Below are 56911 nucleotides of genomic sequence, written 5' to 3' on the forward strand. Positions count from 1 at the left end.
AGAAGCTGATGCTAAAGTTTTTCCACTTTTATCGTCGATTAACTGAGCGTAAATTTCCTTATTACTTTTATATACAGATAATCTTGGCAATTCAGAAGATCCAGAGATTTTTCCTCTTACTCTTCTTTTTATTCTTATTCTTTTTTCTAATTTACTTAATGCCATAATTCTTATAATTTATTAAGCAGATTTACCAGCTTTACGTCTAACATTTTCACCAACGAATCTTACACCTTTTCCTTTGTACGGCTCAGGCTTTCTGAATGAACGGATTTTCGCCGCTACCATTCCAAGAAGTTGCTTGTCGTAAGACGTTAAAGTAATAATTGGATTTTTACCTTTTTCAGTCAATGTATCTACTTTCACTTCGTTAGGAAGTTCTAATACAATACCGTGAGAGAATCCTAAAGCTAACTCAAGTTTTTGACCTGAGTGAGAAGCTCTGTATCCTACCCCTACTAGTTCTAGTTTCTTTTCGAAACCTTCTGATGCACCAACGATCATGTTGTTGATCAACGCTCTGTATAAACCGTGAAGCGCTTTGTGTTGTTTAGACTCAGACGGTCTGCTTACTGTAAGCTCACCATCTTTTTGTTCTAAAGTAATTCCCGCTGTAAGCTCCTGAGAAAGTTCTCCTTTAGGACCTTTTACAGTTACTACACCATTGTTTTCAGTGATTGTAACTCCTGCAGGAACTGTTATAATTGCTTTACCAATTCTTGACATTTTCCTTTGATTAAAAATTAATAAACATAGCAGATTACTTCACCGCCTACTTTCTCTTCTCTAGCTTTCTTGTCAGTCATTACTCCTTTAGAAGTAGAGATGATAGAAATACCCAAACCGTTTAGTACTCTTGGAAGTTCAGCAGAACCTTTGTACTGTCTCAAACCTGGTCTAGAAGCTCTTTGAATAGACTTAATAGCAGGTTTGCTAGTTTGCTTATCATACTTTAAAGCGATTTTGATCAACCCTTGAACAGCGTTATCCTCAAACTTGTAGTTTAAGATATAACCTTGATCAAATAAGATCTTAGTAATCTCCTTTTTGATTTTCGATGCAGGAATTTCCACCACTTTGTGGCCTGCGCTTTGTGCGTTCCTTACTCTTGTTAGGAAATCTGAAATTGGATCTGTTACCATTTTTCTTTTATAAATTATTGGTTAAAGACAATCAGTATTGAAAAGACTTGAAGAGTAAAATATCAGACTTCAGAAAACCTTGAGTCTGATATTTATTTCTTTAGTATCTAGACAACTTAACTGTCCCGATTTTAATTAGTAATTATTACCAACTAGCTTTTTTAACACCTGGGATAAGACCGTTGTTTGCCATTTCTCTGAAAGTTACTCTGGAAATACCAAACGTTCTCATATATCCTCTTGGTCTACCTGTTAGTTTACATCTGTTGTGCAATCTTACAGGAGAAGCATTCTTAGGAAGTTTTTGTAAAGCTTCGTAATCACCTGCTTCTTTAAGAGCTTTTCTTTTGTCAGCGTATTTAGCAACTAGTGCTTCTCTTTTGCGCTCACGCGCTTTCATTGATTCTTTAGCCATTTCTTAGTTCTTTTTAAATGGTAAACCGAAGTGAGTTAATAATGCTTTAGCTTCTTTATCCGTTTTCGCAGTTGTAACGAAAGTGATGTCCATCCCCTGGATTTTTTTCACTTTGTCAATTGCGATTTCAGGGAAGATAATTTGCTCAGTAATACCTAAGTTATAATTACCTCTACCGTCGAAACCATCAGCTTTAATACCAGAAAAATCTCTAATACGTGGTAAAGCAGAAGCAGTAAGTCTATCTAAAAACTCATACATTTTGTCTGCTCTTAGTGTAACTTTAGCACCTACAGGCATACCTTTTCTCAATTTGAAAGCAGCTTCGTCTTTCTTAGAGATAGTACCTACAGCCTTCTGACCAGTGATGTTCGTTAATTCTTCAACAGCATAATCAATGATTTTTTTGTCTGCAGTGGCATCACCTAACCCTTGAGAAAGGATGATTTTTTCCAATTTAGGTACCTGCATTACTGACTTGTACCCGAATTCTTCCATCATTGCAGGAACAATCGTTTCTTTATATGCTTTTTTGGGTCTTGCTATATATTCCATGTGTTATTTAAAATTATAAAGTTTCACCCGTTTTTTTGTTGATTCTTACTTTCTTATCTCCTTCAGTTTTGTAACCGATTTTGATAGCTTTTCCGTCTTTACCAACTAAAGCTACGTTTGAGATATGGATAGAAGCTTCCTTTTCTGTGATTCCTCCTTGAGGATTTGAAGCTGAAGGCTTAACGTGTTTTTTAACGATATTAAGTCCTGCAACGATCACTCTTGGGTCTTTACCTTCTTTTTTGATCACTTCAATAACTTCACCAGTCTTACCTTTGATATCTTTCTTACCGGTAGTAATGATTACGTTATCTCCTCTTTTTATTTTTAACTTTGACATTTTCTTTTAAAAATTTTAAAAATTAAAGTACTTCAGGAGCCAATGAAATGATTTTCATATATTCTTTGTCTCTCAACTCACGAGCAACGGGTCCGAAAACACGTGTTCCTCTCATTTCTCCACCAGCGTTTAATAATACACAAGCATTGTCTTCGAATTTGATGTATGAACCATCTTTTCTTCTCACTGCTTTTTTAGTTCTTACTACTACCGCTTTAGATACTTGACCTTTCTTAGCGTTTCCTGATGGTGTAGAATCTTTAATAGTAACTACGATTTTATCACCAACTGAAGCATATCTTCTTCTGGTACCTCCCAGAACTCTGATAACCAATACTTCTTTAGCACCTGTGTTATCAGCAACTTTTAATCTTGATTCTGTTTGTAACATTACTTAGCTTTTTCAATGATTCTTACTAATCTCCATCTCTTGCTCTTGCTCAAAGGTCTAGTTTCTTGGATAAGAACTGTATCTCCTTCTGTGCATTCGTTGTTCTCGTCGTGTGCAGTATATTTTTTCGTTTTCAATACGAATTTACCGTACATCGGGTGTTTTACTCTTGTAGTCTCACTTACAACAATGGTCTTTTCCATTTTATTGCTGGAAACTATTCCGATTCTTTCTTTTCTTAAGTTTCTTTCCATAATGTATGAAAATCTTATTGTTGTTTGTTAGTTAACTCAGTATTTAATCTTGCGATTGCTTTTCTCAAATCTTTGATTTGAATCGGGTTTTCAATTGGGCTGATTTTGTGAGCCAATTTCAATTTTTGGTATTGAGCTTTAGCTTCAGTCAATTGAGTTTGAATATCTCCCGCGCTTAAATTTTTAATATCAGCTGTTTTCATTGTATTCAAAGATTATAGAGGTTTAACAAAATCGTTAGCAACTACAAATTTAGTAACTACAGGTAGTTTCTGTGCAGCAAGTCTAAGGGCTTCTTTCGCTACTTCGTAAGGAACGCCTCCTACTTCGAACATAATTTTACCAGGTTTTACTACAGCTACCCAATATTCTACGGCACCTTTACCTTTACCCATACGTACTTCCGCTGGTTTTTTAGTAATAGGTTTATCCGGGAAGATTTTGATCCATAATTGACCTTCTCTCTTCATATATCTTGTAGCAGCGATACGTGCAGCTTCGATTTGTCTTGCAGTAATCCAAGCACCTTCTGTAGCCTTGATTCCGAAAGTTCCATAAGCAAGTTGATTACCTCTCTGAGCAATCCCCTTCATTTTCATCTTATGAACTCTACGGAACTTGGTTCTTTTTGGTTGTAACATAATTTCTAAATTTTAGATTTTAGATTTTAGATTTTAGATTTTTTTTATTTTAAAAAAGTAACGGTAATTTAAAATTCAAAATTTCTATCTAAAATTTTTAATTATTATTGTTATTATTATTGTTATTCTTTCTAGGTCTTCTGTTGTCTCTGTCTCCACCTCTGTTTCTGTCTCCAGAAGGACCTCCTTTTTTCTGTTGTCCCACTAGAGGAGAAAGTTCTCTTTTACCGTAAACTTCACCTTTCATGATCCAAACTTTTACACCTAGCTTTCCGTACTGAGTTAGTGCTTCACCAATGTGATAATCGATATCAGCTCTGAAAGTAGACAAAGGAATTCTTCCGTCTTTGAAAGATTCTGATCTTGCCATTTCAGCTCCGTTCAATCTACCAGAGATTTGAACTTTGATACCTTCAGCACCCATTCTCATTGTACCAGCCATAGCCATCTTAACAGCTCTTCTGTAAGAGATTCTGTTTTCGATTTGCTTAGCGATGCTATCAGCAACTAATACCGCATCAAGCTCAGGTCTTTTGATTTCGAAAATATTGATTTGAATATCCTTTTTAGTAAGCTTCTTCAATTCTTCTTTTAACTTGTCAACTTCCTGACCTCCTTTACCGATGATAAGTCCCGGTCTAGCAGTAGTAATAGTAACTGTTACTAATTTTAGTGTTCTTTCAATATAAATTCTTGAAATACCACCTTTAGATAATCTAGCCTCAAGGTATCTTCTGATTTTGTAGTCTTCCGCGATTCTGTCTCCATAATCGTTTCCGCCAAACCAGTTAGAATCCCATCCTCTGATGATACCTAATCTGTTACCAATTGGATTTGTCTTCTGTCCCATACCTTGATTTAGTTTTCTTTATTACCTAAGATTAATGTAACGTGGTTAGATCTTTTTCTGATTCTATACCCTCTACCTTGCGGAGCCGGTCTTAGTCTCTTCAATTGTCTTGCGCTATCCACGAAGATTTCTTTAACGATAAGGTTTGCTTCTTCAATATCCGCACCCTCGTTTTTAGTCTGCCAGTTTGCCATAGCAGAAAGAAGTAATTTTTCTAACTTGTTAGATGCTTCTTTTTTAGAATATTTTAGGATATAAAGAGCTTTATCTACCTGCTCTCCTCTAATGATATCAGCAACTAATCTCATTTTTCTTGGAGATGATGGGCAGTCATTTAATGAAGCTTTTACTACGTCTTTGTTAGCTTCTTTTCTTGCGATTGAACTATCTTGTTTTCTTGATCCCATGATTATCTGCTTCCTTTGTTTTTGTTACCACCATGACCTCTGAAAGATCTTGTTGGAGAAAATTCGCCTAACTTGTGACCTACCATGTTTTCTGTAACGTAAACCGGGATAAAAGATTTCCCGTTGTGTACAGCAATAGTTTGTCCTACGAAGTCCGGAGAGATCATCGATGCTCTAGACCAAGTTTTGATAACAGTCTTTTTACCAGACTCTATATTTGCCTGAACCTTCTTATCTAAAGTATGATGAATGAATGGTCCTTTTTTAAGTGATCTTGCCATAATTATTTTCTTTTAGATACGATGTAACGGTTAGACACTTTGTTTTTCTTTCTAGTTTTGTAACCTTTAGAAGGCATACCATTTCTAGATCTTGGGTGACCTCCTGAAGAACGTCCTTCACCACCACCCATTGGGTGATCTACTGGGTTCATTACTACCGCTCTTGTTCTTGGTCTTCTACCTAACCATCTGCTTCTACCAGCCTTACCTGATACAGTTAATTGGTGATCTGAGTTAGAAACTGAACCAATCATTGCATAACATTCAGTAAGGATCATTCTAGATTCTCCTGAAGGCAATTTGATGATTGCATATTTTCCGTCTCTTGAAGTCAACTGCGCTGAAGAACCAGCACTTCTCGCTAAAATAGCACCTTGACCAGGCTTCATTTCTACACAAGAAATTACAGTACCCAATGGAATATTTTTCAATTTCATTGCGTTACCTACGTTAGGTTCTACGCTTTCACCTGAAACCACTTTCTGATCTACTTTGATACCGTTTGGAGCGATGATATATCTCTTCTCTCCGTCAGCATATTCTAATAAAGCGATAAATGCAGTTCTGTTTGGATCGTATTCTACAGATTTTACAGTTGCTTCAATATTTGCTTTGTTTCTTTTGAAGTCAATAATTCTGTATTTCTTTTTGTGTCCACCTCCGGTGTAACGCATGGTCATTTTACCTGTTTGGTTACGTCCACCTGACTTTTTAATACCAACTGTTAGAGATTTCTCTGGTTTGTTGGTAGTAATTTCCTCAAAATTGTTTACAATTCTGAATCTCTGTCCCGGGGTGATAGGTTTTAATTTTCTAACAGACATTACTATTATTTATAATTAATAATTAATTTACAGCAAAAATATCGATAACATCACCTTCAACAAGTTTAATTACCGCTTTTTTCAATTTGTTTGTCTTTCCTACTTGAAGACCTTTTTTAGTGTATTTCGAAGAAACCTTCGGAGCATAAATCATTGTATTAACGTCTGCTACTTTTACACCATAAGCTGCTTCTACAGCCTTTTTAATCTGGATTTTATTCGCCTTAGGGTTTACTAAGAAAGAATAAGAACCTCTTAAATCCGTAAGGTAATTAGCCTTTTCTGAGATAACTGGTTTAATAATAACTGACATGATTTATTTCTTTAAATTTTCCTGGAATTTTTCAACTGCACCTTCGAAGAATACAATTTCACCTGCGTTTACTAAGTCGTAAGAACTCACTTCATTGAAGTTCATCACTTTAGTTTTAGGTAAGTTTCTTGAAGATAAATATACATTCTTGTTAGCTTCAGGAAGTACAAATAAAGATTTTTTATCATTCAATGCCAAAGCATTCAATACTGTGATAAAATCTTTAGTTTTAGGAGCACTTAAGCTCATATCTTCCAAAACTCTGATGCTGTTGTCTCTCATTTTCTGAGATAAAACAGATTTCTTAGCTAATCTCTTAAGAGCTTTGTTCAATTTGAATCTGTAGTCTCTTGGTTTTGGTCCGAATACTCTACCTCCACCTCTGAAAGTTGGAGATTTGATATCACCATATCTAGCAGAACCAGATCCTTTTTGCTTCTTAAGTTTTTTAGTAGAAGCAGTAATTTCGCTTCTTTCTTTTGATTTATGAGTTCCTTGTCTCTGTGCTGCAAGGTACTGCTTAACTTCTAAGTAAACCGCGTGCTGATTTGGCTCAATTCCGAATACTGTTTCGTCTAGAGTTACTTTTCTTCCGGTCTCTTTTCCTGATGTATTTAATACTACTAGTTCCATTTTCTGATAATTACATAAGAATTTTTAGCTCCCGGAACAGCACCTTTTACTACTAAAAGATTTTGTTCTTGATCCACTTTTAATACCTGAAGGTTTTGAACAGTTACCTGTTTACCTCCCATTCTTCCAGCCATTCTCATCCCTTTGAATACTCTTGAAGGGTCTGAACCAGCACCGATAGAACCTGGAGCTCTAAGTCTGTTGTGCTGACCATGAGTTGCCTGCATTACACCTCCAAATCCGTGTCTTTTTACAACACCTTGGAAACCTTTACCTTTAGAAGTACCTGTTACGTCAACATATTCACCTTCCGAAAATAAATCAACTTTTACTTCCTCTCCTACTTTCACTTCATCAACAAACTCTCTGTAGAATTCTACTAATTTAGCTTTAGGAGCAGAACCAGCCTTTTTAAAATGACCAGCTAACGCTTTACCAACGTTCTTCTCACTCTTGTCATCGAAACCTAATTGAACTGACTTGTAACCGTCTTTTTCAATGGTTCTGACCTGTAAAACCGAGCATGGACCAGCCTGAATAACTGTACAAGGAATATTTTTCCCTTCTTCGTTAAACAAAGATGTCATACCGATTTTTTTACCAATAATACCTGACATTGTTTATGTTATAATAAAATTTATCTTCTGTTTATCACCATTCTTCGGAGGTCTGAAGTAATTTCTACTTTTGATATAGGCATACTACGCCCCTAAAATGAGTGTGCAAATGTAAGAATAATTTTATTAATGACAAATATTTACAACAAAATATTTTGATTTTTAATCATTTAGATAATTTTAAGAAAATTGCAGAAAAAATTCCGGGGAAAATATTTTTGAATGATAAGAAATTTAAAAATAAATTGATTTTATTTAGTAACCACACTAATTCCTATTTCTTCAAGTTTGATTTTATCCTCTTCTAAAATGCCATTATCGGTAATCAGGTAATCTATTTTTTCCAGAGAAGCGATTTTACCGAAGCCTTTTACGTTTAATTTGGAAGAATCTGCAAGGATGACAACTTTATCAGAACATTCTATCATCAACTGATTCAAATGAGCTTCTGCTGCGTTTGATGTACTGATTCCGAACTCAAGATCAATCCCGTCAACACCGAGAAATAATTTATTACAGGAAAACTGCTTTAGAATCGTTTCGGAAATAGAACCTACAATTGAGGTTGAGCTTTTTCTCACCTCGCCTCCTAATTGGATAATATTAATATTAGGATTATTACAAAGTTCGATGGCAACACGTAAAGAAGACGTCAAAACTGTAAGCGGACCAAAGTTCGCCAGCATTCTCGCAAGATAATGCATTGTAGTACCGGAAGCCAGAATAATACAGTCATTTTCCTGAATCAAAGATAGAGCTGCTTTCGCAATATTTTGTTTTGCTTCTACATTAATGCTTTCTTTTTCATCAACATTTTTTTCATACGCATATCTTACATGTTTACTTGCACCTCCGTGATTTCGAAAAAGCAGTCCTAAACTTTCAAGATAGTTTAAATCCTTTCGAATCGTAACCGACGAAACATTAAACTTTTCACATAAATCCTGCACAAGCACATAATCTTTTTCATTCAGTTCCTTCAATATATCATTATGTCTTGCGAGTAATTTTTCCATTCCGTTTCGTTTCATCAAAAATACCAATTTTATTTCAATTCGAAAAATTTCATTTATTTTCTTTTTAGTTTCGTTTTAAATTTATACATTTGAAAACGAAACATAACGAAATATTATGAAACGAAACGAAGAACTCAGCAAATTAACCTCCGTAACAGAATGGGACTTTTTAGTCATCGGCGGGGGAGCAAGCGGTTTAGGTTCGGCATTGGATGCAGTAAGCAGAGGATTTAAAACGTTACTGTTGGAATCACATGATTTTGCGAAAGCAACCTCCAGCAGAAGTACAAAACTGGTTCATGGTGGCGTACGATATTTAGCCCAGGGAGATATTGGTTTAGTAAAAGAAGCATTAAAAGAAAGAGGCTTATTGGCAAAAAATGCCGCTCATGTTGTGAAAAATCAATCTTTTATTATTCCCAATTATACATGGTGGGGCGGAATTTATTATAAAATAGGACTTTCGGTTTATGATTTTCTTGCCGGGAAATTAAGTTTAGGTAAAACAAAATACATCAGTAAATCAAAAACAATTGAAAAACTTCCTACCATTGAACAAAAAAACCTGGCAAGCGGAGTTATTTATCAGGACGGACAGTTTGATGATGCACGACTGGCTATTAATTTAACTCAAACCATTATTGAAAAAGGAGGAAGCGCAGTTAATTATGTAAAAGTAATCAACCTCCTTAAGGATGATTCCCATAAAATAATAGGCGTCATTGCAGAAGACCAGTTTACAAAACAACAATATGAAATTCACTCTAAAGTTGTCATTAATGCAACCGGAGTTTTCACGAACGACATATTAAATATGAATAATCCAAAGCATGGAAAATTTGTAGTCCCAAGCCAGGGAATCCATTTGGTTTTGGATAAAGCTTTCTTAAAAAGTGATGACGCCATCATGATTCCAAAAACTTCAGACGGAAGAGTCTTGTTTGTCGTTCCCTGGCATGACAGAGCTTTGGTAGGGACAACTGATACTCTATTGGAAAGTGAAAGCTTCGAACCGAGAGCTTTAGAAGAAGAAATTAAATTTGTTTTAAATACAGCAGGACAATATTTAGCTAAAAAACCAACCCGTGAAGATGTAAAATCCGTTTTTGCAGGACTTCGGCCCCTTGCCGCTCCAAAAGACGGAAGCAAAAGCACAAAAGAAGTTTCGAGAAGCCATAAAGTAATAACATCCGACACCGGATTAATTTCAATCATCGGAGGAAAATGGACAACCTACCGAAAAATGGCGGAAGATACCATTGACGAAGCAATGAAAGCGCATAACTTAGGGACTACCACTTCTAAAACCGAACATCTCTCGATTCATGGAAATGTGAAACCTGAAACAGTTGACAGAAGTAATCATCTATATGTTTACGGAGCAGACATTCGGGAAATCAAAAAATTACAGCAAAACACCCCTGAATTTTCAGAAAAAATACATCCTGATCATCCATTCACCGTTGCAGAAGCAATCTGGGCAATTCGAAACGAAATGGCACAGACCATTGAAGACATCTTAGCACGAAGAGTCCGCCTTTTGTTTTTAGATGCAAGGGCAGCGATTGACAGCGCCCATAAAATCGCAGCAATTATTGCAAAAGAAAACGGGCATTCCACAGAATGGGCAAAAGAACAGGAAAGTGAGTTTATCGAATTGGCAAAAGGATATTTACTGACTCCTTATTCTCCAAAACACATCTAACTTTAATTTAACTCCAACAATGAGTGACCAGTTAATTCTCGCTCTAGACCAAGGTACAACATCGTCAAGAGCCATCTTATTCAATCACAGCGGAGAAATCGAATTTATCTCCCAAAAAAATTTTGAACAGATATATCCAACTCCCGGATGGGTAGAACATGACCCAAATGAAATTTGGTCTTCACAGATTTCCGTTGCAGCAGAAATTATCGCAAAAGCAGGGATTTCAGGGAGAGAAGTTGCTGCCATCGGAATTACCAACCAACGTGAGACTACCATAGTTTGGGACAGGGAAACCGGTGAACCTGTTTACAACGCTATCGTGTGGCAAGACCGAAGGACATCTAAATATTGTGATGAATTAAAAGAACAAGGCTATGCAGAAATTATTAAAGAAAAAACAGGCCTTGTTTTAGATGCTTATTTTTCAGCAACAAAATTAAAATGGATTCTTGACAATATAGAAGGAGCAAGAGAAAAAGCAGAAACCGGAAAATTGTGTTTTGGGACAGTTGACACCTGGCTTATCTGGAAACTGACACGGGGGAAAATGTTTATTACCGATGTTTCGAATGCCAGCAGAACTATGCTTCTCAACATCCATACTTTAGAATGGGACAATGAATTATTAAAATTATTTAATATTCCAAGAACTATTCTTCCTGAAGTAAAACAAAGCAGTGAAGTGTATGGAGAAACTGCCACTACTCTATTTTCAACAAAAATTCCAATTGCAGGAATTGCAGGAGATCAGCAGGCAGCATTATTCGGACAAATGTGCACGATTCCCGGAATGGTAAAAAATACTTACGGAACAGGCTGCTTCCTTTTAATGAATACAGGAAAAGAAGCTGTTTTATCAAAAAATAATTTATTAACAACTGTTGCATGGAAAATAAATGGAGAGGTAAATTATGCTTTGGAAGGAAGTGTATTTGTTGGCGGAGCAGCCATTCAATGGTTAAGAGATGGTTTAAAATTAATTCAGTCAGCTGAAGAGGTAAATACTTTAGCACAATCTGTAGAAGATAACGGTGGAGTATATTTCGTTCCTGCTCTTACAGGTTTAGGAGCACCTTATTGGGATCAATATGCTCGCGGAACAATCGTAGGCGTTACCCGCGGAACAACAAATGGCCATATCGCAAGAGCAACATTAGAAGGCATTGCTTTTCAGGTTTACGATATTGTAAAATCTATGGAAGCTGATTCCGGTACGGAGAGCTTAGAATTAAGAGTTGACGGTGGGGCTTCAGCAAGTGACATTCTCATGCAAATTCAGTCAGATATTTTCGGATTTAAAATTACAAGGCCAAAAACATTGGAAACAACTGCTTTAGGAGCAGCATATCTCGCCGGGCTTGCAGTTGGATACTGGAAAAATATTGATGAAATTCAATCTCAGTGGATTGTGGATAAAAATTTCCAGCCCCAATTGGAAAAAGAGAAAGTGGATAAAATGGTCAACACCTGGAACAAAGCCGTTCAGCGTTCTCAAAACTGGATTGAAGATTAAGTATTATCTAAAAACAAATTAAAACTATGACTCCATTTATTGCAGAAATAATAGGCACGATGCTGATGATACTTTTAGGAAACGGCGTGGTGGCAAACGTTGTTTTAAAGGGCACAAAGGGAAACAATTCCGGATGGATTGTAATTACCACCGCTTGGGCTTTAGCAGTTTTCGTCGCTGTTACAGTTGCGGGACCTGTGAGCGGGGCACATCTGAATCCTGCGGTAACTTTAGGGTTGGCCATTGCTGGAAAATTTTCCTGGGATTTAGTTCCAACGTATATTGCCGGAGAAATGATTGGAGCAATGTCGGGCGCATTTCTGGTCTGGCTTTTCAATAAAGATCATTTTGCAATTACTGAAGATGAAGGTGCAAAATTAGCGTGTTTCAGTACAGGACCGGCTATTAGAAACCCTTTTTCAAATCTTATCAGTGAAATTATCGGAACTTTTGTTCTCGTATTTGTAATTTTCTATTTTGCAGATCCGAGTCTTACTTTACATAATGATCCTAATGCAAAAATCGGCTTGGGAACGGTAGGAGCTTTGCCTGTCACCTTATTGGTTTGGGCAATCGGGCTGTCTTTAGGCGGAACTACAGGCTATGCAATCAATCCTGCTCGTGACTTAGGACCAAGAATCATGCACGCTATTCTTCCTGTAAAGGGGAGCAGCGATTGGGGATACGCTTGGATTCCGGTTATAGGGCCAGTTTTAGGAGCAACCATTGCAGCTTTATTGTATGGATTACTAAGTTAATTACAGACAGTTTAAATAATGAAAAAATTACTAATTTTTTGCCTGGTTCTACTAGGCATAGGGAATCTTTTTGCCCAAGAAAATATAGAAAATCAAGAAAACGGCAGATTAGATTTTACGGTAACCCTTCAGAATAATCACCTTTGGAGAGGATTAATTATCACTGATAAGCCCGTTGTCATGGGAAATCTCTCTTACGCTTTAGACAAAAATAAAAAATGGAAGACCGGGATTTGGGGAGCATCTGCTTTGACCGATGATAAAGACGGCACACATTATAAAGAGATCAATTATTATGTTCAATATTCCAACGGCAGATTCTACATCGGGTTGTGGGACTTGTTTAATTCAAGAAGCATCAACACAGAAATTGCTTCTGATGATATTTTCAATTATTCAAACAGAAGAACAGCTCATATTATTGATTTAAGAACTATACTTTCGGAACAATTTTTCCATTAAATATCGAAGCGGATATCATGCTTTACGGTGGAGCCAATGCAGGTGAAATTGTTTTAGAACAGGATGGAACTTATAAAAAGAATAAATATTCAACATATATTCAGGTCAGTTATCCTGTTATTAAAGATAAAAAAGTAAATCTTGATGCCTTTATAGGAGCAGGATTTGCATTAAATAATAAAAATTTCCTGTACGGAAACGGAAAAAACAGTTTTGATCTCGTAAATGTAGGTTTAAAGACGAGCAAGTCATTAAAAATTACAGAACATTACAGCCTTCCGGTTTTTATGATGGCGATGTGGAATCCTTCGAATAAATATTCAAGAATACAAATTGCTGCAACTGTATTTTAAATAAAAATGGTAAGAAATTTAGAAACCATTCCAGTTTTGGGATGTTTTTTTTGTTTTGCTTAATTAAAATAGTCTTCAACAAACTAATCACCGTATTTTTACGGTGTAATTTTTGCTTGGATATCCTTAATTTTGATAAAATTTTAAATATGAAAAAAGCTTTCAGTTTACTTATTATATGTATCAGCATATTATCTTTTGCTCAGGTCAAAGTACCTTTTGTAGGTAAAAGAAGTTTTAATACTATCGAAGGATACAGCGGGACAGGGACTCCTGCTTATTATGTTGATGTGAAGAAAAACGGCGATGTACATTTTGGATATGTACAGGTAAATCAGGCAAACGGAACTGAGACCACCGAAGAGATCAATGTCGGGAAATACAACACAGGCGTGATGAAAGTTCAGTTTAAAAAATTTAACGAAAACTTTCTTATAAAATTTAACAAAGAAAAAATCTACCTGACAGACGAAGCCGGAAACATTATAAAATCTGAAGACTGCTGTTCCGTAACTGAAGCCGAAGAGTCAAGCTGTATTTGTGAAAGCGCATTTTATCAATAATGAAAATATTTAAACTTTTATTGATATTCTTCATTATCGTGTCTTGCAGTAAAAAAGAAAATCATCTCTACACATTTTATTACTGGAAAACCAAAGTGGCTTTAAACAAAACAGAAAAAGACGTTTTGGATAAAGCTACTGCTCCATATTTATATACCAGATTTTTTGATGTTGATAAAGTTAAGGGAAAATTTCAGCCTGTCGGAGTGATTACGAAAGACAAAACTTTTGAAACCGAAAAGCAAATTGTTCCGACAGTTTTTATTACCAACCGAGCTTTTCTTTATATTACAAAAGAAGAAATCACTTTTCTTGCCGAAAGCATTCAGGATTTAATCCAAAAAAAAACAAAAGAATATCATTTTAAAACGAATAATGAAATTCAGATAGATTGTGACTGGACAGCAGGAACACGCGATGATTATTTTAAATTTTTAAAAGAGTTAAAAAGAATTTCAGGAAAAGAAATCACGTGCACACTTCGTCTTCATCAGGTAAAAGATAAAAATCAGACAGGAATTCCACCTGTTAGTAAAGTATATTTAATGTGCTACTCCACTTCTTCACCTTTGGAAAACTCTGATAAAAATTCAATTCTTGATAATAATATTCTGAAAAGCTACCTCTCTACAATTGAAGATTACCCTATCAGAAAAATTGACGTCGCCCTTCCGATTTATTCTTGGGGAATTGTGACAAATCATTTGGGAAAGCACAGACTGATTAATGCTTTATCTCAAAAAGATTTAGATAACCCTGTTTTTAAGAAGATATCTGAAAACGAAATCGAAATCCAGAAAGACGGATTCTATTTTGGAAATTATCTCAATAAAGGCTTTAAGATAAAAATTGAAGAAATTTCTGACGAACAGCTTAAAGAGGTTATCAATTTCCTGAATAAAAAAATACCGCCTTTTACTATTATTTATTATCAATTAGACAGTAAATTTGTAAATAATCAGAATTTTAATTTTTAAGATTCCGACATTTAACTTTCAAAAAACACCACCATTTATATGAAAAAGTATATCCTTCCATTTGCCGTGCTTTCACTTTTCTATACAAAATCTGAAGCATGTGCATGGTCTGACCCTGATTATGATTATTTCAATCTTTTCACACAGACTATCATTAAAGACAAATCTTACTTGCCTTTTTTACACAGCTATTCTACAAGGTTCTATACGGAATACAATCCTACTCTGACTGCTCAGATTCCTGATGAAAATATTGAGTCATGGAGAAGGTATTTCAACAATCAGCTCAGCTATACCGAAACTTCTTTTTTGGTGAATAAAATGAGCATGACTGATTTGAATGAACTAAAAAAAGGAAATCCGAATAATCAATTATTAAAAAAACTGGGATTTGGATTTTATCAAAAATATGCAGAAGGAATTGATTATTTGATCGAAGCCAAATATCTGGAGCCTTACATGAAAATCAATTATGTAGAAAGTGCTGATTCATTTTATTATCGTGAAAATCAAAATGATAAAAATGCGACCAATTTAGATTATAACAAAACCATTACAGCATTAACATCATTATACAATGCAGCCAAAAATCAGGAAATAAAACAGCGATATGGTTTCCAGCTTATCCGTTTTAATCATTACACAAGAAACTATGATGCAGCGGCTCAGGCTTTCAACACATATGTTGCTCCGATAAAACTGAAAGGTGCTCCCTACATTATGTCACTTGATCAACTTGCCGGTGCACAGAGAGGGTTGGGAATGAACAATGATGCCAATTGGAATTTCTTCCAGGTTTTCAAAGACAGTAAAAGCCGTAAAGAATCTGCATTTGTTTCGATGAAACTTTCGGATACCGCTTCTTTTAATAACATCCTAAAAAGAGCAAACACCGATGACGAAAAAAATATGGCCTATTTCCTTTTGGGTTATGAAGATTTTACCAATCCTATTCCTTTGATGGAAAAAATGTATGACATCAACCCTGATTCGGAAATTCTGAAAGTAATGGCTGCAAGAAGTATTAATGAAATTGAGAGAAGTTATCTTCCAACTTATTATTATGCTTCTGATGATAATAATTCAGATGTTCAAACAACAGCTCTAAATAAATCTTCTGACAAAACCACAACTGAAACTACCCAACCAAAAAAAGAAGAGCTTTCTTTCTGGCAAAAAATTGTAAGATTTTTTAAAAACCTTTTTGGAGGTTCAAAATCTGAAAACGTAAATAAGGCAGACCAAAGTGATGATGAATTACTTGATAATCCAAACAGGATTCCTGTTTTCTCTAAAAACAATGCTTATTATTGGTCTGAAGATGATAAGCAAATAGACTTTTTAGCTGATTTAGAGAAATTTACAGCTAAAACAAAAGAAAAATCAAAAGATGAATATTGGCAGATTGCAGATGCTTATTTGAAATTCCTGAAAAAAGAGTATAAAGCAAGCACTGAAATCTTAGTAAATATAAAAACCACCAACCCTGAATATCTTGAGGAAATCAAAAGAATGAAAGTTCTTAACGATATTGTTTCTCAACCAAAAATCACGGCAGAATACGAAGATCATTTAATGAAAGACTATTCTGAGTATTTCATCAAAAAGGAAGTCAAAAAAGATACTGCAAACACCAATTATGATTACTATGGAGACGTACCGTCGACAGCAGATTTCCTGAAAGATGTGATGGCTAATCGCTATTTTCTACAAGGTGAAGACGGAAAATCTTTCTTGATGAATAATAAACTTTCTGATCTTCAATATAATCCAAATTCAGGTTTGGTGAAAAGTGTAGAAGAGTTTTACAGAAAGCCTAACAAGACCCGGTTTGAACAGCAAATCATTGCAAAAAACATGGATGATGTCGGAAATATAGATTCTTTTTTCAATGTGATTTACGGAGACAGAGCGATGAGAACGGCTGATTTTGACAAAGCCAAATCTTATTATGAAAAAGCTCAAAGCTTTACAGGTATCCCAAGACTGAATTACGATTGGAGTGGAAATACACAAAAAATTACACCACGTCAATATTCTGTTGCAGAATATAACGGATTTAAAAATATTTCAAACCTTATATTCGGATATAATGTTTGGGAAAGTTTTGAAAGTGCGGATAATCAAAGCATGCAAGCAGATGATTACTCGGCATTCCCTTTCATTAAACCAACTATGAATAAACTCGAATTGGCAGATGCATTAATTCAGCTTAAAAAAATCGGAAACGGGACTGATGAAAAAGCGGCAAAAGCGAACCAGTTTATTGGTAACCTTCTTTACAACACCTCAATTTTGGGCTATTACCGACAAGTTTTTGTTATGGATGTTGATAATAGTAACGGAGGAAAATACGACTTTTGGAGAACAGACAGAAAAAATCCATACAGATATTATTACAAAAACTTCCTTGATACTTCTTACATTGAACCTGACAATTTTGATTTATCTATAGATTATTACAAAAAAGCACTTCAATATTCAAGCAATAAAGAACAAAAAGCCAGAGTTCTTTTCCAAATGGCAAGCGCTGAACAAGGAAAGTATTATCAGTATGAAGCTAAAAACCCATCAGACGTAAGCTATTCTGACCCGAAATGGTCTGAGAAAAATGATGCTTATCAAAAGCAATTGGACAATATCAAAAACCAAAAATACAGGACTTATTTTGCACAGCTAAAAACTCAGTATGCAGATACGGAAACAGCTAAAAACCTAATGGGAAGCTGTTCTTATTTTGGATATTTTATGAAAAGATAATTTTATTATTTTTAATAAACAAAAAAAGGAATCAATATGATTCCTTTTTTTGTTTCTGAAGCCATTCTTCATGCTTCTTCTTAAAATTCTCATACTTATAGTCCTGATTCCTCTTTGCAGCATCTATGGAATGTGACGTATGGATATCCGTATCTTCTTCTGCCAAATCAGATAGCTTTTCGTAATAGCAATGCAGTTGATCCAATTCTTTTTCAGTAAGCTCCTCAATGTCCACAATCCTATTACTCGCCTTTTCATTAGCGGCAATTAACTCATTTAATTTTATCTGAATAGCTTTTGAATCTTTATTCTGAGCTTTCTGAATCAGAAAAACCATCAAAAAAGTAATAATTGTAGTTCCGGTGTTGATAACCAGCTGCCAAGTTTCAGAATAATCAAAAACAGGCCCTGAAACAGCCCAGATTACAACAATAAGTGTCGCCCCGATAAAAGCATATGAACTCCCTGTAAATTTGGTTGCCCAATCTGAAAACCTTTCAAAGACGCTTTTACTTTTATTAGCCATTTTTAATATTTATAAAAATCAAGCAAAAACTCCGCCGAAATCAGTTGAGTAAAAAGGTAAAGGTTGATTGGCGGTTTTTAAAGTTAGAAAATAATACTGATGGAAAGATTAATATAATACGGTAAATATAAAAAGTAAAAATCCGTCCCAAAAAGGAACGGATTTTTATATAATCACGGCTTAAGTGCTCGTTATCACACTTTAATTTCTACATCTACACCTGAAGGAAGTTCTAATTTCATTAGAGCATCAACAGTTTTAGAAGAAGAAGAGTAGATATCCATCAATCTCTTGTGAGCTGATAATTGGAACTGCTCTCTAGCTTTCTTGTTTACGTGCGGAGATCTCAACACAGTGAAGATTCTCTTATTTGTAGGTAATGGAATTGGTCCGTTTACAACAGCACCAGTAGCCTTTACCGTTTTTACGATTTTCTCAGCAGACTTATCTACTAAGTTGTAATCGTAAGATTTTAGTTTTATTCTGATTCTTTGTGACATTTCTTTAATTTAAAAATTAACCTTTTGCTTTAGCTATGATTTCTTCAGCAACGTTTTGTGGAGTAGCCTGGTATTTCTCTAATTCCATAGAAGAAGTAGCTCTTCCTGATGAAAGTGTTCTTAGAGTTGTTACATATCCAAACATTTCAGAAAGTGGAACAGAACCTTTGATTACAACAGCACCATTCTTTTCTTCCTGACCACTGATGGTACCTCTTCTTTTGTTAAGGTCACCAATGATGTTACCCATATATTCTTCCGGAGTTACAACCTCCAGTTTCATAATAGGCTCCATAATTACTGGCTTAGCAGCACGTCCCGCTTCTTTAAATCCTAACTTAGCAGCCATTTCAAATGAAAGAGCATCAGAATCCACTGCGTGGAAAGATCCATCTTTAAGAACAACTTTAATACCTTCAACTTCGAAACCAGCCAAAGGACCGTTTTTCATTGCCGCTTTAAAGCCTTTTTCAATGGCAGGAACAAATTCTCTAGGAACGTTACCACCTTTGATCTCATTGATGAACTCTAAACCTACTTTACCTTCGTCTGCAGGCCCTAATTCAAATACAATATCAGCAAATTTACCTTTACCTCCAGATTGCTTTTTGTAAACTTCTCTGTGGCTGGCAACTTTTGTTAAGTTTTCTTTGTACTCTACCTGAGGTTGTCCTTGGTTTACTTCAACTTTGAATTCTCTCTTCATACGGTCAACAATGATATCCAAGTGAAGCTCACCCATACCAGAGATAATCGTTTGTCCAGAAGCCTCGTCAGTTCTTACTGTAAACGTTGGATCTTCTTCAGCCAATTTAGCTAATGCATTACCCATTTTATCCTGGTCAGCTTTAGTTTTAGGCTCAACAGCGATACCAATTACCGGATCAGGGAAAACCATCGATTCCAGAACGATTGGGTTTTTCTCGTCACACATCGTATCACCGGTTTTGATAGATTTGAATCCTACCGCTGCACCAATATCACCAGCCTCAATATATTCTACCGGGTTTTGCTTGTTAGCGTGCATCTGATAGATTCTTGAGATTCTTTCTTTATCTCCTGAACGAGTGTTCAAGATATAAGAACCTGCATCTAATCTTCCAGAGTATGCTCTGAAGAATGCTAATCTTCCCACGAATGGGTCAGTAGCAATCTTAAATGCTAAAGCCGAGAAAGGCTCGTTTACGTCTGGTTTTCTTGTAATTTCAGCGTCAGTTCTTGGGTCAGTACCTTTGATATCATCTTTATCCAGTGGAGAAGGCAAGTATTTACATACTGCATCCAACATAAACTGTACTCCTTTATTTTTGAATGAAGAACCACAAGTCATTGGGATAATAGATAAATCAATGGTAGCTTTTCTAAGAGCTTCGTTGATTTCGTCTTCAGAGATTGAATCCGGATCTTCGAAGAATTTCTCCATCAAAGTCTCATCGTAGTCAGCAACAGCTTCTACTAATTTTTCTCTGTATTCTAAAACTTCATCCTTCATGTCTTCAGGAATTGGCACTACTTCGAAAGTAGCTCCTTGTCCCGCTTCATCCCAGATGATAGCTCTGTTTTTAATTAAGTCTACTACACCTTTGAAATCCTCTTCAGAACCGATTGGTAAAACGATTGGAACTGCATTAGATCCTAACATTTCTTTAACTTGTTTTACCACGTTAAGGAAGTCAGCACCCTGTCTGTCCATTTTGTTTACAAATCCCATTCTCGCTACTTTGTAGTTGTCAGCAAGTCTCCAGTTTGTTTCAGACTGAGGCTCTACTCCATCTACTGCAGAGAATAAGAATACCAATCCATCTAATACTCTTAAAGATCTGTTTACTTCTACTGTGAAGTCAACGTGTCCCGGTGTATCGATAATGTTGAAATGATAAGGTTTAGTTTCCGGTAGAGGTTTTCCTTGATCAGTTGGAAAGTTCCAAGAACAAGTAGTAGCAGCCGAAGTAATAGTAATACCTCTTTCTGCTTCCTGCTCCATCCAGTCCATTGTAGAAGCACCATCGTGAACTTCACCAATTTTGTGGTTTACACCTGTATAGAATAAAATCCTTTCTGTAGTGGTAGTTTTACCGGCATCGATATGCGCAGCAATACCAATATTTCTTGTAAATTTAAGATCTCTTCCCATTTCAGATTAGAATTTAAAGTGTGAGAACGCTTTGTTAGCTTCCGCCATTTTGTGAGTATCACTCTTCTTTTTGTAAGCAGCACCTTCTTCTCTGGAAGCAGCTACAATTTCGTTAGCTAATTTCAAAGCCATAGACTTATCATTTCTAGCTGTAGAATATTTGATTAACCATTTCATTGCCATAGAAATTTTTCTGTCAGCTCTGATTGGCATAGGAATTTGGAAGTTAGCTCCACCTACTCTTCTAGAACGTACTTCTACGTGAGGCATTACATTAGTAAGTGCATCTTTCCAGATTTCTAGTGCAGTTTTTTCGTTATCTCCTTTTTTAGTCTCCACGATGTCTAATGCATCATAGAAAATTTTGAATGCGATTGACTTCTTACCGTCAAGCATTAAGTTATTTACGAATCTAGTTACCAATTGATCATTAAATTTCGGATCTGGTAACAACGGTCTTTTTTTCGCTTTTGTCTTTCTCATTGTTTCTGTACCTTATTTAATGATTATTTTTTCTTTCCTTTTGCAGGAGCAGCAGCTGCCTGCCCTGGTTTAGGTCTCTTAGCTCCGTACTTAGATCTTCTCTGAGTTCTTCCATTTACACCAGCTGTGTCTAATGCACCTCTTACGATGTGGTAACGTACTCCCGGTAGGTCTTTCACCCTTCCGCCTCTAACCAATACTATCGAGTGCTCTTGAAGATTATGTCCTTCGCCCGGGATATAGGCATTCACTTCTTTACCGTTAGAAAGTCTTACCCTTGCTACTTTTCTAAGTGCAGAGTTAGGTTTCTTCGGTGTAGTAGTATATACTCTCGTACATACACCACGTCTTTGTGGACAAGAATCAAGGGCAGCCGATTTGCTCTTCTTGGCAAGCGTGGCTCTTCCTTTTCTTACTAATTGTTGAATAGTAGGCATTTAATTGCTTTTTATTTTAGGGTGCAAAAATAGTAATAATTTTTTAATCTACAAGTAGTTATACAGAAATAATATTTTTTATTAAAATTTTATTAATATCAGGACAACGTTATGAAGCCCAGCACTATTCGACAATTTTAATTTTCACATTTTTATTCCAGTTAAAGTTTTTAAGAACGAAACCCCGAAGCCGTTCTTTATACCCTATTATCATGTCTAAACTTTTCCCGGCTAATCAAAAATTGTCACCTTAACGTGTTTATTCCAGTTAAAATTTTTTATATTTTCTTTTAATTGTTTATGAATTTTTGAGTCAATTGAATAAATAATCACATGATCTTTGGCAACAGTTATTGTATTATCAATCTTTAGTTCCGCAACTTTTTTCCAATTCTTAGGAACATATCCCATTAACCATTCTTCATACACAATGGCTAATTCATATTTATTCTCAATACTATATTTTGTAAGGAAATTTTCGAAATTCTGATCAAATTCTTTTTCTTTTTCATTATATGGAATTGTTTCAACCGATGCCAAACCTGCAAAATCAAGAAGATGAATATCTGAAAAATAACAAATAGCCCCAATATCATTTGCTACGACTTTTGAAGTGTTATAATATTTACTTAAAAATTTTCCGGATTGCACTTGCTGTTCATAGATATCATCACTTCCACTTACGATCATTTTATGCCCATAACCCGATTTGTACAACATCAGTACTATATTTCCAAGAATCAAAACAGCCATAGCCCAATCGCTTTTAAAATATCCAATCGGATTAGCAAAAAAGGATTGTAATTTTGGAATAAATACCATTGCAAATCCTACCATCAGATAGGCTTCATATCTGAAAAACCCTCTAAAGTTTCCAAATATTCCATGTAATAGCAATGTTATAGCACAAATATACAGAAGAAAGTTATTTTCTATTATTTGTTTAAAAGAAAGCTTTCTCTTATAATCTCTAAAAGTAAAAACAGCAACCATAAGCAAAGGGAATAATCCTACCTTATAGAAAGTTACATTCAAAAATATTTTTGATAAAAGATGGACAATTTGTGATACATAATTTCCGGAAAAGTCAATAGAAGTTCCTTTTACTACCACCGAATTAGGAAAAAAATACCCAACTTCCCGGTAATTAAAATATCCAAATATTAAAATAGGAATAAAACCAAACAAAATAACTAGCAAAGCATGTTTAAATCTTTTAAGACATATAAACAAGAGAGCAAATGCCACAAAGTAAAACATACTTTCAAATCTTATAAGTCCTAGTAAAGCTATCGTAAAATAGAACCAATATGCCGCATTTGAATCTTTAAAATCTTGCTTAATCCATTTTTGGAAAAAGAAAATATTGACAATAATTACCATAACTTGTAAAACATGTTCCATTCCGGACATAATCTGCAATTGAATGACCGCAAAAAAAAGAGTAAAAAGAGTAGCAATTACCACATTCCTGCTCTTACTCAAATATTGAGAATAGTATTTATTTAAAAAGTAAACACAAAAAACAGAACATATCATATTAAAGATCAACGGAATCAGCTCATTGTTTCCGAAAATACGAATCAAAACGCTTAAAATAAATGTAAACATCGGAGATGAAGATGAGGATGAAAAACGATATTGAGTCATTCCCCAAACCTTGTGCAATGCAAAATTCTTAGCAATTGCCAAATGAATATAGGCGTCATCTAATATGTAGGTAAAAAAATTCTCTGTTCTGGATAACATTATCATTATATAGATAAAGCAAATTCCTAAAAACAGCCCTAGAGTTATAAGTAAACTTTTCATATCATCCGCAATATTAGGGAAACTTCTTCAAATTATTTTTAAAAATCCTTATATAGTTATCATCTATCACCTTTTAAAGCAATTCGGCACGATATTTCTTACCTTTATGCTATAAAAAAATAAACTTATGAAAAATGCGAATATTATCGGTTTGAAAGAAGCCGATTGCAAAAACATTTCAGAAAAATTAAATATCCTTTTAGCCAATTATTCTATATTTTACCAAAATACAAGAGGTTCACATTGGAATATTAAAGGTGATCAGTTTTTTACACTTCATCCAAAGTTCGAAGAACTTTACAACAGTTTAGTATTAAAAATTGATGAAATTGCTGAAAGAATTTTAACTTTAGGAGCAACTCCGGCACATAACTATTCAGATTATCTGAAAGTTGCAACTATTAAAGAAAGCCAGGAAGTAACTGACGGAACTAAAAGCGTGGAAATTATTCTTAATTCTTTTAAAGTTGTTATTGATTTACAGAGAGAGCTTTTAGACATTACAGATAAAGCCGGGGATGAAGGTACAAATTCTCAAATGAGCGATTATATCACAGAACAGGAGAAAGAAGTTTGGATGTACAACTCTTATCTTGGAAAGTAATTAGAAAAATATCATTGAAATATTATAAAAATCGTCTTACATTTAGGCGATTTTTATTTTTAATTTGTAAATTTGCGTTAAAATTACACAATTATGCACGACGTACGATTAAACTCCATTCTAGATAATGATTTTTATAAAATTACCATGCAAAATGCAGTGGTAAAATTATTCCCCGGCTCAATAGTAAAATATGAATTTATCAATAGAGGAAAACATCAATTTCCAGAAGGTTTTGATGTTGCTTTAAGAGAAGCTGTTAATAAAATGGCTGAACTTAAATTAACTAAAGACGAAAAAAAATTTATGGCAAGAACTTGCCCTTATATTGATTTGCCTTATTTAGATTTCCTTGAAGGCTATCACTATGATCCATCAGAGGTAAAAATCATACAAACAGGAAGCGATCTCTGTGTTATTGTAGAAGGGCTTTGGTACAGAACTATTCTTTGGGAAGTGCCATTATTGGCTTTGATCAGCGAGCTTCATTACGAAATGAATCACATGGAAAGAGATTCTAATGAAATTGTAATCAGCAAAACTCTGGAAAAAGCAGATTCGTTAAAAAAGCTGGGCGTTAATTTCGCGGAATTCGGGACAAGAAGAAGACACTCTTATAAGGTTCAGAATTTGGTTATGGAAGCTTTAACCCAGAAGAAAGAATCTACATTCATAGGAAGTTCAAACGTACATTTCGCCATGAAATATGGTGTAAAACCTATCGGAACACATGCTCACGAATGGTTTATGTTCCATGCGGCAGAATACGGTTTCAAAATGGCCAACGAACTAGCCCTTGAGCATTGGGTTGACGTGTATAGAGGAGATTTGGGAGTTGCTCTTTCAGATACTTATACCACTGACGTTTTTTTCCAGCAATTTGACAAAAAATTTGCTAAGCTTTTTGATGGAGTTCGTCATGATAGCGGTGATCCTCTTGAGTTTGCAGATAAAACAATTGCACACTATGTAAACAACGGAATCAATCCCTTATTTAAATACATTATTTTTTCTGACGCTCTAAACCTTGAGAAAGTGGAAGAAATCACCAATTACTGCAGCGGAAAAATCGGAATTTCGTTCGGAATCGGAACAAACCTTACAAATGACGTTGGTTTAAAACCAATGAATATTGTCATGAAATTAATCGGGGTGCAAGCTTCCAACAAAGAATGGATTCCTACCGTAAAACTTTCAGACGAACATGGAAAATACACAGGAGATCCTAAAATGATAGAGCTCGCAAAAGAATTTTTAAGAATAAAAGATTAATACAATGAAACAAAAATTTATTTTGATATTCTCTCTTTTCGTAGCCATATTTTCGTTTGCTCAGGAGCAAAAAGAAGCTACAAAATTTAATCAGGAATTAGCTACAAAACTAGGAGCCGACCAATACGGAATGAAACCCTACATTGTTGTAATGTTGACAACCGGAACTACAAAAATGGAAGATAAAGCTAAAATGGGAGAATTAATGAAAGGGCACATGAGCAATATTCAGAGATTGGCGGATGAAGGTAAAATTGTAGTTGCCGGCCCGTTTTTCGAACAAAACAAACAAAACTTTCGGGGAATGTTTATTTTCGATACCAGATCTAAAGAAGAAGTCGAAAAATGGGTAAAAACAGATCCTGCTGTAAAAGCCGGAGTTTTCGGATATGAGATTTTCCCTTGGTACGGCTCAGCAGCATTGCCAATGTATTTGGAACATCATAAAGAGATTTCAAAAGAAAATCCTTAATCATGAGCTTCTACAGCAAATTTTCCGAAAAGGACTTAATTGAGTCTTATAACAACCAGATTGATTACCAAGGAAAACCGAGCGAAGAGCTTTTACAAGAAATCTCACAAAGAGGCTCAATCGATGATTTTATTAATAAAATTGAAAATCAAAAATTGGTATTGAATGAACGTAACAGAATTATTCGTGAAATTCATCAGCATTATTTTAATAAATTTTCAAAACAAGAATGTCTTTTATTGCTAAGCTCAGACATAATACCTCATAAAGAAATGGAAACTCTGGTAGATGTAAAATACAAAGATATTCATTATAGAACCGAAAACTTAAAAATAGATTCTAATACTATAATAAGCAGTTTTGCTGGAGCAATTGTTGCCTCAATTGTAAGTACTATAGTTATATTATTCCTTCTTATAGCTATCAACTCTCTAATAGTCTTTAATTTCTTTCTATTAGTGCCTATGTATATAATTAATTGTTTTGTTATTTAGATTCTTCACTAATAAAACAAGAGATAATTTAGCTGTTTTTATTGCAACTTTTACGGCTACCCTTTTAAACTGTTTATATTTTTTTCTTTTTATATACTTTAATTAAATAAATAATTAGATTTATATAAAATAAACAACCATGAAAACCATAGAAGAAGTCCTAAAAAAGCTAGACGAAATTATCATCTGGGCTAAAGAAAATAAAAGCCCACTCGGATATTTCGCCTGTACTTACAGAATTATGACCGCTCAGGTTCTCAAAGGAATTCAGCAGAAAAAATTTGAGGACAATTCAAGAATGACTCAGCTTGATATCGCTTTTGCAACCCGCTATCTTGAAGCCTGGGATTCTTATTCAAAAGGTCTGAAATGTACAAATTCCTGGTATCTGACTTTCGAAGCAACAAAAAACAAAGATCTTCTGATTTTACAGCATATCTTTTTAGGAATAAATGCTCATATCAATTTAGATCTGGGAATTTCTGCCGCATCAGTGATGCCCTACAGAAAAATCAATCCGTTGAAAAAGGATTTTGAAAACATTAACAACATCATCTCTTCTATTAACCAAAAAGTACAGGATTCTTTAAACCAAATCTGCTATCCTGTCGATTTGATTGATAAAATTTCTAACGGAAAAGATAATGCAATCTTAGATTTTGCTATTTCAAAAGCAAGAGACACCTCTTGGGCAACAGCAGTTATTGCTTCAAACACTCCTAATTTTCTAAAAGAATCAGTCATAGGAATTGTAGATTATGCTGCCGCAAAAGTTGCTTCACAAATTTTAAATCCAAAAATACTTACTCCTGCCCTGACGAAAGAATTAAAAAAATGTGAAAGCAGTGATATTGTCAAGAATATTGAGATTTTAACATCTACAAAAACCACCTGATTTTTTTTATACAATCTAAATAATGTTACGGTTTCCCATAATAAAAATGAATTTTACTTTTTGTAATTTTGAAAAATGGAAATGACATATTTGATTATCGGATTTATCGTTGGAGGAATTCTAGGAGCAGTTATTTTATATTTTATGCAAAAATCTTCTACGGTTTCAAGAATTTCTTATGATGAATTAAATAATTTACACATTAAAAGTAATTCTGATTTAGAAAACTCCAACCTTAAAATTCAGGAACTCAGCCAGGCGATTAATAAAGAAAAAGAAACCAATCTACTACAAACAGATTCATTGAATGACCTAAAAAATGAGTTTGCCAGAATATCAGCAGAACATTCTTCTTTACAATCACAGTTTTCAGAACAAAAACAGCTAAACCTAAAGCAAACTTCTCAGATTGAAGCTCTTTTAGCTGAAAAACAACATATTTTCGCTAAAAATTCTGAGCTTTCGGCGATTAATGAGAGCCTGCAAAAATCTCTTGAAACTCAAAAAGAAGAAATCACTAAAATTCAGGAAGAATCAAAATTACAGTTTGAAAATCTGGCCAATAAGATTTTAGATGAAAAAACTGAAAAATTCACCACTTTAAATCAAAATAATTTAAAAAATATCCTTGAGCCTTTTCAGGAAAAGATTACCGATTTGAAGAATCGTGTCAATGAAGCCTACGAAAAGGAAAATAAAGAACGTTTTTCTCTGGCTGAAAAGGTAAAGGAATTAGCAGAACTGAATCAGCAAATTTCAGAAGATGCAAAAAAGCTGACAAGAGCATTGAAAGGCGAAAGTAAAACACAGGGAAATTGGGGTGAAATGATTCTTGAAAGTATTCTTGAAAAATCAGGTTTAGTAAAAGGGAGAGAATATTTTCTTGAGCATGAACTTCGCGATGAAGACAACAAAGCCCTGTTTTCGGAATTTTCAGGTAAAAAAATGCGTCCAGATGCCGTTGTGAAATATCCGGATGACAGAAATGTAATCATTGATTCTAAAGTTTCTTTGACCGCTTTTACGGAATTAGTGGATGAAACCGACCAAGATGTTTATCTGATGAAGCTCAATCAACATTTAGGCTCAATAAAAAATCATATTACGCAACTAAGCCAAAAAGCTTATGATGATTATGGGAAATCTTTGGATTTCGTAATGATGTTTATTCCGAGCGAACCTGCATATATTGCTGCAATGCAAGCTGATCAAAACCTCTGGAATTACGCATACGAAAGAAGGGTTTTATTATTAAATCCCAGCAATTTAATCACTTCTTTAAAATTGATCGCTGATCTTTGGAAACGTGAATACCAAAATAGAAACTCAATGGAAATCGCAGAAAGGGGAGCTAAATTGTATGACAAATTTGTAGGGTTTGTAGATAATTTGGAAAAGGTAGGAAAAAACTTAGATCAGGCTAAAAATACATATAACGAAGCTTACAAACAGCTTTCTACAGGAAATGACAATTTAGTTATTCAAACTCAGAAACTGAAATCATTAGGAATCAAAAATAAAAAGGATTTACCACAAAGTATGATTGATAATTCACAAATTAGCTTTGAAACGACAGAAGAATAAAATAAACTCACAGGCCTCAGATTAGTTTCTGAGGTTTTTTATTAATTATTTAAAAATAAATTTTCCATAATTTTGTGATATGTTAATAGAAAGTTTTCAAAACGATAAAATAAAAAACATCACAAAACTCCTTACAGACAACAGATTTCGTAAAAAATCTAAAGTATTTGTCGTTGAAGGTCAGCAGGAAAACGAGAGAGCTCAGAAATATGATTTTGAACCTGTCGAATTTTTTATTTGTGAGAATATTTTTAAAGGCACCCTCCCGACAAATAAAATCCATTACGTGAGCGATAAAGTTTACGAAAAAATAGCTTACAGAGGAAGTTCTGAAGGGATTATTGGTGTTTACAAAACAAAAGAAGCTAATCTTAATCATTTTAAGCCGAAAGAAAATTCAACCATAATCATTGTTGAGGGTGTTGAAAAACCCGGAAATCTAGGCGCCATTTTAAGAAGCTGCGAAGCTTTCGGGATTGATGCTCTAATTGTAACAGATACAAAAGCTGACTTTTATAATCCGAATGTTATCAGATCAAGCGTAGGATGTCTTTTTGGCATGGATGTTTTTCAGGGAGAAAATGAAGAAGTTCTGGATTTTTTGAATAAAAATACCTTCAATATTTATACAACCATTATGGATGAAAGTTCAGAAAACATTTTTAAAAGAAATTTTAAGCAAAAATCTGCTGTCTTATTCGGAACGGAACATTCAGGATTAAGCGATTTCTGGCACGGAAAAGGAAAAAACACATTAATACCAATGACTGGAAGTATAGACTCTTTAAATCTTAGCAATGCCGTGGCAATTACATGCTATGAAGCATTAAGACAGAAGAGTTAAAAAATGTAAAGATATAAAATAAAAAAACCGCATCACTAAGTGAGCGGTTCTTTTATTTTTAGTAGATTGTTACTAATTATTTTTTAGCAGCGTCTACAGCTTCTTTAGCATCTTTAGCAGCTCCTTTAGCAGCATCAGCAGCTCCTTTAGCAGCGTCAGCAGCAGCACCAGCAGTAGCTTTAGCAGCATCAGCACCAGCAGCAGTAGTAGCAGCAGCAGCATCTTTAGCAGCATCTACAGTAGCAGAAGCAGCAGAATCAACAACAGTAGCAGCAGAATCAGCTACAACAGCAGCAGAATCAGCAGTAGCTACAGCAGCAGAGTCAGCAGCGTTAGCACCTTCAGTAGTTTCAGTTTTTTTACAAGCAACTAAAGAGATTGCAGCGATAGCAGCTACGAATAATGACTTTTTCATAATAAATTAAATTTAATTTTGTTAATATTGTTTTATAAAATTATTTTCTGTTCGTTGATTTGAACAAGACAAAGGTATAGCAGATAGAAAATTTGTTTAGGAAAAATAATTGTAATACCTTTGTAAAATAGTTTTACAAATAAACATAACTGAAAATCAATAATTTAATTATTTTAAAATAGTTTGACTGATTTAGACTTATTACACTTTGAGCAACTAAAAAAGGAGGTGCAAGCTCAATACTTAAAAGAATACACACCTTCTTATGATGATATTTCAAAATGGAAGGGGATTGATATTATCTATTTCCAGGAAGATCTTCGAAAAAAAGCTAAAGGGAACATTAGCGAAAAATCTTTTTATACCTATTTCAAAAATTCACCGGTTACAAAATTACCAAGAATCGATATGCTCAATTTATTGAGTATTTATGCAGGTTACGACTCTTGGTATGAATTCAAAAAACAGCATCTTTTCGCAGGAGAATTACTACAGGATGATCAGCCTCTCAATGATGAAGATCTAAAAGAATTAGAAAAATTGACAGCTAATTCACCTAACGTCCCAGAAAATGAAATTTTATCTAAAAGAGCAGAGCCTAATACTCCTGAAAACAATAATTTACAAAAAATAAACACTGAAAATCAGGAACTTAAACAAAATTCAGTTTCTATTGAAAAGCTTCAGAACATTCAATCCGTAACCCGAAAAAGAAACTATCAGAAGACTGCTTGGATAACAATTACTTCAGCTTTTGTCGTTTTGTTAGGACTTTTGGGTTTCAAAGATGAAATTTTTTCAAAAAAATATAAATATTGTTTTACTGATGCAGACAGGGGTGTCAGTGTAATTAATACTTTAGAAATAAAAGTTATTAAAGAAAATGAATCCCCTATTCTTTATAAAATAAAACCTGGTGAATGTTTTTATTATTCAACAAAGGATAAAAATTTAAAAATGCAAATCAGTGCACCTTTCTACGAATATTTAGAAGTAAACCGAAGTCTCGAGAATGCACCTGAAGAAGAAATGATTGAGCTGAAACCTGATGATTATAAAATGGCTGCTTATTATTTCTCAATAAAAGACGTAACAGGAGCTCCGAAGGAAGAGCAATTAGCACTTATCAAACAAAAAAGAAATCAATTAGAAAACTTAATCAGCAACAATGCAGTAATTTACCAGGTGTATGACAACAAAACCTACGGAATAGAAAGATTAGACAAACAAAAATATATTACACTGGTAACAACACCCACTACCTCATTAAAAAATTTAAGTGTAATTGAAATGAAAAAAGACATTAAAGGAAAAATAGTATCTATCAAATTTAAAATTGCAACCACAGATGAAAAGAATCAATAAACTTTTAACCTTTATAATTTTACTTCTAGCTTTTATTTCCTGTAATAATAAAAAGCCTGAGGTTAGCGATCTTGACAAGCTTAGAAACAGCAACAATACAAAAACATATCCTGCGGTACAGATGGACAGCATGCAGGCAATTAATTCCATTACCAAACAAAAAGTACAGGAACTTTTAGACCTTTCTACACTTTATCTTTCCGGGAACCGGAATACGGAAATCGATACAGTCATCTATTCTCAGATGGAAAGTTATTTCCATAAACCTGATTCTATGACTTTCAAAAACCTGTTCAGAGAAATGGACAGTCTGAAAGCGAAAAGCGTAAAAGTAAACAGCCTGGAGGTGTATAAAGAGTTTTATAAAAAAGACACCCTGGATTTCGCAAAATTCAGTGTAGAATATTTCGACAGCAAGAAAAAATCATTAGGAACATTTGAGAAAAATGCACAATATATTTTGCTTTCCAGTCCAAAAGTCAACAATGAGTTTAAATTCTACTTCTTAGATTTTTATTCTAAACCCTTGAAAAAAGACAGTACATCTGTCGGTGTCACCAAATAATCTAGGGGAATATCATTTTCCCAGATATCATCGATAATTTCGGAAGGATTAAAATAATTTACGCCTATTTTTTTTGACTCTAAAGATATGCTTTGAAAGAAACTGTCATAAAATCCCTTTCCATACCCTACTCTATTGCCTTTCTCGTCGCAGTATAATAATGGTGTAATGACAAAATTAAAATCTTTTTCCCCAGAATCTTCATTAGAAACAGGTTCAGGAATTCCCCAATGGTTTGTATCGAAAACCATATTTTCAAAAATTTCAATATTAATTAACTTATCCACAACTATTTTTGGCACAAAAACTCTCATATTTTGCTTTAAAAAATAGGTGATGAATAATTGAGTATTAATTTCATTTCGTTCTAAAATAGGCAAAAAAATATGTGCCTTGTCGCCATCTTTTAGTTTAAAATAATTAATAAAATTCTCAAAAATTTTTTCCGATAACGAGAAAGCCTCATCAGAAGATAAGGCTTTTCTTTTTTGCATATATTTTTTTCTAAGCTCAGCTTTTAACATAATTATTATACGTTTTCAGCTTGTAAAATTTTATACAACTTATCAGATAAACGAACTCTGAACGGAAGCTCAAAAGTGATCTGATCTCCTTTTTTTGCCGTTTCACAAGGACCTCCATTGGCATAAATTTCAGTAATTGTAATTTCTTGCTCCCCAGTTGTTGGCCCTGAAATCAATACTTTGTCACCCAGCGAAAGCTCTTGGTTTTCAATTAAAAACTGTGCAATTTTTGATTTTGTGAAATAATGCTCTGCTTTTCCAATCAAAATTTTTTTAATTTTAATTTTCTGGCGTATATCCTTCGTTTCAGCTTTTGCCAAAGGTTTATTTGGCAAATCTCCCGATTTTTTAAATTTCAAAACATCAGATTTTCCTTTTCTGAAAACTTTATTTCCAACCTGCAATCCTTTTCTTAATGCAACTTGTTCTTCCCAAGGCAAATGTATGGTATCCAAACATTCCGTTGAACAACAGTTTTCCATTGTCGCTTTACAATCATCACATTGGATAAATAATAAATGACAAGCATCATTAGCACAATTCGTATGATTGTCACAAGGCTTTCCACATTGATGACATTGTGCAATAATATCGTCTGTAATTCTTTCTCCTAACCGATGGTCAAATACAAAATTTTTACCGATGAATTTACTTTTTATTCCTTCTTCTTTTATCTGGCGCGTATATTCAATAATTCCGCCTTCCAATTGGTACACATTTTTAAAACCCTGATGTTTGAAATAGGCACTGGCTTTTTCACATCGGATTCCTCCTGTGCAATACATCAACAGGTTTTTATCTTCTTTAAAATTCTGTAATTGCTCGTTGATAATCGGTAAACTTTCTCTGAAGTTTTCTACATCAGGCGTAATCGCACCTTCAAAATGACCCACTTCACTTTCATAATGATTTCTAAAATCAACAACAATAGTATCCGGATCTTCAAGCAGATTATTAAATTCCTGAGCTTTCAAATGGATTCCTTTATTGGTAACATCAAAAGTTTCGTCATTCAATCCATCGGCAACGATTTTATGTCTAACTTTTATGGTTAACTTTAAAAAAGAGTGATTATCTTGTTCAACTGCTACATTCAAACGAATCCCTTTCATGAAGTCATACATCTCCAACGTATTACGAAAAGCCTCAAATTGGTCTGCAGGAACACTCATCTGAGCATTAATTCCTTCATGGGCAACATAAATACGGCCAAGTGCATCAAGTGCGTTCCAGGCTATAAATAAATCATCGCGAAATTTTTTGGGATCTTCAATTTTGGCATACGCATAGAAAGACAATGTAAGGCGTTCCTTACCGGCTTCATCAATAAGTTGAGCTCTTTCTTCTGCGCTTAATGTGTTATACAGTTGCATGCTATAAACGTTTTAAGTGAGAAAAATATTTTTGCAAAGATAAGAATTTTCAATTAAGTATATTTATCTGATAAAATCAAATCCCACAAATTATTTTATATCACGAATGATAAACAGCAAATAATATCAATATAATATTGTAACTTTTGTCAGGTACTCATTTTGATTTAACTTAATGAATCTTACAAATTGTCATATTATTTTAATAATTTTTTAAGCTTCGTTAATTTGAATTTTAACAATTATGACATAAGGTGTAAATAATTACAATTCCTGTTAAATTTTAGTTAAAAATGAAACATTGCATACTAATTGCATACCTATTTAGCATTAAATTTGTTTACTGTAAAACGAAAATTGAAAACATAATAAATAACAAAGAAAGATATACAATGAAGAGTACTTTAAAAAAACTATTACCATTTGCAGTAGTAGGCGTTATGTCAGGAGCTACTACCGTTGGAGCTTTGCAATATTTCAATCATGATTCCAACAATAGCGACCAATCATATTTTACAAAATCTTCCAACGTATCGTTCGCAGGAATGAATTCTGCGTCAGTAGGTGATGATTTTGTGAAAGCTGCTAAAACAACAGTCCCGGCAGTTGTAACCATTAAAAATTATCAAAGCAGAGCTACGAGCCGAGCTTCAGAGCAGGATTTGTTTGATTTCTTCTTCGGAGATCCATTCGGCGGAGGAAGAGGGCAGCAAAGACAGAAACCTCAACAGCAGGCTCCGGATAACATGCCTTCAGGAATGGGTTCTGGTGTAATTATTTCTCCTGACGGATATATTATTTCGAATAATCACGTTGTTGCAGGTGCCAATAAACTTGAAGTAGTTTTAAGCAATAAAAAATCTTATATCGCAACATTAGTAGGAACTGACCCGAATACGGACATTTCATTATTAAAAATCGAAGAAAAAGGATTGCCATATCTAAATTTTGCTAATTCTGACAATATCGATGTAGGACAATGGGTTCTTGCAGTAGGTAACCCTCTTGGATTAAATTCTACTGTGACAGCGGGTATTATTTCTGCTAAAGGAAGAGGTATCGGAATCTTAGGAGGACAAGGAAAAGCAGCTAACCCTATTGAAAGCTTTATTCAAACGGATGCTGCAATTAACCCGGGAAATTCTGGCGGAGCTTTGGTAAATACTAATGGAGATCTTATCGGTATCAACTCAGCGATCCAGTCTACAACAGGATATTATCAAGGGTACGGATTTGCAGTTCCTGCGAATTTGGCTAGAAAAATCGTTGAAGATATCAAGAAGTTCGGTATTGTACAAAGAGGATTCCTTGGCGTGCAGTCTTTAGATTTATCTGATGATATGCAGGTTGCGGCTTACAATCAGCAGAAAAAAGCTAATATTAAATCAGGTTCAGGAATTTACGTAACAGGATTTGGGGATAAGAGCGGCGCAGAAGATGCAGGATTAAAAGTGGGAGACGTTATTACTAAAATCGACGGTACAGCGATTACTGATTTTGCAGATTTATCAATGTCTATCGGAAGCAAACGTCCTGGTGATAAAGTACAGGTAACTTACCAAAGAAATGGTAAAGAAAACACAACTACTGTGACTTTGAAAGATCAACAAGGCGGAACTTCTACAAGAACAAAAGCGGATCTTTCCGTAACTGAAAAAATCGGAGCCGAATTCCAAAGCATTGACGAGAGAACGAAATCATATTACGGCTTGAATAGCGGAGTTGTAGCTAAGAACGTTGTCGAAGGAAGCGAAATGGCCAAAGCAGGTATTGTAGATGGCTACATTATTACTGAAATCAACGGCAAACCAGTAAATTCGCAGAAAGATGTAGAAAACTTATTGAATAAATTCTCCGGAACAGCACAAATAAAATATATGGATGACTACGGAAGAAATTATCAAAGAGGTTTCAAAATGCCTTAATATATACAAACATTTCATAAAAAAACCGATGCAAAATTTGCATCGGTTTTTTTTATTTATGATTTATTGTTCATTTTTTCAGCAATCCTCTTTTTCTTATTCCGTTCATAAATAATCTCTACAATTTTACCCCCAATCCAAGCGAAAGGAAAGAAGATAAGAAAAATAGATATTTTATAAAACGTAGGATGATAAGGAAAAATAATAACATCCAGCATGGCTATAAATAACATGATGAACCCAATAAGAATCGCGTAGGCTACTTTAGCATATTTCACGATAATTGCTGTTGCCACGCCTCCAAAAGTACTTCCCAACCCGGAAATAAACAACAGGAAGCCAAAGAAAGCATCATCATCCTTCATGCTGTAAAGAAACCTATGCCAGTGCTCAAACGGAGCAAATGCTTCAAAAGTAACCCACTGCGGAAAAGCTCTTATACCAAGAGTAATAATAAGCCCCGCAATACAGAGCCCCACAAAAACCGCAAATGTATTTCTTAAAAAACTCATTAATCCTGATGTGCAATCATAGAAATTTCGATGTCAACATTTTTAGGCAAGCAAGAAACCTGTACTGTTTCACGAGCCGGATAGCTTTCTGCATCTAAATAAGAAGCATAAATATCATTCATTACAGCAAAATCATCCATATTTTTAAGGAAGATACTGGCTTTTACAACATTTTTGAACGTCATTCCTGCTTCTGTAAGGATAGCCTCAAGGTTTTTCATTACCTGGTGCGTTTCTTTTTCAATTCCTTCTACCAATTTACCAGTTGCAGGATCTACAGGAATCTGACCAGAGATATACAAAACACCATTTGCAAGGTTTGCTTGTGAATAAGGTCCGATAGCTGCAGGAGCATTAACTGTGTTAATTATTTTTTTCATTAGAAATTATTTTGGGTGCAAATATAAAATTTATATTCTATTTATATTCTCAAATCTCAATCCGTTATTAGAAAGGTGAATTTGGCTGAGTAAAACTTCTGTCTTTATATTTCAAAGCATCACTTAAGATATTGGCTTTGATACCGATAAAGAAGTCATACACTTTATACTGGCCGAAAGGAACCCAGTTAAAATTAATCGTAAAACTTCTTTGATCCCTCGCAAAACCAATTCTTGTGTAAGCCAATTGCTTCGTCACCATATCATAATGTGTACTCCCGTTGATATTCCAATATGGAGTAAGTTTAAGACTTCCATCCAGACCTACAGAAGCAATTTTAGTACCTGTTCTTGTCAACCCTCTTGTATATGCATAGTTCGCATTTATATTCAACGTCCAGGCCTGATCGAATCTTGAATAATTATCATCATCAAAATAATAATTCTCATTTCGGATCTCTCCTTTCTGCGAATACTTTTTAGCATAATCCGTTTTTTCACCAAAAATCTCACTGCTTAAAGGATAAGACAACTGAACATTGAATCCCTGAACACTGAAGTGCCCAAAATTTTCTGTTCTAACTCCTGTTTCTTCTCCGGGAATAAATATAATCCTATAAGGATCAAGCGTTAAACTTGTATTTACACTTAATTTATTTTCGAAGAAAGAAGACTGTCCGTTAATCGTAAAGATAGACCAGGGATGATCTTTTGCAGCAAAGTTGTAACTTCCTGAAAGGTTTAAAGATTCAAAGATTTTCACCTTCTTAACGCCAGTTGAGTCTTTCTTAGATTTCACTTTCATTTCAATATTATTTCCAATATTGAAACCTAAAGCTCCTTGCATTCCGCTTATCGGTTGGCCAACAATTCCTTTTTCAAAAATGGAATATGTAGTTAAAGCCCCGCTTGCGTTATAGTAATTTTTAAAATATCCATATCCCGAACCTCCAAAATCAGGAGAATAAGTAAAACCAATACTTGGTGTCATCATGTGTCTGATAGCTTCTATCGCAGCCCCTTTTTTGAACTTCAACATTCCGTAAAGTGTAGTCTGCAAACTTGCTGTAGTAGAAAAAATAGAATATCCTGCAATATTTTTATTGACAACATCTACTTCCTTATTAATAACAGGATCATAAAACCTGGTAAGCGTTTTTGTCGTTAATGCATTATCAATATTAGCTCCCAAGCTGAATGTAAAGTATTTTGCAATGGTAGTATTTGTTCCTAAAGCAATATTGTTTTTCAAACCGGTCTGCATTTTATCCCACATTGCAGGGGTAAAAAGTTCTCCTTCTGTCGTGGAAACATAATTTGATAAATTCAAACCCGTATTCACTGTAATGTTTTCCAATAAACCTTGTCTTACCCCAGTTTTTGACTTGAATAAATAAAACTGATTAATCGCAACATTCATCTGAGGCAAGCGTAAATCAGAATTCCCTGTTGCAAAGTTTTGAGAATAAGAAGCCGTTCCGGTAATTGTTACAGGCAATTTCAGAAATCTTTTAGTAACCGTTACAGTTGAATTCTGCTGAGTATTTAATACGTTTTGATTAAAAATATAGTTATTGTTTATTGTATTGTTATAAAACCGGTTACTTACAATATCTACTGACGCTGAAAATGTAAGGAAAGGATTCGCTTTTGTATCTTGCGTATGTCTCCATGCAATTCTGTAGGTACTTGTCTTTGTATAGTCATCAAGCCCTTTGATACCTCTCACTGTAGTTCCTATATCTGCAGAAAAATTACCATTGTAACGGTATTTTTTCACATAATTCATTTCAGGCCTTACGTTCCAGCTTCCTTTGGTATAAATATCCGCAAGAAGTTTAACATCGAAATGTTCCCCAATTGGCTGATAATAGCCAATACTGTTTAAAAAGAAACCGACATCTTCCCTTTCTCCAAAACTCGGAATAAGAATCCCCGCCGATCTTTTATCAGAAAAAGGAAGTACCGCAAATGGCATCACCAAAGGTGTAGGAACACCTTCTATGTACATTTGAATAGGTCCTGTAACAATTTGAGATTTATTTTTGCTTTTGATTAATTTAATATGTGGTGCCAGTAAATAGTAATCGGAAATTGTATCTTTTTTCTTTAAAAAATATTCATCCGTAGTATATCTGCCACGTCTCATAAAAAATACTGAGTCATTATATTTCTTTGTTTTCTCAGCAATGATTACTCCTTCGCTTTCTTCAGTTCTTGCGTTATAAGCAATCGCCTGTTTAGTTTTAAAATTATAATTAAACTGATCAGTTTCATATTTCTTACCGGCCTGAGTCGTAATGACAGGCTCAATAATTTTCTTACCTAAAGAATCTTGTTTTCCGCGTGCATAGATGAGATTTTTTTCTTCATCAATCGAGATATAATCTGCATCTATCTGCATATCCTGATATTTTACCTGAGCATTTTTGTTCAGATAAATCATCTTTTTAGGTACATCCCGGCGCATATCATCAGCTTTTGTCTGAAGAATATCATCTAAGGATTCCTTTTTTGCAACAATGGTATCCTTTTTGGAAATAGTATCATTAACCGCATTCTTAGGCAATTTTTCAGGAGTTTTCTGTGCTAAAAAATTGTTAAAAATTAGGATAATTAAAATTTGTAGTATATTTTTGAAGACGGTTTTGACCAATTTTTATTTATATTTAATGTATATAATCAAGGCTCAAAATTAATATAATTTTTAAAACTGTAAGATGCACAAACAAAATTTTAAAATAATTTTATCATTTCTTCTTATACTGATCTCCAATTTTATTTTTGCTCAAAAAAAATTCACGGTAGTTTTAGATGCCGGACACGGAGGAAGCGATCATGGAGCCAACAGAAATTACGCTGATATAGGAAGAGTTGCTGAAAAAGATGTTACACTGGCTGTCACACTGAAAGTGGGGGCAATGCTTGAAAAAAATAAAGATTTTAAAGTAATCTATACCCGTAAAATTGATGAATATCCTTCTTTGTCTGACAGAACAAATCTGGCCAACAGAAGCAAGGCTGATCTATTCGTCTCTATTCACTGTAACTCTTCTGTAAGACCTACTGCTTACGGAACAGAAACTTACGTACAGGGACCTAACCAGAACGATGAGAATCTTGAGGTCGCAAAAAGAGAAAATGACGTAATATTTTTGGATGAAAAGGATAAGCAGACTTTTGGTTCTTATGACGCCAACTCACCGGAATCGTTAATTGCTTTGAAACTTCAGCAAAGTAAATATCTTGAATCAAGTCTTCTTTTGGGAGGTTTGATAGAAGATAATTTCGTAAATAAGGATAAAAGATTCTCACGAGGGGTTTTTCAGAAAAACCTGCACGTTCTTCGTATGAATGCCATGCCTTCTGTGCTTATTGAAACCGGATTTATCAATCATCCGGAGGAAAGTCATTATTTAGCATCAGAAAAAGGACAGCAGGAAATTTCCGAAAGTATTTATCAGGCTATTGTTGATTATAAAAAAGCGATTGACAGAAAATCAGGAGGAGGGGCAGTTGCCGTTAGGAAGCCCGAACCGGAAAAACCCGTAGAAGTTGCATTGAAAAATGATTTCAGAATTTTATTATTAAGTGTACCTACTAAATACAATGACGGCGATCCAGCTTTAAAGGGTTTAAATTACATTCTCCCTATTAAAGAAAACGGACAATACAAATACTATTACGGAGTAACCAACTTAGCTTCGGTAAAAGATATCAATCTGAAAACAGCTAAAGATGCAGGATTCAAAAATGCTTATGCTGTAGGTTTCATGCCGAATCAGAAATTAAACTCAGGATATTACACCATTGAAGTATATGTCGGGGAAAAACTAAATGGAAATTCTTTCATCATGCAAACCCTGAAAGACGTAGAAAGAAATAAGGAAAACGGAGTGTTTTATTATACCTATGGAAAGGAATATTCTCTGGAAGACATTATAAAACTCCAGAAAGACCTCGAAGCGAAAGGAATTAAAAACACTGTAATTCAGAAGGTTTACAAATAATTCTAAAAATAATTTTGAAGTTAAAAAGTTAATTATTACTTTTGCGACCTCAAAATTTGGCCTATTCGTCTAGTGGTTAGGACTCAAGGTTTTCATCCTTGCAACAGGAGTTCGATTCTCCTATAGGCTACAAAATTTGATATCATGCCGGATTTAAAAATACAAGAAGCAAAATTGCTTTTTAAGAAAATCCACTCTAACCCAAAAAGTTACGATTTAAAGATCAATGAAGATGGGATTGCAGGCAGGGATGATAAAATAAGTTTCAGACTTTACAGGACTGGAGAAAGGGTAGCCTTTGAAGTAATAATTGATGGACTAACCTTCACCAATACAACTGGAGAATGGAACAATGCGATGGTTATGCTTACGAGCACAATCAAAAAAATAGAAAGAGAAGACGAGAATTTTAAAATAGAACAAGCGATTGATAAACTCCGAAAATATTTGTCCGAAGAAAATTAAAAAATTTCAATAAATAATTTGGCAGATAAAAAAAAAGTTTATACTTTTGCACTCACATTTGAACGATATGGCAAATCATAAATCAGCATTAAAAAGAATTAGACAAAACGAAGTTAGAAAAGTTCGTAACAGATACTACCACAAGACTGCTAGAACAGCTTTGAAAGTATTGAGAAATGAAGAAGATAAAGCTGCTGCTGCTGAGCAGTTGCCAAAAGTTATCTCTTTGTTGGATAAATTAGCTAAGAAAAATATTATCCACAAAAACAAAGCAGCTAACTTGAAAAGCAAATTAACTAAGCACGTTAATAAACTAGCTTAATAAGTATAGTTGGCCCGTTCGTCTATCGGTTAGGACCTCAGATTTTCATTCTGGTAAGAGGGGTTCGATTCCCCTACGGGCTACAAAATATAATTACTGCTAACCGGAGTGATTATAAAATAAGAGTTGTAAACTTATTATAAAAACAAAATATTAACCCTGTAAATATTACGGTATGGTAGATGGCCCGTTCGTCTATCGGTTAGGACCTCAGATTTTCATTCTGGTAAGAGGGGTTCGATTCCCCTACGGGCTACTTAACAACAATCAAAAAACTCTGATAAATACAATATCAGAGTTTTTTTTATTTTGAATCCTTCCGATTTTTCGAAATCTCTCTTACACGATCTTGTACGAAGCGAATTTCCAAAATCTTTTTTGATTTCTAAAATTTTTCCTTTCCTTTCTTTTCCTTCTGTCATATAATCAACTTAGAAATCTTTCAGTTAATTTCGGTTAAAATATTAAACTAATTATTTAATAATTATTACCGTCAATCAGAAAAGCCCCGTAATACGAGGCTAATTATAATTAAAAGAGATAGAAATTAATCTTCAAAAAAATCACTATTAATTTCGTTGATCTCAATAACCTTCTTTGTTTGAACTCCAACATTAAACGTTCCAAAAGCCTGTCTGAATCAAATTAATACAATTTTATTGTGTGGATTAGTGAATATTGCAAATAAGTTTACTGTTTTGTGAAAATTAAATCTTTTGTTTCAGGCAAATAGATATTTATGTCTGTTCCTGAAGGGCATTTATTGCTATCAAGTATAATATCATCTGGACGATACTCCCATGAAAGCTGAGTTGAATTTATTTTTTTCAAAAAAACATCTCCCCAACCAACTCTACAATTAGTTCCACTGTAGTAAAATACAACAGTATTTTTGGTGGGATAAGTATAGTAGCTATAAAATTCAATATTTGTTGTATTGTTACTTTTTGTATCTTGTAAAACAGTACCAGCAGAATTTTTAACTATATACTTTACAATCAGAACGTCTCTGTAAAATTTTTGATTTCCATAATCCATCAATTTGTCTTCAGTCTTTGTAATATATAATATAATTTCACTCCCTTGAAAGTTCGCTTTATAAGTCCCTACATATTGGGAAAGTTCATTATCTAAATCTTTAACATGAGCATTAGATGGAATATCTTTCATATTGCTATTTAATGGTAAGGATTGCGATCTACAAGATATTATACTTACTAAAAAGATAAATAAGATTATTATGTTAGTCTTTATTGTTTTCATATTTATTTTTTGTATTTATTATTAAGGACAGTTTGTTGGGATTGGTTCATTATTACTATTTAAACTGATACTTTTTATTGTATTATTACTCTCCACTCTCTGTAAGGTAACCATATTTACTAATCCCATATTCTTTAATGTTTCAAAAAACAATGTTTCTGCTCCCAGATTGTTTAAATCGCCATTACTATTAACGTATTTTGTGCCATTTTTTGCCCAATCAGTTAAATTTTTATCAAATTCCCTATATTTCTTCACGAATTTATCCAAAGTATCTTGTGAATAGGTTTGTAGTGATTGAGCATAAGTTCCCTTAAACCACATAACATAATGCATGCCATTGGGAGCAACCATGCCTAAATAAGCATTATTGGTATTATCCAATGCAGTTGGCTGAGCTCTTGCAAATCCTAATAATTGGTCAATATCTGGTGGGGAAAGCATTGGTATTCCTGATGGTGTATGATTATGATACCCCCCTTGATAACCTGTTTTATCTCCCAAGTCTACACTATGCTTACCTCCATTAAGTGTTTCGGAAGGTGTACCGTCTGCTTTAAACTTCACTCCTTTTTCACCCCCTTTAGGAGCTTGCTCTTTTAATTCTTTGATTTTTGCCTGTACTTGAGTTTTTTCTAATACTCCTTTAGTTTTCTCACATGGTGTTTGAGATGGTTGTGGCGGGATATTAGTTCCTCCGGCACCCCCTCCCCCTCCTGGATATGGATAAGTTGGATTCTCAGGATTAGGATTTGATGGCCCGTCCCCACCACCAACTTCATTACATGTTGTTATATATTGTGTTTCCCAATGCCCTCCTGCATCAGGATTAGTCTCACTATTAGGATACCACATTGATACTGAACTAACTGCACATTGTACTATTCCCTTAGCAGTTTGAGAGCTTAGTTGCTCCATCTTTGATGGCTGACGCTTTTCTACTGTTGTATATCCCTGAAAGAATTTGATATGTTCCTGATCATTATCATAAACAAATTTGATTTCATCATCATTTCTAGGCACTTGTATACAAGAAACTATAGTTTTACCATTAGCCACTGGGACAATCAAAAAACTTTCATCCATACGCCCCATCGTCATAGCATAATCCCAGAGAGGTGTTCCATTCCCTTTTTTGATTTCAGATTCATTTTCACCATAAACCTTCATTACATTTTTAATGTATGTTTCATCTTCTTTCCAGACGCTTTTGGAGTTGTATTCTTTAGAGGTAGGATCAGATGATGTAGACATATCATCATGAATACAGGAGTATAAAGAAACTCCGAATGCTATTAAAAATAATAGCTTTGAAATAAATTTGTTTTTCATTTAATGTTTATAATTTTAAGTGAACTAATATAAAAATATTTTTTAATTCACAGATTAGGGTTTTCCGTATTGTTTTGAATCAACTTTCTCTGTAAATGTAATTCGACAAAGCGACAGAATTTGTCGTATTTTTTATCTGTTTTATTTGTCAATCTGTTTTGTTCTCCCAAACTTCAATGCTACCAATCTGTTTGCTTTATCATAAATAAACACATTGTTTTGAGCAGATACATTCATTCCCTTGTTGAATTTGAAATCTTCTAAAAACAAATCATTGATAAACAAAAGTTCACAATCAAAATAAACGCTGTCTAATTCCTGACCGTTTTCAGAAAAGGGAGGGATTTTTATGATTTCCAGATTTTGAACCTCAACCTTGTTTTCAAGCATTCCCTTCAAATCAAAATCAACCTGCTCTATTGTTATTTTTTGAGCACAAGAGAGCAAGAAGAGAATAATTGTTGATATTACAATAGTCTTTTTCATTCTTCTTAAAAGTTTATTCGTAGAATTTTCTGTAATGACAAATTTTAATAAACATTATAAAATATTTACGAAAATCTTCCGAATACAAGTATGAGGATGAGGTCAAACAAAGGAAATCAGAGTCAAGAAATCTTTGATTTTTCCAAGTATTCTCTAAAAATTTATGCTAGGATTTTGTGAAAAGTGTTTTCCCCTACGGGCTACAAAGAGACTTTATTTTAAAGTCTCTTTTTTATTTTTTCTTTATTTGAATTGAACTTATTTCATATAAATATTTAGGATTAATAATATCAGTTCTTACCTTTCAAACTTTAAATATCATATTAAAATATTCCGGAAAAATCATACCTTTGCATTCATCAGATGATAAGATGTTTTTAAATAAATGCAGATTCAAAGACGAACTTTAGCACAAGAAGTAGCAGAAAGGTTAATTGAAGGAATACTCAATGACGAATTTACTGTAGGTACAAAATTACCCATTGAAGCAGAGCTGATGAAAATGTATGGTGTCGGCCGATCCAGTATCCGTGAAGCTATTAAAATTTTGTCTATCAAAGGAATATTAAACGTTCAGCAAGGTGTGGGAACCTTTGTAGTTTCTAAAAACATACAGGAATCTTTAGAATCTCAAATGGATAAAGCACAAATCGAAGATGTGTTTGAGGTGAGATCTCTTTTAGATTCAAAAATTGCAGGAAAAGCAGCCATTCATCGTACAGAAGAAGATCTGAAAAGTATTAAAATGTATTTGGATCTCAGAAATAAGCTGGCTGAAGAAAATAAGGCAGCAGAATGCTATGAAGCCGATATAAATTTTCACGTAGCTATTGCTGAAGCTTGTGGTAACACACTTTTGAAAGAAATCTACATCATAGCAAGCAAGCATATTTTAAGATCTTTTGAAAGCAGTCATAACAACAACACAGAACCTTTTAAAATTTCTCAAAAAATACATACTCGTCTATTTAAATCAATAGAAAATAAGGATTCAGAAAAAGCAGCATTTATAGCACAACAGATTGTTGACAGAATTTATTAAAAATAAAAATTTAATCCAATTCATCAGATGACCTGATGAATAAAAATAATATTCTATGGAAAATACTCAGGCAAAAACAATTGACACAACTAAAATTGTTTATCCTATTTTATTTATGATCAGTTTTTCTCATTTTTTAAATGACCTTATTCAGTCTACCATTCCTTCACTGTACCCAATTTTAAAAGGAGAATTCAGTTTATCGTTTGCTCAAATCGGTATTATCACATTGGTATTTCAGCTTACAGCTTCCATCCTTCAGCCTTTTGTTGGAATTTATACTGATAAAAAACCTAACCCTAGATCATTAGCGATAGGGATGGGACTTTCAATGGCCGGTTTATTACTTTTGGCAGCAGCTCATCAATATTATGTACTCTTAATTGCAGTTGCATTCATCGGGATGGGTTCTTCCGTTTTCCATCCTGAAGCATCAAGGGTTGCACAGCTGGCATCCGGCGGACAAAAAGGATTGGCTCAGTCTATTTTCCAGGTAGGTGGGAATTCCGGAAGTGCCATCGGCCCTCTATTGGTTGCTTTAATTGTACTTCCTTTGGGACAGGGGTATGTAGGTCTTTTTGCAATTGCCGCTTTTATAGGAATTATCGTGTTATGGAGAATCGGAAACTGGTATGCAGAGAGATTATCATTGAAAAAAACAGCTAAACATTCAAGCGATATTATTGAGATACAATTATCCCGCAAAAAGGTTTTATTTTCGATTACTATTCTATTGGCTTTAGTATTTTCAAAATACATTTATTTAGCATCAATGACCAATTATTTTACCTTTTTCCTCATGGATAAGTTCCATATTTCAGTAAAAGACTCTCAGCTTTATTTATTCATGTTTCTTGCAGCGGTTGCTATAGGAACTATTTTAGGAGGAAAATTGGGAGATAAATATGGCAGAAAAAAAATCATTTGGATTTCTATTTTAGGAGCAGCTCCTTTTACTCTTTGCCTTCCTTACTTATCTTTGACATGGACTGTCATTTTTGCTGTTTTAATCGGGCTAATTATTGCTTCAGCCTTTTCTGCAATTTTGGTTTACGCAACAGATCTTATGCCTAACAAAATTGGTTTGGTAGCCGGATTATTTTTTGGATTTATGTTTGGCATGGGCGGAATTGGATCTGCTGTACTAGGTGCATTAGCTGATGACACCAGTATAGAATATGTATTCAAAATCTGTGCTTTTTTACCGCTTATGGGAATCATTACCGCTTTTTTACCTGACTTAAAAAGACAAAAAAAAAGCCTCCACCAAGACAATAGGTAGAGGCTAAACAAAATTGGATATACTAATAAATATTAGTTCTTGATTAGCTTCTGTTGATAAACAGCTTTGTCAGTAACAATTTTCACAATGTAAATACCTTTTAGAAGGGTACTTACATTTACTTGACTGTTTTCAAGTTTAGTATTCATTAATCGCCCTGAAATGTCATAGACAGCTATATCCAAAACTTTATCCTGTGTTTTGATATTCAAAATATCTGTTACAGGATTTGGATAAATGCTTAATTGTGTTTTCTTAACCTCAACAGTAGACAGAGCTCCACTTATTGCATTGACGGAAAGTGTTTTTTCAACCACTTTCCCATTTGAATTAAAACTTACGACAACTTCTGAAGAGCCATTCCCTTGTGGGGCTAAAACAAGCTCATCATTTGTATTGATTACTGCAGAAACAACAGAAGGGTTAGTATTTGATTTTACTGTTTTTACAATAGCTAAAGAAGTATTGTCAGCATCTGTCACGATTGTTTTTAAATCAATTGTAGTCGCTGCATTTACATTTATCTGCGAAGGAAAAGCAGAAGCCACAACAGGTAATGTGTTATCAGGAAATACCGTCATTGCAGGAAACCAATAATAATCGTTTAATTTTTTAGTATTGATTAAATTTCCAGTGTTGCTGTAAGTATGAACCCAGTTGTTCTGGTAATGTGCTCCGTAGCCGCTTTCTGTTGTATTTAGAATCAATTCATCTGTTGTTGGGCTTACACGTAATGCCGCTCCGTAAGGAATTTGCTTATAAGTTCCTGTCTGTCCGGGGATAACAGCAAAGTTTTCATTAAATGTCTTTGTAGTAACATCAAATTTTACAAGCTGAGTTCCGGACATAAAACTATTCACGGAATTGATCCAGTATAATGTATTATTCTGGTTGCTTGCTGTAAGACTTCCCGCATTCCAGGCTCCCCAAGAACCAAAATATTTTGTGGTAGGAATATTATAATTTGTGGGAGCAAAAGTTATTGGATCAATATTTACTAATTTCTGATCCTGAATCGCCCAGATACTTCCATCTTTTGCCTGAACAATGGAATGGAAGGAACCCGCAATTGTAGAAACCACAGTATCGGTATTTGGATTAATCACCAAAATTCCTGTAGCCTGTTTTATAGCAAAAACATATTGCGAAGTACGAATCATATTCCCTATTTGCCCAGCATAAGCACTTCCTCCGCCTGTCGTTGGAATCAGGTTTCCCACCTGCATATTGTCTATATCAAATACAAAAATACCGTTCGAAGCACCGATATAACCTTTGTGTTCATTTACACCCACAAAAGACCTTCCGTCTCCACCGCCGATATCATTAAAACCAGCAATTTTCTGCATGGTATGAGCATTTGCCACAACTAATCTTCCTCCCGGAGTATATTGTGTATCACCTCCGTCAGCAGCTTGTTTTGAAATAAAATAAAACTTATCTCCATAGATAGTTCCATACTGTGTAGTCGCTCCAAAAGCCTGATTATTATTTGCATTGCTGTAAACTCTGTAATTTACATTTCCGCCGTTATCAATAAAATTTACAGAACCGTTTGTATGGCCAAACCACTCTTCGTTTACTATAAAATATCCGTTGGCATAATCTGTTGAAGTTACATATGGTGAAACGGCGGTCAATGTAGATGAAATTGGGAAGGAGTTCATCCCCGCATTAAAATTCCAAACATCCCAGGAACCATTTTCCAGAGCCCTTGTACTCGCTCCTACTCCGGAATATCCAAAATCAGTATCAGTAGGATCTTTCACCCAATAAGACCAATATCCGTTATACCATCCGGTTCCCCAATGATCATCTGTGTCTGCAACAGTATAATCATCAAAATCATAAGAAGTTGTATTTACGATTCCGTCAATGGGATAATAAGGATAAGTTACATTCCCGTTTTTGTAAAGAGCATTTGAGTTTACACCGTTTAGATCAAACCCAAGTCCGCCAACAGCACTTCCAAACGATGTCCCCTGATACAATAATGTGAAAAATCTGTGATCGGCTTTTGCGATAGCTTTCAACATATCTTCACCTGTTGCATTCCCGTTCCATCTGAAGCCCCAGACTAAAGCATCAGGATTTTTACCATCATTCCACTGAACGACAAAAGCCGCCTCATTGGAACCTGTTCCTACCCAATACTGGACATCTGCAAAAGTGAAAGTAGTGTTCAAAGCAGTATTTGTCTGATTCTGATTACCAGAATTCAGTTGGATATCATTTCTGGGCACACCCTGTACTTTTATCTGAGCATTCACGAAAAATGCAAAGAGAAAAAACATTGTAAAAAGATAAAACTTTTTCATTTCTATTTAATTTTTAAAATATTTATTCTTGATTTTATTTAAGATGTAAATCATAGGCTCCCGCCACCTCAGTTGAAACCTCACCAAGCCAACCCGCTTCCTGATTGACTCCCGTATAAACTTTCACGAAATCAACTCCCGGGAGCTTTACATATTTTCCGCCTTTGTCAACTGCCCAAGAGATATCAATATCAGAAGCTTCATCATTGTTTGGGGCATTATCTGCATATCCGTATTCGTAAGATTTTCCTACCCAATAATTCCCCGTTCCGCTTTGATCATAAAAATTGTTCTGAAGCTTTGTTCCGGTAAAACTGTAAGAAGCATCTGAAAGCCACAAAGGATAGTAGCTTTGCGCATGGAAGGTGTTTCTTGTTTTAAATCCATTATTCCCCAGATTGTCCTGCCATTTGATATATTCTATATCAGTCTGCCAAAACTCACTTCCGGGAACGGGAATTTTATTTTCATTGGGTCTAAAGTATGTTATGCTGTAATCTTTTACAGTTGTATTCTTAAAATATTCGCTTCCTGCGATTTCGTACCACTCATTATCATCGGGTTTTCCGTTTTTGTTTCTGTCATAGGCAATCATGATGATTCCCGGTTCGCAAGAGCCAGAGCGCACATCATTGGCATCATTTCCGAAAAAGGCATTTCCAAGAATTTTAAAATCCCGTCCGTTCATATTCGGAATTGTATGATCAAAACCAAAAACAACGTAGCCGCCATAACCGCCAAGCGTAATCATTGTAGAAGCTTCTCCAACTAAAGATTCTTTTGCTTTTTGAAGTATCATACTTGCTGTATTTCCGTTTTCATATTCAGGAATTTCATTAATAAACTGTCCTACTGCAGGTCTGAAATCGAAAACATTGGAAATATATTTACTGAAAGTTCCGGTTTCCTGCTTTACAATTATTTTTGAATTATATGTTTTTGTACTGCCGTTACTTTCAATTTTTAGAGTTAAAGGATAGGCAGCCACTTTTGGACTGATAAATTCCAGCTCTGAATTTTGAGAAATAATGGAATCATTGATACTCCATGTGAAGTTTCCTGAAACATTTGTCGGGATACTCAACACTCTGAAACGTTCTACAGAATAAGATTCATCAAGACCATTGAATGAAAAATCATCGTCTCCATCCCTTTTACAGGCTACTATTCCTATGAAAAGCATAGAAAAAAGCGAAATTTTTAAATAGTCAAACTTAATTCTCTTCATATTTTAGATTTAATTATTTATATAAAAAAGTGAAATGAGCAGGGATATTTCCGCCCTCAGTTTTCCATTTGAAATGACCATTTTTATCAAAACAATACACGAATCCCATCGCTACATAATTTCTGGCATCCGTTATATAAATATCTTCAGTAATTGGGTTTACCATAATTCCATAAGGTGTTTTAATGGCATCTACATATTCCTGATCAATAATTTTATTGGAAATAATTTCTTCAGTTTTCACATCAATGATTCCGAAAGTTTTTTTGTAAGAATGGGTATTGTAATTAAATTCATTTCCATAGAAATAAAGTTTATCATTCACAATTGTCATTTCACTTACCGAGAGATGAAAATCTTTTTTAATGTTTCCAGTTGCAGCATCAATTAGAAATAAATTTGAAGGAACTGTGTAATAATCACCTCTGGAACTTACATATAGATCACCATAATTGTCTTTTTTGAGTCGATGGAGGTTTATAGCAACGTCGATTTTTTTGATTTCAGTAAAGGAGTTTAGATCAATCACAGAAACGGTTTTGTCATAATTCGGGACCATATAACCGCCGGAATTGGCAACAAAAAGCTGATTTCCCACAATTTCAATTTCTTCAGGCTGATAACCCACTGTGGCCTGTCTTTGGATAGAAAGCGAAACAGTATCAATTTCAACTACTTTTCCTTTCGGAGCATTGGGATTGATGTCTACCGGACCTGCATAACTGCTTGCATAAGCCTTTCCGTCTCTAAAAGCCAGGTATCTGCAATTTTGAAGAGGAATCGTTTTAATTCTTTTTGCCGTTTTAGCATCCAGAACCTCAATTTTATTGGAAACATTCACGACAACATACAATTTGCTTCCGTAGATTTTAATATCATTTCCTACATCACCTAATTCTTTTACTACATTAGGATTGATTTCAGCGTAAATATTTCTATGATATGTTCCGGTGGTGTAATCGAAAAAGTCAAGGGTACACTTATTACTTCCCATGTTCCCCTCATTTAAAAGATAAAAGCCTTTAATAGCTGTATTTTCGGGCGTTGCAAGTCCCGGTACAACTTCTGAACGCACAATAATATCATCCGTACGACATGAAACAAGAAAAACCAATGTGAAAAGCAATAGAAAAATATTTAGCTTTTTCATAAAGTGTAGTTTAGAATAAGTTTAAAATTTCTTCCTGGCATCGGATAATTGATTACAACATCATAATACTGATTGAAAATATTATTCATTTCAAGACTTACTTTGAACTGTTGTTTATGCCAATTAAATTTTTTCTGAACAGATAAATCATGCGTATACCAAGGCTGAACATAATTGTATTGAATATTATCCTGATTCACATCATAACGCTCTCCCACGTACATTGCGCTATAATTAAAACTCCATTCTTTATAATCTGCCATTAACGTAAAAGTTCCGCTATGCCAAGGGGTATAAGCAATTTGGTTTTTATAAAAACTGTCTTCAGAATTTGTCATATCTCTCGCACTTTGATAGGTATAGGAAAGCAATGGCTTCAACTTCACATTGCCCAACATCATATCTGCCTGCATATTCACATCAACACCGATGATTTCTACCCAACCAAGATTCATCATCAGCCAACGAAACATGCTTCCATTAGGTGCTGCGATGATTTTATCTTCTACTTTATTGTAATATCCGTCTACTTTTGCATAGAAATTTTGCAGAATTGATTTATTAAAACTTTTCTGATAGGTAATACCAATGTCATATTGATTCGTATATTCCGGTTTCAGATATGTATTTCCTATATTGGTATAATATAAATCGTTGAAAGTCGGCATCCTGAAAATTCTTTTGTAAAAGGCTCTTAACGTAAGTTCAGGAACAATCCCCGGTTGATAGCTCATGAATAAAGCAGGAGACCATTCTCTTCTGTCAGGAGATTTGATATTACGCTCCACATGTTCCTGAATAAATGTTCCCAAAACACTTCCAAGCAACTTGAATCTATTCCATTGATATGTAGAGGCAAAAGAAACAAGCGAAGTATAACGCACAGGATAAGAAAAATTTTCTAAATCCGCATCAAGATTATTAAACTGAAAATCAGCATTTACACTGACATCCCAATTGGTATTAATTGAATATAGATTAGATGAAGAAAGATATATTTCTCTTTGAATGAAGGTATTATTAGCATATTTAAGGTATTCGGACTTCACAGTATCCAAAAAATGGGTATAGTCATAAGCAAATTTTGCCTTCAACTGAGTTTCTAGTTTTGGAAATATTTTTTTCCTTACATGAGCCTGAACGAAATAATTTTCATCTTCCAGTCTTGCTCCACGAGCATCAAAACGTCCGTTAACAATAGCTGCGGGTAATCCCCTGTTTGAAATATATCCGTAACCACGCACATTCCAGCTTCCATTATTCAAGGCACCGTTTAGACTTGTTTCAAAACGCTTTGCCTGAATATCAGAATCCTGTCTTTTAGCGATCGTATCATAAGCCTGTTCCCCGTCGGGGTATTTTTTAGCATAACGGTATCTGTAAACCCCATCACTTTGCATAAACTCTGAACTGAAACTTGCAGAAACTTTCTGTGAAATTTTTTGTTCCAAACGAAAAGACGGATTAAATAAATCAATCGAAGCATTTTTTAACCTTATAACAAGATTTGTTTTTCTATTCCCTTTAAAAGAAGGCATTTTTGGCTGTAAATAAATAGAACCTGATGAACCGAAATCCTTTGCGGGCTGAAAAATTTCACTCTTTTGACCATTATATAACGAAATTTCTTCCAAATCATCTAAAGAATATCGACCCAAATCGACTAATCCGTTTTGTGCATTTCCCAATTGAATCCCATCATAAAAAACTCCTACATGCTGACTTCCCAAACTTCGGATATTGATCGTTTTCAAACCACCTATTCCTCCGTAATCTTTAATCTGAACTCCTGAAAAATACCGTAGAGCATCAGCAACGGAATGACTGTTGAGCCTTTCCAGCTCTTCACCCTGCAGAATCTGGGCTGGAAGGATTTCCTTAAAATTCTTTTTATAAATATTGACAGGGATAATTGCCTGTTCCTTTATCGTATCTTTTTTTATTTGAGAAAATAATAGCTGAGATGTTAACACCAAAACTGTGAAAACAACCTTATGAAACTGAGATGTAAAAAATTTTGTCACCATTAGCTCATTCAGAATAATGATGACGCTAATGGATATAAGAATACAACGACCAAGCACAGCCGTAACTGCACAAAATCAATCATGTCCTAAGCTTTATTCCACGAAAGCGTCAAACGTTAAATCTTCTGGCAGGTCTTCTGACTTACTCCGTTTTTGAAACCCTTCCCATTAAAAACAGTGGATATTATCTTCAAAAACTTGTTTAGTGGAGCTTACAGCAGCGGGTCTGTTCCGGATTTTCACCGGATTCCCTTTTAAGCGCTTTTTATGGCTCACCAGATTCCGGCAAAGATAGAAAATAAATCACAGAAACAAAATAAGATTTAAATTATTGATTTTCAATGAAATAAAAACAAATCATTTCGCTAACATTTTAACGAAATGATTTGTTATGTTAAATTCCAAAATTCAAGAAAAGACTGAAACGTGATTTCGCTTCAATATCCCCATCTGCCAAATTGGAATAGGCAGGAAGCATCATTTCACTTCCCAAACTGAACTTTTTATAAGAAGCCTCAAAACCCAGTTTCCCATACAAAGCACTTCCGGCTGTATTAGGTAAAACCTCATCAAATTGTTTGTTCTTATCATAAACTTCTCCTTGTAAGCCTGCTTTTGCGGAGAAAATTACTTTTTTGTTTGATAAAATTTGATAAAAACCCGTCGCAGCATAATTCCATTGATTTCCGAAATGATAATGTTTTTCATTTTCAGTTTTGATCGTATAATCTGTATTGAAGAGAACAGCCAGTTTATTTTTCTGAAATTTATAATTCAAAACCATTTGATAATCCCAACTTCCTGTTCCCAGCTGAAAACTTGGATTGACACCGGAAATCCCTTTTTCATCAAATTTTCCCAGTGGAACTTTTACGCCGATTCCACCATTTAATTGATGAATATTATCTTTTGAATTAAATAGTTGATAGACTCCCATCAAATTCAAATCTCCTATTCCATTGATATTAATATCACCCTGCAAGGTTTTTTTTTCATGAAAATGAAACGGCAAACTTGCATAGAGACTTAATTTTTTCATTAAAGGAATTCTACCCCAAAGCTGAATTGTATTAAAATATTGATCTTGAGTCAAATCTTTTACAAATAAATTTTCCTTTGCTTTATAATGTTGGGAAAAATATTTGATTCCGATAAACTGCGGGTTCAATAAAGATTCAAAACCTGACGACCCGTTTCCTGCAGCGCAACCGCAAGCATCACAGTCATCAAAGACCATCGTATGAAAATCATTAGGAACGTAAAGACTGTCATTAATGGTTTTTGCCTGATTTATATTAAATAAAATCAGACTTATGATTAAAAATATCCTTTTCATGTCTTAATAAAATTATTCCGCGAATTTTGGATTAGAGATAAAATTTTTGTCGGATAATGTTTTTAAAAAAGCAATGATGAATTGCTTTTCCTGAGTGTTCATTGCGATTCCGATGTGTCCGTTTTGTTTTAATATTGGATCAAGGTTCGGACTGTTTTCTACATTATCTGAATAGAAATTAAGCACCGCTTCTAATGTATAAAATCTTCCATCGTGCATATAAGGTGCCGTATATTCTACATTTCTCAGACTCGGAACACGAAATTTCATCCAGTCGTTTTGATCGAGAGTCACACGATAACGTCCTGCATCTTTAAACTGTGTATTATAGTACATTCCTGTATTTCTGAAGCTTTCATCAGTAAATAATGCTCCGCTATGGCAGGAAGCGCATTTTTGCTGAAACAAATCCATACCTTGGGCTTCTTCTGACGAAAAATTTTCTTTTCCCTGTTTGAATCTGTCATATTTAGAATTTGCAGAAATCATTGTTACCATAAATTGCGACAACGCTTTCAACACCCTTTCGCCTGTCACATTTTCATCTCCATAAGCAGCTTTGAATAATTTTTTATACTTCGAATCTGAATTTAACTTTGAAATTACCTCTGGCATCGAACTATCCATTTCATCTTCATTGGATATGGGAATTATTGGTTGTTCATTCAAATTATGGATTACTCCATCCCACATATACCTCTTTAAAAAAGCCATATTCTGAATAGGCGGAGCGTTTCGGATTCCTATTCTGTCATCAACGCCATGACTCACTGTATGACCATGGTGCGTAAAAGCATTTTCCTGAATATGGCAGAAACCACATGAAATGGTATTATTCCTTGAAAGCCGGCCTTCATAGAATAGTTTTCTTCCCAGCTCTACTCCATTTTTTGTAATCGGATTTTCTGAGGTATCAAAAGCCATCTCCGGAAAGTACGACGGAAAGGATAGATTGTAAACATTATCTTTTTCCAGTGGCTCAATCACTTCCTCGGAACATGACACAAAACTCAAAAAAGAGAAAATGACTAAACCTGTTTTAATTATCTTAATCATTGTGAACATGGTCTACTTTAAACATTTTTGACAGATTATTTGTCACATCAACCAAATGCTGATTTGAACCCATCATCATATCATTTGTAGAATTTAAAACCAACGGCATCCCTCCACTTAAATACTGATTAAAATCTGCTAAAATGTGAATCGAAGGCTTGATTTGACTTGTCACTCTCGCAGTTGTCGGAAGATCCAAAGTAATTTCCCGGTAAAGGTCGGGAGTTCCGTTTGCCACAACATTTCCCATATTTCCGGTATGATTCATGAATTCTGTGCCGGGAGAATTTGTTCCATATTTTCCTTCCAGCTTTACGAAAACATAACCTGCAGCCCAAGACCATGACATTCCTTTTAGTTTGGCCTTATTCCAGAATTCCGCCTGTCCGTCCTGTCCCAACAGATAAGCATTCTGACTTATTCCCAAACCGAATTTTATTTTCTTGTAATTATTTTTCGGAACCTCATTCAAATTAGCATATACAATTCCTGCAACTGCATCAGCCTGGTCAATAATAAAGGCACCTTTGTCCGGATTATTTTCGTTGTATTTGAATTCATTCCCGTTTTCATCAATCAAACTGATATTACTGATGATATATTTTATATTAGAAAACTGATGCTTTTGCCCTTGCAAAGAAGTTTGAGTGGTTTGATTTAAAACAATATCTCCGAGATTATTAAACCCGTTTTCAAATTTGAGCT

At 34.4% G+C, this 56911-nt stretch carries 63 protein-coding genes, 3 tRNA genes and 1 riboswitch (2 of these 67 cut by a window edge); of the genes, 26 read left to right on the plus strand and 40 right to left on the minus strand.

All coding sequences use genetic code 11. The annotated features are described in order from the left end of the window. The 18 genes from rplR to ACM39_RS09925 all read right to left on the minus strand — a co-directional run. A protein-coding gene (rplR, locus tag ACM39_RS09840) for a 50S ribosomal protein L18 (protein ID WP_048510867.1) crosses the window boundary here: on the minus strand, positions 1 to 165 show its start. The gene continues 189 nt to the left of window position 1, outside the view; the window shows 165 of its 354 coding nt (coding positions 1–165); its start codon is at positions 163 to 165; its stop codon lies off the left edge, out of view. Between the two features lie 15 nt (positions 166 to 180). Continuing rightward, positions 181 to 726: a 50S ribosomal protein L6 gene (rplF, locus tag ACM39_RS09845; protein ID WP_048510868.1), complete on the minus strand. Its 546-nt coding sequence runs from the start codon at positions 724 to 726 to the stop codon at positions 181 to 183. A 17-nt stretch (positions 727 to 743) separates the two neighbouring features. Next, positions 744 to 1142: a 30S ribosomal protein S8 gene (gene rpsH / locus ACM39_RS09850; protein WP_048510869.1), complete on the minus strand. Its 399-nt coding sequence runs from the start codon at positions 1140 to 1142 to the stop codon at positions 744 to 746. Positions 1143 to 1287: 145 nt separating this feature from the next. Then, entirely contained in the window at positions 1288 to 1557 is a 270-nt protein-coding gene (rpsN, locus tag ACM39_RS09855; protein ID WP_007839501.1) for a 30S ribosomal protein S14, read from the minus strand. A 3-nt stretch (positions 1558 to 1560) separates the two neighbouring features. After that, entirely contained in the window at positions 1561 to 2112 is a 552-nt protein-coding gene (rplE, locus tag ACM39_RS09860) for a 50S ribosomal protein L5 (protein WP_048510870.1), read from the minus strand. A gap of 13 nt (positions 2113 to 2125) precedes the next feature. Further along, entirely contained in the window at positions 2126 to 2452 is a 327-nt protein-coding gene (rplX, locus tag ACM39_RS09865) for a 50S ribosomal protein L24 (protein WP_048510871.1), read from the minus strand. A 22-nt stretch (positions 2453 to 2474) separates the two neighbouring features. Continuing rightward, positions 2475 to 2843, minus strand: coding sequence for a 50S ribosomal protein L14 (rplN, locus tag ACM39_RS09870; protein ID WP_034684837.1), 369 nt, complete (start codon positions 2841 to 2843; stop codon positions 2475 to 2477). Then, positions 2843 to 3100: a 30S ribosomal protein S17 gene (rpsQ, locus tag ACM39_RS09875; RefSeq protein ID WP_053073319.1), complete on the minus strand. Its 258-nt coding sequence runs from the start codon at positions 3098 to 3100 to the stop codon at positions 2843 to 2845. Before rpsQ ends, rplN begins: the two co-directional genes overlap by 1 nt. An 11-nt stretch (positions 3101 to 3111) precedes the next feature. Then, positions 3112 to 3300, minus strand: coding sequence for a 50S ribosomal protein L29 (gene rpmC / locus ACM39_RS09880; protein ID WP_048510872.1), 189 nt, complete (start codon positions 3298 to 3300; stop codon positions 3112 to 3114). Positions 3301 to 3312: 12 nt separating this feature from the next. Next, complete coding sequence (rplP, locus tag ACM39_RS09885) at positions 3313 to 3738, minus strand: 50S ribosomal protein L16 (RefSeq protein ID WP_034713010.1); 426 nt, start codon at positions 3736 to 3738, stop codon at positions 3313 to 3315. A gap of 97 nt (positions 3739 to 3835) precedes the next feature. Beyond that, positions 3836 to 4588: a 30S ribosomal protein S3 gene (gene rpsC, locus ACM39_RS09890; protein ID WP_048510873.1), complete on the minus strand. Its 753-nt coding sequence runs from the start codon at positions 4586 to 4588 to the stop codon at positions 3836 to 3838. A gap of 8 nt (positions 4589 to 4596) precedes the next feature. Then, on the minus strand, positions 4597 to 4995 hold the full coding sequence (rplV, locus tag ACM39_RS09895; RefSeq protein ID WP_048510874.1) for a 50S ribosomal protein L22: 399 nt from the start codon (positions 4993 to 4995) through the stop codon (positions 4597 to 4599). 2 nt (positions 4996 to 4997) lie between these two features. Continuing rightward, on the minus strand, positions 4998 to 5276 hold the full coding sequence (gene rpsS, locus ACM39_RS09900; RefSeq protein ID WP_002983209.1) for a 30S ribosomal protein S19: 279 nt from the start codon (positions 5274 to 5276) through the stop codon (positions 4998 to 5000). Positions 5277 to 5278: 2 nt separating this feature from the next. Beyond that, positions 5279 to 6100, minus strand: a complete 822-nt coding sequence (gene rplB, locus ACM39_RS09905) for a 50S ribosomal protein L2 (protein ID WP_048510875.1) — start codon at positions 6098 to 6100, stop codon at positions 5279 to 5281. Positions 6101 to 6122: 22 nt separating this feature from the next. Further along, positions 6123 to 6413 (minus strand): 50S ribosomal protein L23, encoded by a 291-nt coding sequence (rplW, locus tag ACM39_RS09910; RefSeq protein WP_047401274.1) that lies wholly within the window; start codon positions 6411 to 6413, stop codon positions 6123 to 6125. A 3-nt stretch (positions 6414 to 6416) separates the two neighbouring features. Next, positions 6417 to 7046 carry a 50S ribosomal protein L4 gene (gene rplD, locus ACM39_RS09915; protein WP_048510876.1) on the minus strand — a complete coding sequence of 210 codons (630 nt, stop codon included), beginning with the start codon at positions 7044 to 7046 and terminating at the stop codon, positions 6417 to 6419. Further along, complete coding sequence (gene rplC, locus ACM39_RS09920) at positions 7037 to 7663, minus strand: 50S ribosomal protein L3 (RefSeq protein WP_034678007.1); 627 nt, start codon at positions 7661 to 7663, stop codon at positions 7037 to 7039. Before rplC ends, rplD begins: the two co-directional genes overlap by 10 nt. 251 nt (positions 7664 to 7914) lie before the next feature. Further along, positions 7915 to 8679, minus strand: a complete 765-nt coding sequence (locus ACM39_RS09925) for a DeoR/GlpR family DNA-binding transcription regulator (protein WP_048511006.1) — start codon at positions 8677 to 8679, stop codon at positions 7915 to 7917. 115 nt (positions 8680 to 8794) lie between these two features. On the opposite strand from ACM39_RS09925, the gene ACM39_RS09930 reads away from it, so the two are divergent. The 8 genes from ACM39_RS09930 (at position 8795) to ACM39_RS09960 (ending at position 17773) form a co-directional block, all read left to right on the plus strand. Further along, positions 8795 to 10384, plus strand: a complete 1590-nt coding sequence (locus ACM39_RS09930; protein WP_048510877.1) for a glycerol-3-phosphate dehydrogenase/oxidase — start codon at positions 8795 to 8797, stop codon at positions 10382 to 10384. Positions 10385 to 10403: 19 nt separating this feature from the next. After that, positions 10404 to 11900, plus strand: coding sequence for a glycerol kinase GlpK (glpK, locus tag ACM39_RS09935; protein WP_048510878.1), 1497 nt, complete (start codon positions 10404 to 10406; stop codon positions 11898 to 11900). Positions 11901 to 11926: 26 nt separating this feature from the next. Beyond that, on the plus strand, positions 11927 to 12658 hold the full coding sequence (locus ACM39_RS09940; RefSeq protein WP_048510879.1) for an MIP/aquaporin family protein: 732 nt from the start codon (positions 11927 to 11929) through the stop codon (positions 12656 to 12658). 18 nt (positions 12659 to 12676) lie between these two features. Next, on the plus strand, positions 12677 to 13120 hold the full coding sequence (locus ACM39_RS19440) for a hypothetical protein (protein WP_228377094.1): 444 nt from the start codon (positions 12677 to 12679) through the stop codon (positions 13118 to 13120). Between the two features lie 17 nt (positions 13121 to 13137). After that, positions 13138 to 13473 carry a hypothetical protein gene (locus ACM39_RS19445; RefSeq protein ID WP_228377095.1) on the plus strand — a complete coding sequence of 112 codons (336 nt, stop codon included), beginning with the start codon at positions 13138 to 13140 and terminating at the stop codon, positions 13471 to 13473. A 149-nt stretch (positions 13474 to 13622) separates the two neighbouring features. Beyond that, positions 13623 to 14036 carry a hypothetical protein gene (locus ACM39_RS09950; RefSeq protein ID WP_048511007.1) on the plus strand — a complete coding sequence of 138 codons (414 nt, stop codon included), beginning with the start codon at positions 13623 to 13625 and terminating at the stop codon, positions 14034 to 14036. Further along, positions 14036 to 15013: a hypothetical protein gene (locus tag ACM39_RS09955; protein ID WP_048510880.1), complete on the plus strand. Its 978-nt coding sequence runs from the start codon at positions 14036 to 14038 to the stop codon at positions 15011 to 15013. The genes ACM39_RS09950 and ACM39_RS09955 overlap by 1 nt, the downstream gene beginning before the upstream one ends. A gap of 39 nt (positions 15014 to 15052) precedes the next feature. Then, a complete protein-coding gene (locus ACM39_RS09960; RefSeq protein ID WP_048510881.1) occupies positions 15053 to 17773 on the plus strand; it encodes a hypothetical protein in 2721 nt (906 codons plus the stop codon). 31 nt (positions 17774 to 17804) lie between these two features. Here the strand turns inward: ACM39_RS09960 and ACM39_RS09965 are convergent, their stop codons facing one another. The 6 genes from ACM39_RS09965 to ACM39_RS09990 all read right to left on the minus strand — a co-directional run bounded on the left by ACM39_RS09965 (position 17805) and on the right by ACM39_RS09990 (position 23266). After that, entirely contained in the window at positions 17805 to 18299 is a 495-nt protein-coding gene (locus ACM39_RS09965) for a low affinity iron permease family protein (protein ID WP_048510882.1), read from the minus strand. 194 nt (positions 18300 to 18493) lie between these two features. After that, positions 18494 to 18799, minus strand: coding sequence for a 30S ribosomal protein S10 (gene rpsJ, locus ACM39_RS09970; RefSeq protein ID WP_002661363.1), 306 nt, complete (start codon positions 18797 to 18799; stop codon positions 18494 to 18496). Between the two features lie 16 nt (positions 18800 to 18815). Then, entirely contained in the window at positions 18816 to 20933 is a 2118-nt protein-coding gene (fusA, locus tag ACM39_RS09975) for an elongation factor G (protein WP_048510883.1), read from the minus strand. Positions 20934 to 20939: 6 nt separating this feature from the next. Further along, a complete protein-coding gene (gene rpsG, locus ACM39_RS09980) occupies positions 20940 to 21416 on the minus strand; it encodes a 30S ribosomal protein S7 (protein ID WP_048510884.1) in 477 nt (158 codons plus the stop codon). 23 nt (positions 21417 to 21439) lie between these two features. Then, positions 21440 to 21853 (minus strand): 30S ribosomal protein S12, encoded by a 414-nt coding sequence (gene rpsL / locus ACM39_RS09985; RefSeq protein WP_002983146.1) that lies wholly within the window; start codon positions 21851 to 21853, stop codon positions 21440 to 21442. 231 nt (positions 21854 to 22084) lie between these two features. Then, positions 22085 to 23266, minus strand: a complete 1182-nt coding sequence (locus tag ACM39_RS09990; RefSeq protein WP_410470246.1) for a hypothetical protein — start codon at positions 23264 to 23266, stop codon at positions 22085 to 22087. 526 nt (positions 23267 to 23792) lie between these two features. Here ACM39_RS09990 and ACM39_RS09995 point away from each other — a divergent pair. From ACM39_RS09995 to ACM39_RS10025, 7 genes are all read left to right on the plus strand, one after another. Beyond that, a complete protein-coding gene (locus tag ACM39_RS09995) occupies positions 23793 to 24269 on the plus strand; it encodes a Dps family protein (protein ID WP_048510886.1) in 477 nt (158 codons plus the stop codon). A gap of 93 nt (positions 24270 to 24362) precedes the next feature. Beyond that, on the plus strand, positions 24363 to 25541 hold the full coding sequence (gene pncB / locus ACM39_RS10000) for a nicotinate phosphoribosyltransferase (RefSeq protein WP_048510887.1): 1179 nt from the start codon (positions 24363 to 24365) through the stop codon (positions 25539 to 25541). A gap of 4 nt (positions 25542 to 25545) precedes the next feature. Next, complete coding sequence (locus ACM39_RS10005; protein WP_048510888.1) at positions 25546 to 26013, plus strand: YciI family protein; 468 nt, start codon at positions 25546 to 25548, stop codon at positions 26011 to 26013. Positions 26014 to 26015: 2 nt separating this feature from the next. Beyond that, positions 26016 to 26507 (plus strand): hypothetical protein, encoded by a 492-nt coding sequence (locus ACM39_RS10010; RefSeq protein ID WP_048510889.1) that lies wholly within the window; start codon positions 26016 to 26018, stop codon positions 26505 to 26507. Positions 26508 to 26646: 139 nt separating this feature from the next. Next, the gene (locus ACM39_RS10015; protein ID WP_048510890.1) at positions 26647 to 27402 is read left to right on the plus strand and encodes a DUF5995 family protein; all 756 of its coding nucleotides are present in this window, start codon (positions 26647 to 26649) and stop codon (positions 27400 to 27402) included. A gap of 75 nt (positions 27403 to 27477) precedes the next feature. Beyond that, the gene (gene rmuC, locus ACM39_RS10020) at positions 27478 to 28986 is read left to right on the plus strand and encodes a DNA recombination protein RmuC (protein ID WP_410470247.1); all 1509 of its coding nucleotides are present in this window, start codon (positions 27478 to 27480) and stop codon (positions 28984 to 28986) included. A 79-nt stretch (positions 28987 to 29065) separates the two neighbouring features. Then, on the plus strand, positions 29066 to 29830 hold the full coding sequence (locus ACM39_RS10025) for a TrmH family RNA methyltransferase (RefSeq protein WP_048510891.1): 765 nt from the start codon (positions 29066 to 29068) through the stop codon (positions 29828 to 29830). A 76-nt stretch (positions 29831 to 29906) separates the two neighbouring features. Here ACM39_RS10025 and ACM39_RS10030 read toward each other — a convergent pair whose 3' ends face one another. Continuing rightward, a complete protein-coding gene (locus ACM39_RS10030; protein ID WP_048510892.1) occupies positions 29907 to 30245 on the minus strand; it encodes a hypothetical protein in 339 nt (112 codons plus the stop codon). A 183-nt stretch (positions 30246 to 30428) separates the two neighbouring features. On the opposite strand from ACM39_RS10030, the gene ACM39_RS10035 reads away from it, so the two are divergent. Then, positions 30429 to 31610: a hypothetical protein gene (locus ACM39_RS10035; protein WP_048510893.1), complete on the plus strand. Its 1182-nt coding sequence runs from the start codon at positions 30429 to 30431 to the stop codon at positions 31608 to 31610. Continuing rightward, the gene (locus ACM39_RS10040; protein ID WP_048510894.1) at positions 31594 to 32175 is read left to right on the plus strand and encodes a hypothetical protein; all 582 of its coding nucleotides are present in this window, start codon (positions 31594 to 31596) and stop codon (positions 32173 to 32175) included. The genes ACM39_RS10035 and ACM39_RS10040 overlap by 17 nt, the downstream gene beginning before the upstream one ends. Here the strand turns inward: ACM39_RS10040 and ACM39_RS10045 are convergent. Together ACM39_RS10045 and ACM39_RS10050 are read right to left on the minus strand one after the other, a co-directional pair. Further along, positions 32124 to 32669 (minus strand): 5-formyltetrahydrofolate cyclo-ligase, encoded by a 546-nt coding sequence (locus tag ACM39_RS10045; protein WP_262483798.1) that lies wholly within the window; start codon positions 32667 to 32669, stop codon positions 32124 to 32126. The two genes, ACM39_RS10040 and ACM39_RS10045, sit on opposite strands and share 52 nt — an antisense overlap. Positions 32670 to 32704: 35 nt before the next feature. Next, positions 32705 to 34072, minus strand: coding sequence for a rhodanese-related sulfurtransferase (locus tag ACM39_RS10050; protein WP_048510896.1), 1368 nt, complete (start codon positions 34070 to 34072; stop codon positions 32705 to 32707). Positions 34073 to 34464: 392 nt separating this feature from the next. Between ACM39_RS10050 and ACM39_RS10055 the strand changes: the two genes are divergently transcribed. Further along, on the plus strand, positions 34465 to 35997 hold the full coding sequence (locus ACM39_RS10055) for a trypsin-like peptidase domain-containing protein (RefSeq protein WP_048510897.1): 1533 nt from the start codon (positions 34465 to 34467) through the stop codon (positions 35995 to 35997). A 56-nt stretch (positions 35998 to 36053) separates the two neighbouring features. Here the strand turns inward: ACM39_RS10055 and ACM39_RS10060 are convergent, their stop codons facing one another. The 3 genes from ACM39_RS10060 to ACM39_RS10070 all read right to left on the minus strand — a co-directional run bounded on the left by ACM39_RS10060 (position 36054) and on the right by ACM39_RS10070 (position 39545). Beyond that, positions 36054 to 36509 carry a hypothetical protein gene (locus ACM39_RS10060; RefSeq protein WP_048510898.1) on the minus strand — a complete coding sequence of 152 codons (456 nt, stop codon included), beginning with the start codon at positions 36507 to 36509 and terminating at the stop codon, positions 36054 to 36056. Continuing rightward, complete coding sequence (locus ACM39_RS10065) at positions 36509 to 36889, minus strand: RidA family protein (RefSeq protein ID WP_048510899.1); 381 nt, start codon at positions 36887 to 36889, stop codon at positions 36509 to 36511. The genes ACM39_RS10060 and ACM39_RS10065 overlap by 1 nt, the downstream gene beginning before the upstream one ends. A 67-nt stretch (positions 36890 to 36956) precedes the next feature. Then, positions 36957 to 39545, minus strand: coding sequence for a putative LPS assembly protein LptD (locus tag ACM39_RS10070; RefSeq protein ID WP_048510900.1), 2589 nt, complete (start codon positions 39543 to 39545; stop codon positions 36957 to 36959). A 64-nt stretch (positions 39546 to 39609) separates the two neighbouring features. Between ACM39_RS10070 and ACM39_RS10075 the strand changes: the two genes are divergently transcribed. The 6 genes from ACM39_RS10075 to ACM39_RS10100 all read left to right on the plus strand — a co-directional run bounded on the left by ACM39_RS10075 (position 39610) and on the right by ACM39_RS10100 (position 41942). Then, positions 39610 to 40899 (plus strand): N-acetylmuramoyl-L-alanine amidase, encoded by a 1290-nt coding sequence (locus ACM39_RS10075; protein WP_048510901.1) that lies wholly within the window; start codon positions 39610 to 39612, stop codon positions 40897 to 40899. A 58-nt stretch (positions 40900 to 40957) separates the two neighbouring features. After that, positions 40958 to 41029: transfer RNA gene (locus ACM39_RS10080), tRNA-Glu, on the plus strand. A 14-nt stretch (positions 41030 to 41043) separates the two neighbouring features. Then, complete coding sequence (locus tag ACM39_RS10085) at positions 41044 to 41364, plus strand: hypothetical protein (protein ID WP_048510902.1); 321 nt, start codon at positions 41044 to 41046, stop codon at positions 41362 to 41364. A 67-nt stretch (positions 41365 to 41431) separates the two neighbouring features. Beyond that, positions 41432 to 41686, plus strand: a complete 255-nt coding sequence (gene rpsT, locus ACM39_RS10090) for a 30S ribosomal protein S20 (RefSeq protein ID WP_048510903.1) — start codon at positions 41432 to 41434, stop codon at positions 41684 to 41686. Positions 41687 to 41697: 11 nt separating this feature from the next. Continuing rightward, positions 41698 to 41769: transfer RNA gene (locus tag ACM39_RS10095), tRNA-Glu, on the plus strand. A 101-nt stretch (positions 41770 to 41870) separates the two neighbouring features. Further along, positions 41871 to 41942: transfer RNA gene (locus ACM39_RS10100), tRNA-Glu, on the plus strand. A 434-nt stretch (positions 41943 to 42376) separates the two neighbouring features. On the opposite strand, the gene ACM39_RS10105 is transcribed toward ACM39_RS10100, so the two are convergent. The 3 genes from ACM39_RS10105 to ACM39_RS10115 all read right to left on the minus strand — a co-directional run bounded on the left by ACM39_RS10105 (position 42377) and on the right by ACM39_RS10115 (position 44767). Next, positions 42377 to 42949, minus strand: coding sequence for a DUF6705 family protein (locus ACM39_RS10105; protein ID WP_316932890.1), 573 nt, complete (start codon positions 42947 to 42949; stop codon positions 42377 to 42379). Between the two features lie 21 nt (positions 42950 to 42970). Continuing rightward, positions 42971 to 44203: a hypothetical protein gene (locus tag ACM39_RS10110; RefSeq protein WP_131701438.1), complete on the minus strand. Its 1233-nt coding sequence runs from the start codon at positions 44201 to 44203 to the stop codon at positions 42971 to 42973. Positions 44204 to 44422: 219 nt separating this feature from the next. Further along, complete coding sequence (locus ACM39_RS10115) at positions 44423 to 44767, minus strand: hypothetical protein (RefSeq protein WP_048510906.1); 345 nt, start codon at positions 44765 to 44767, stop codon at positions 44423 to 44425. Positions 44768 to 45152: 385 nt separating this feature from the next. Between ACM39_RS10115 and ACM39_RS10120 the strand changes: the two genes are divergently transcribed. Both ACM39_RS10120 and ACM39_RS10125 read left to right on the plus strand, forming a co-directional pair. Next, positions 45153 to 45809 (plus strand): FadR/GntR family transcriptional regulator, encoded by a 657-nt coding sequence (locus ACM39_RS10120; protein ID WP_048510907.1) that lies wholly within the window; start codon positions 45153 to 45155, stop codon positions 45807 to 45809. A 55-nt stretch (positions 45810 to 45864) separates the two neighbouring features. Then, positions 45865 to 47091: an MFS transporter gene (locus tag ACM39_RS10125; RefSeq protein ID WP_048510908.1), complete on the plus strand. Its 1227-nt coding sequence runs from the start codon at positions 45865 to 45867 to the stop codon at positions 47089 to 47091. 32 nt (positions 47092 to 47123) lie between these two features. On the opposite strand, the gene ACM39_RS10130 is transcribed toward ACM39_RS10125, so the two are convergent. From ACM39_RS10130 to ACM39_RS10160, 7 genes are all read right to left on the minus strand, one after another. Continuing rightward, a complete protein-coding gene (locus tag ACM39_RS10130; RefSeq protein WP_048510909.1) occupies positions 47124 to 49409 on the minus strand; it encodes a DUF5074 domain-containing protein in 2286 nt (761 codons plus the stop codon). A 34-nt stretch (positions 49410 to 49443) separates the two neighbouring features. Beyond that, entirely contained in the window at positions 49444 to 50637 is a 1194-nt protein-coding gene (locus tag ACM39_RS10135) for a hypothetical protein (RefSeq protein ID WP_048510910.1), read from the minus strand. A 13-nt stretch (positions 50638 to 50650) separates the two neighbouring features. Next, the gene (locus ACM39_RS10140) at positions 50651 to 51787 is read right to left on the minus strand and encodes a YncE family protein (RefSeq protein WP_048510911.1); all 1137 of its coding nucleotides are present in this window, start codon (positions 51785 to 51787) and stop codon (positions 50651 to 50653) included. Beyond that, on the minus strand, positions 51784 to 53814 hold the full coding sequence (locus ACM39_RS10145; RefSeq protein WP_048510912.1) for a TonB-dependent receptor plug domain-containing protein: 2031 nt from the start codon (positions 53812 to 53814) through the stop codon (positions 51784 to 51786). Before ACM39_RS10145 ends, ACM39_RS10140 begins: the two co-directional genes overlap by 4 nt. A 109-nt stretch (positions 53815 to 53923) precedes the next feature. Beyond that, positions 53924 to 54109: riboswitch (cobalamin riboswitch) on the minus strand. Positions 54110 to 54208: 99 nt separating this feature from the next. Further along, complete coding sequence (locus ACM39_RS10150) at positions 54209 to 55150, minus strand: transporter (RefSeq protein ID WP_048510913.1); 942 nt, start codon at positions 55148 to 55150, stop codon at positions 54209 to 54211. A 12-nt stretch (positions 55151 to 55162) separates the two neighbouring features. Next, on the minus strand, positions 55163 to 56206 hold the full coding sequence (locus ACM39_RS10155; protein ID WP_048510914.1) for a cytochrome-c peroxidase: 1044 nt from the start codon (positions 56204 to 56206) through the stop codon (positions 55163 to 55165). Next, positions 56199 to 56911 carry the 3' portion of an MbnP family protein gene (locus ACM39_RS10160; protein ID WP_048510915.1) on the minus strand. It continues 115 nt past the right edge of the window, so only the last 713 of its 828 coding nucleotides appear in the window; its start codon lies beyond the right edge, outside the window; the stop codon is at positions 56199 to 56201. Before ACM39_RS10160 ends, ACM39_RS10155 begins: the two co-directional genes overlap by 8 nt.

The sequence above is a fragment of the Chryseobacterium sp. FH2 genome, from assembly GCF_001045455.1.
In the GTDB taxonomy this organism is placed as follows: Bacteria; Bacteroidota; Bacteroidia; order Flavobacteriales; family Weeksellaceae; genus Chryseobacterium.

Excerpts from the sequence above, each read along its gene's own strand:
- ACM39_RS10145 (WP_048510912.1), bottom strand. The coding sequence starts at position 53,814 with ATGGTGACAAAATTTTTTACATCTCAGTTTCATAAGGTTGTTTTCACA.
- rpsH (WP_048510869.1), bottom strand. The coding sequence starts at position 1,142 with ATGGTAACAGATCCAATTTCAGATTTCCTAACAAGAGTAAGGAACGCA.
- rpsN (WP_007839501.1), bottom strand. The coding sequence starts at position 1,557 with ATGGCTAAAGAATCAATGAAAGCGCGTGAGCGCAAAAGAGAAGCACTA.
- pncB (WP_048510887.1), top strand. The coding sequence starts at position 24,363 with ATGCACGACGTACGATTAAACTCCATTCTAGATAATGATTTTTATAAA.
- ACM39_RS10125 (WP_048510908.1), top strand. The coding sequence starts at position 45,865 with ATGGAAAATACTCAGGCAAAAACAATTGACACAACTAAAATTGTTTAT.
- ACM39_RS10075 (WP_048510901.1), top strand. The coding sequence starts at position 39,610 with ATGCACAAACAAAATTTTAAAATAATTTTATCATTTCTTCTTATACTG.
- ACM39_RS09950 (WP_048511007.1), top strand. The coding sequence starts at position 13,623 with ATGAAAAAAGCTTTCAGTTTACTTATTATATGTATCAGCATATTATCT.
- rpsG (WP_048510884.1), bottom strand. The coding sequence starts at position 21,416 with ATGAGAAAGACAAAAGCGAAAAAAAGACCGTTGTTACCAGATCCGAAA.
- ACM39_RS09995 (WP_048510886.1), top strand. The coding sequence starts at position 23,793 with ATGAAAAATGCGAATATTATCGGTTTGAAAGAAGCCGATTGCAAAAAC.
- ACM39_RS10005 (WP_048510888.1), top strand. The coding sequence starts at position 25,546 with ATGAAACAAAAATTTATTTTGATATTCTCTCTTTTCGTAGCCATATTT.
- ACM39_RS10065 (WP_048510899.1), bottom strand. The coding sequence starts at position 36,889 with ATGAAAAAAATAATTAACACAGTTAATGCTCCTGCAGCTATCGGACCT.
- rpsS (WP_002983209.1), bottom strand. The coding sequence starts at position 5,276 with ATGGCAAGATCACTTAAAAAAGGACCATTCATTCATCATACTTTAGAT.
- ACM39_RS09990 (WP_410470246.1), bottom strand. The coding sequence starts at position 23,266 with ATGTCCGGAATGGAACATGTTTTACAAGTTATGGTAATTATTGTCAAT.
- glpK (WP_048510878.1), top strand. The coding sequence starts at position 10,404 with ATGAGTGACCAGTTAATTCTCGCTCTAGACCAAGGTACAACATCGTCA.
- ACM39_RS09925 (WP_048511006.1), bottom strand. The coding sequence starts at position 8,679 with ATGGAAAAATTACTCGCAAGACATAATGATATATTGAAGGAACTGAAT.
- ACM39_RS10015 (WP_048510890.1), top strand. The coding sequence starts at position 26,647 with ATGAAAACCATAGAAGAAGTCCTAAAAAAGCTAGACGAAATTATCATC.
- rpmC (WP_048510872.1), bottom strand. The coding sequence starts at position 3,300 with ATGAAAACAGCTGATATTAAAAATTTAAGCGCGGGAGATATTCAAACT.
- rplN (WP_034684837.1), bottom strand. The coding sequence starts at position 2,843 with ATGTTACAAACAGAATCAAGATTAAAAGTTGCTGATAACACAGGTGCT.
- rplW (WP_047401274.1), bottom strand. The coding sequence starts at position 6,413 with ATGTCAGTTATTATTAAACCAGTTATCTCAGAAAAGGCTAATTACCTT.
- ACM39_RS10110 (WP_131701438.1), bottom strand. The coding sequence starts at position 44,203 with ATGTCTACATCATCTGATCCTACCTCTAAAGAATACAACTCCAAAAGC.
- ACM39_RS19440 (WP_228377094.1), top strand. The coding sequence starts at position 12,677 with ATGAAAAAATTACTAATTTTTTGCCTGGTTCTACTAGGCATAGGGAAT.
- ACM39_RS09960 (WP_048510881.1), top strand. The coding sequence starts at position 15,053 with ATGAAAAAGTATATCCTTCCATTTGCCGTGCTTTCACTTTTCTATACA.
- ACM39_RS10060 (WP_048510898.1), bottom strand. The coding sequence starts at position 36,509 with ATGAGTTTTTTAAGAAATACATTTGCGGTTTTTGTGGGGCTCTGTATT.
- rmuC (WP_410470247.1), top strand. The coding sequence starts at position 27,478 with ATGGAAATGACATATTTGATTATCGGATTTATCGTTGGAGGAATTCTA.
- rplC (WP_034678007.1), bottom strand. The coding sequence starts at position 7,663 with ATGTCAGGTATTATTGGTAAAAAAATCGGTATGACATCTTTGTTTAAC.
- rplX (WP_048510871.1), bottom strand. The coding sequence starts at position 2,452 with ATGTCAAAGTTAAAAATAAAAAGAGGAGATAACGTAATCATTACTACC.
- ACM39_RS10120 (WP_048510907.1), top strand. The coding sequence starts at position 45,153 with ATGCAGATTCAAAGACGAACTTTAGCACAAGAAGTAGCAGAAAGGTTA.
- rplD (WP_048510876.1), bottom strand. The coding sequence starts at position 7,046 with ATGGAACTAGTAGTATTAAATACATCAGGAAAAGAGACCGGAAGAAAA.
- rpsJ (WP_002661363.1), bottom strand. The coding sequence starts at position 18,799 with ATGTCACAAAGAATCAGAATAAAACTAAAATCTTACGATTACAACTTA.
- ACM39_RS19445 (WP_228377095.1), top strand. The coding sequence starts at position 13,138 with ATGCTTTACGGTGGAGCCAATGCAGGTGAAATTGTTTTAGAACAGGAT.
- ACM39_RS09930 (WP_048510877.1), top strand. The coding sequence starts at position 8,795 with ATGAAACGAAACGAAGAACTCAGCAAATTAACCTCCGTAACAGAATGG.
- ACM39_RS10130 (WP_048510909.1), bottom strand. The coding sequence starts at position 49,409 with ATGAAAAAGTTTTATCTTTTTACAATGTTTTTTCTCTTTGCATTTTTC.
- fusA (WP_048510883.1), bottom strand. The coding sequence starts at position 20,933 with ATGGGAAGAGATCTTAAATTTACAAGAAATATTGGTATTGCTGCGCAT.
- rplB (WP_048510875.1), bottom strand. The coding sequence starts at position 6,100 with ATGTCTGTTAGAAAATTAAAACCTATCACCCCGGGACAGAGATTCAGA.
- ACM39_RS10025 (WP_048510891.1), top strand. The coding sequence starts at position 29,066 with ATGTTAATAGAAAGTTTTCAAAACGATAAAATAAAAAACATCACAAAA.
- ACM39_RS10115 (WP_048510906.1), bottom strand. The coding sequence starts at position 44,767 with ATGAAAAAGACTATTGTAATATCAACAATTATTCTCTTCTTGCTCTCT.
- ACM39_RS10085 (WP_048510902.1), top strand. The coding sequence starts at position 41,044 with ATGCCGGATTTAAAAATACAAGAAGCAAAATTGCTTTTTAAGAAAATC.
- ACM39_RS09955 (WP_048510880.1), top strand. The coding sequence starts at position 14,036 with ATGAAAATATTTAAACTTTTATTGATATTCTTCATTATCGTGTCTTGC.
- rpsL (WP_002983146.1), bottom strand. The coding sequence starts at position 21,853 with ATGCCTACTATTCAACAATTAGTAAGAAAAGGAAGAGCCACGCTTGCC.
- ACM39_RS09965 (WP_048510882.1), bottom strand. The coding sequence starts at position 18,299 with ATGGCTAATAAAAGTAAAAGCGTCTTTGAAAGGTTTTCAGATTGGGCA.
- ACM39_RS10105 (WP_316932890.1), bottom strand. The coding sequence starts at position 42,949 with ATGAAAACAATAAAGACTAACATAATAATCTTATTTATCTTTTTAGTA.
- rplF (WP_048510868.1), bottom strand. The coding sequence starts at position 726 with ATGTCAAGAATTGGTAAAGCAATTATAACAGTTCCTGCAGGAGTTACA.
- ACM39_RS10055 (WP_048510897.1), top strand. The coding sequence starts at position 34,465 with ATGAAGAGTACTTTAAAAAAACTATTACCATTTGCAGTAGTAGGCGTT.
- rpsC (WP_048510873.1), bottom strand. The coding sequence starts at position 4,588 with ATGGGACAGAAGACAAATCCAATTGGTAACAGATTAGGTATCATCAGA.
- rplP (WP_034713010.1), bottom strand. The coding sequence starts at position 3,738 with ATGTTACAACCAAAAAGAACCAAGTTCCGTAGAGTTCATAAGATGAAA.
- ACM39_RS10040 (WP_048510894.1), top strand. The coding sequence starts at position 31,594 with ATGAAAAGAATCAATAAACTTTTAACCTTTATAATTTTACTTCTAGCT.
- ACM39_RS10045 (WP_262483798.1), bottom strand. The coding sequence starts at position 32,669 with ATGCAAAAAAGAAAAGCCTTATCTTCTGATGAGGCTTTCTCGTTATCG.
- ACM39_RS10010 (WP_048510889.1), top strand. The coding sequence starts at position 26,016 with ATGAGCTTCTACAGCAAATTTTCCGAAAAGGACTTAATTGAGTCTTAT.
- ACM39_RS10050 (WP_048510896.1), bottom strand. The coding sequence starts at position 34,072 with ATGCAACTGTATAACACATTAAGCGCAGAAGAAAGAGCTCAACTTATT.
- rplV (WP_048510874.1), bottom strand. The coding sequence starts at position 4,995 with ATGGGATCAAGAAAACAAGATAGTTCAATCGCAAGAAAAGAAGCTAAC.
- ACM39_RS09940 (WP_048510879.1), top strand. The coding sequence starts at position 11,927 with ATGACTCCATTTATTGCAGAAATAATAGGCACGATGCTGATGATACTT.
- ACM39_RS10030 (WP_048510892.1), bottom strand. The coding sequence starts at position 30,245 with ATGAAAAAGTCATTATTCGTAGCTGCTATCGCTGCAATCTCTTTAGTT.
- ACM39_RS10150 (WP_048510913.1), bottom strand. The coding sequence starts at position 55,150 with ATGAAAAGGATATTTTTAATCATAAGTCTGATTTTATTTAATATAAAT.
- rplE (WP_048510870.1), bottom strand. The coding sequence starts at position 2,112 with ATGGAATATATAGCAAGACCCAAAAAAGCATATAAAGAAACGATTGTT.
- rpsT (WP_048510903.1), top strand. The coding sequence starts at position 41,432 with ATGGCAAATCATAAATCAGCATTAAAAAGAATTAGACAAAACGAAGTT.
- ACM39_RS10135 (WP_048510910.1), bottom strand. The coding sequence starts at position 50,637 with ATGAAGAGAATTAAGTTTGACTATTTAAAAATTTCGCTTTTTTCTATG.
- ACM39_RS10140 (WP_048510911.1), bottom strand. The coding sequence starts at position 51,787 with ATGAAAAAGCTAAATATTTTTCTATTGCTTTTCACATTGGTTTTTCTT.
- ACM39_RS10155 (WP_048510914.1), bottom strand. The coding sequence starts at position 56,206 with ATGATTAAGATAATTAAAACAGGTTTAGTCATTTTCTCTTTTTTGAGT.